This window comes from Leifsonia sp. 21MFCrub1.1 (genome assembly GCF_900107895.1).
Classification (GTDB): domain Bacteria; phylum Actinomycetota; class Actinomycetes; order Actinomycetales; family Microbacteriaceae; genus Leifsonia; species Leifsonia soli.
The window spans coordinates 1,408,998-1,465,044 of the sequence record NZ_LT629867.1 but is presented as its reverse complement, the minus strand read 5'-3'; the positions used below and the strand labels follow the sequence as shown (position 1 = coordinate 1,465,044).

Genomic DNA, 56,047 nt, shown 5'->3' with positions numbered 1-56,047 from the left:
GCGCCCATCCGGGTGCGGGCGCACGTGCTCCTCCAGACTAAGCGCCGGGCGGTGCAGCCCCCGTCACCGACACCCGGCGGGCGCCGAGGCTACGCGTTGAGCGAAATAGCAGGCGATGCGCGTCTGATTGCCGGGCATCCGTGGTTCTATAGACGTACCGAGTTCAAGCGGTTGCGACGGAAAGGAGCATCACATGTCGACACTCACCTCGGAGAACGGGGCGGTTGACGAGCTCGCATCGGGGCCGCAGTTGACGGCCGCGGACCGTTGCGACAGCTGCGGCGCGCAGGCGTACATCCGCGTCGTCGTCAACAACGGCGAACTCCTCTTCTGCGCCCACCACGGCAAGAAGCACCAGGAGAAGCTCTCTCAGATCGCCCACAGCTGGCACGACGAGACCGCTCGCCTGTTCGAAGAGCAGCGCGCGTAACGCGACCCCATCGCGAATCGCGAGGCTGACCGGAGGATGACACCAGGAACAGGTGTGCGCAGACGCGCCCACGTCGACCTCTCCGTCATCCGTTCGACGGCAGCCGCCGCGATCTCGTCCCTCCCCGACTGCACCGCCGATCTCCGCGCCGACGCGTACGGACACGGGCTCATCCCCGTGGCTCGTGCGCTGACCGACGCGGGGGTCGGCGGTTTTCTCGTCTCCCGGGTCGAGGATGCCGCGGCACTCGCCGACGAGGGTCTGCCCGTCGACGCGATCGTCGGGAGTGCCCCTGGCGCATCCCTGCTCGGCCCGGAGCTCTTCGGCCTCGACCTCGACCGACCGCGCCCGGCGGCCATGCGCCTCGAGGGCGAGATCATCGCCGTCAAACGCGTCCCCGCCGACCGGGGCGTCTCGTACGGCTACACCTACCGCACGGCCCGGCCCAGCACGCTCGTGCTGGTCGCGCTCGGCTACGCCGACGGCATCCTGCGCGTCGCCTCCAACAAGGCGCCGGTGAAGGTCGGCGACACCGTCGGCCGCATCACCGGCCGCATCGCCATGGACCAGTTCGTGGTCGACATCGGCGACGACACCGCCAGCCCGGGCGATCCGGTCGTCCTGTTCGGCGACCCGGACCGCGGTGAGCCGACGGTGCGGGACTGGGCGGATGCGCTGGGCGTCGCCGCTCCGGTCATCACGAGCCGGCTCGGCCGCCGCATCGAGAGGACGTACAGCGCGTGACCATCGTGGATGCCGTCGCCGAGCCGCTCCCCCGTGCCGTCATCGACCTCGCCGCCGTGCGGCACAACGTCGCGCACCTCACCCGCCTCATCGCACCGGCGCAGACGATGCTCGCGGTGAAGGCGGACGCCTACGGCCACGGGCTGCTCCCGGTCGCCGAGGCCGGCCTCGAAGCCGGAGCGACCTCGCTCGCCGTGCTCGAGATCCCGGCCGGGCTGGTCCTCCGCCGCGCGGGCATCACCGCCCCGCTGCTCGCCTGGCTGCACGGCCAGGACACCGACTGGCGCGCCGGGATCGAGGCCGACATCGAGCTCGGCGTCTCGGCGCACTGGCAGCTGGAGGCCATCGCCGCGGCGGGAGCCGACCGCCCAGCGATCGTCCACCTGAAGGTCGACACCGGGCTCAGCCGCAACGGCGCCACCCGCGAGGAGTGGCCCGGCCTGATCCGCGCGGCCCTCGAGCTGCAGGAGCGCGGCGTGATCCGCATCCGCGCCGCCTGGTCGCATCTGGCCGACGCATCGATGGCCGACGACGAGGCCGCCCTCGCCGAGTTCCGCTCGGCGGTCGTCCAGGCGGAGCGCCTGGGCGCCTCGTTCCGGGTGCTGCACCTGGCCGCGAGCTCGGCGGGTATCCGGATGCCCGAGGCGCGTTTCGACTTCGTGCGGTTCGGCATCGCCGCCTACGGTTTCTCCCCGTTCGACGACTCGACCGGCGGCGAGCTCGGCCTCATCCCGGCGATGCGCCTGGAGGCTCCGGTCACCGAGATCCACGTCGGAGGCACGACGCACGCCCGCCTCGGGATCGGCTACGCCGACGGCGTTCCGACGCTCGGCATCGCCAAGACGTCCATCCAGCTGAACGGCCGCCGCTGCCCCGTGATCGAGGTCGCCGCCGACAGCATGCTGGTGGATGCGGGAGCGCACCGGGTCGAGGTCGGAGATACCGCGATCCTGTTCGGGCCGGGAACCGACGGAGAGGCGACGGCCGAGACGTACGCCGACTGGGCGGAGACGATCGCCGACGAGATGATCACCGGCGTCGCCGCGCGCGTCCCCCGCGTCTACATCAACTGACCCCCGCCCCTCGCGGCCCGAGGTGCGACACCATGTCACCACTCGGGGGAAGTAGCGGCGACGAGTCACCACTCGACGGGATCAGGGCCCGGGGTCAGAGGGAGACGCCGAGGCGGTCGGCGATCGCGCGGCGAGCGTTCGTCGCGTAGCGGTCCACGCGCTCCGTCTGCGGCACCGGGGGAAGCTCGCCGCGCAGTGCGGCGCTGAGCAGGCGGTCGGCCAGCACCGGGTTCATCGGCAGCAGCGGTCCGTGCAGGTGGGTTCCGATCGAGGAGCCGACCACCACGCCCTCCACCGAGCCGTCGTTACCCGTGCCGCGCACCACGCGACCGAGCGGCTCAGCGCCGTCGAGCACGGTGCGGGCCGAGTGGTTCTCGAAGCCGGCGATCGTCGTGCCGTCCGCGAGCCGCACCACGATCTCGCCGACGTGCCGCTTGCCCCCGAGCGCGGCGCGCGACGGGAACACCGCTGCGCCCGCCAGCACCTCGCCGTCCGGGGTCTCGAGCTGGGTTCCCAGCAGCTGCCAGCCGCCTGCGATCGCAACGAACGGCACTCCCGCGTCGCGCCACTGGCGCAGCCGCGGCGCGATCCGCAGCACGTCGTCGTGGACGGCGCGCTGCGCCGAGAGCGGGCCAGAACCGATGTGAACGATGTCGGCGCTCGCCGGCAGCTCCGCGCCCGGCGCATGGGTCACGACGTCGACCTCGACTCCGCGCCAGCGGGCACGCTCGGCCAGAGCAAGGACATTGCCCGCATCGCCGTTGATCCCGAGCTCGGCCGGGTACAGGTGCAGGATGCGCAGAACGGTCATCGCTCGCCGCCCTCCAGATCGAGGAAGCCGAGCTGCTTGCGGATGAGCATCATCTGCTCGTAGTTCACGATCATCGTCTTGGTGCCGCGCGACGGCTTCGGCAGCGCCAGGAACGCCTGCAGCGCGGGCTTCAGCTCGGGGACGACCTGGTCGACCTCGATGCCGGCGTAGGCGAACCGCGTCGCGAACTGCCAGGCCTTCGTTCCGGACACCACGTCGACGTGGGTCAGCTTCGACAGGTCGATGTCGTACACCCACGACGGGTCCGGCGTGCCCTCGTCGACGGACACGAACACCTGTTCCGGCGACTCGCTCAGGTAGTCGAGGTTCAGCTGCAGGCTCGGCGGGTTCTTCATCATGATGATCTCGATGTCCTCGTCGCCGACATGCAACGTCTCGCCGCGGCCGTACACCGTGCGGAGCGCGGCCATCGCGGCGACGACGGCATTCGGCTGGAACCGGTCGCCGAGCAGCCGGCGCGCCATCGCTGTCGCGCCCGCCGCATCCACCGCGTAGTGCAGGCCACGCGCGGGCAGACCGATCCGGACGTTCTCGCCTCCGATGGTCAGCTGCGCGCTCTGCACTTCGAGCTTGCTGACGAACACCGAGGGGATGGGCAGCGCGCCAGCGGCCGCGCCCGTCAGGTCCTTGACGTTGGCCAGGCCGTTGGGCGACGCCTCGATGATCGACGGCGCCACGGCGAAGGTGGAGACATCCCGCCCCGCCGCGGCCAGCTCGGCGCCCACCCGGGCGAGGCTGTCGTCGTCCGCGTTCACGACGACGAACTCCGAGGAGCCCTCCGCGATCGAACGCAGCATCCCGATCACACGGGTCGGCTCGAAGAAGCGGTTCAGCTGGTCGATCTGGACGTTGAGCAGCAGCGAACCGCGCGGCTTCAGCACGCGCGCGAGGTCGACGCCGTAGGCCTCGTCCACCTCGATCACACCGACGTCGCCGCGGACGTAGCCGTCGAGCGGAACGTCGGCGAGCAGCGCGGACGCGATGCCCTGCGGCAGGTTGCCGCCGGACGGATTCGTGAACACGTCGAGCCCGTGCTCGCGCAGGATCGCGGTGAGCATATTGGTCGTCGTCGACTTGCCGTTCGAGCCGGACACGAACACGACGCCGAGCGGGAGACGGCTGACCGCGCGCTCCAGGAACTTCGGGGCGATGGCCAGCGCGACCCGGCCGGGGACCGCGGAGCCGCCTCCCCGCAGGCGCAGGAGCCAGCGGGCGAGGCGGCCGGCGATGACCGCCAGTCGGTACCGCACCGGTTTACTCGAGGTAGTCGCGCAGCGACTGCGAACGCGACGGGTGACGCAGCTTCGCCATCGTCTTCGACTCGATCTGGCGGATGCGCTCGCGCGTCACACCGAACGTGTCGCCGATCTGGTCGAGCGTCTTCGGCATCCCGTCGCCGAGGCCGAAGCGCATGCGGATCACGCCCGCCTCGCGCTCGGAGAGCGAGTCGAGCAGGCTCTCCAGCTGCTTCTGCAGCATCGTGAAGCCCACCGCGTCGGCCGGGACGACCGCCTCGGTGTCCTCGATCAGGTCGCCGAACTCACTGTCGCCGTCCTCACCCAGCGGGGTGTGCAGCGAGATGGGCTCGCGACCGTACTTCTGCACCTCGATGACCTTCTCCGGGGTCATGTCGAGTTCCTTCGACAGCTCCTCGGGGGTGGGCTCGCGGCCCAGGTCCTGCAGCATCTGACGCTGCACGCGGGCCAGCTTGTTGATGACCTCCACCATGTGGACCGGGATGCGGATGGTCCGCGCCTGGTCCGCCATCGCGCGGGTGATCGCCTGACGGATCCACCACGTGGCGTAGGTCGAGAACTTGAAGCCCTTCGTGTAGTCGAACTTCTCGACAGCACGGATGAGGCCCAGGTTGCCCTCCTGGATGAGGTCGAGGAACTGCATGCCTCGGCCGGTGTAGCGCTTCGCGAGGCTGACCACGAGGCGCAGGTTCGCGCCGAGCAGGTGGCTCTTCGCGCGCTGGCCGTCGCGGGCGACCCACTTCAGCTCGCGCTCGAGCTCCTTGCTCAGGTTCGGGGTGTTCGCGAGCTTGTCCTCCGCGAACAGACCGGCCTCGATGCGCATGGCGAGCTCGACCTCTTCGGCCGCGTTCAGCAGCGGGACCTTGCCGATCTGCTTCAGGTAGTCCTTGACCGGGTCGGCCGTCGCGCCGGTGATCGTCGAGGAGTAGACGGGGATGTCGTCGTCCTCGTCCACGGCGCGCAGCACGAGCGCGTCCGTCGGAAGCGGGATGTCGCCGACCGGGATGGTCACCGCGGGCTTCTTGCCCTCGGCGTCGTCGCCATCGGCGTCGTCGGAGTCGGCCTCGTCGGTCGTCTCCGTCTCGTCCGCGTCGTCTGCCACCGCGTCGTCGTCCGCGACGACGGCCACGTCCTCCACGTCGATCTCGACCTCGGCGTCGTCGTCGATCTCGTCGTCGTCCGCCGCACTGCCCTTCGCCTTGCTCGACGCGGTCTGCTTCTTCGCAGCCGTCTTCGTCGCAGCCTTCTTCGGAGCCGCCTTCGCGGCGGTCTTCCTGGCGGGCTTCGCCGTCTCCTCCGCGACGACGGTCACGGTCTCGTCGACCTCGACCTCCGCATCGCGGGTCTTCGTTGCTGCACGGGTTGCCATGTGAACACCTTTCATACCAAGCAGAGGGGCCGGGATCCTGACGGCCGAGCCTGGCTCAGGGTTTGCGTGCGGACACTACTAAGACCCATGTCAAGTCCTGGGTGATTGCGCCGGGCATCGTCAAATGCTCCGGCCCAGGGACATGAACGGGTCCAGACGTCAATTATTGCACGCTCCACGTGAGCCCCCGACCACGTACGGCCATCTCGGATCGAATCGGGACGCCGCCTGCGCCCCTACAGCGCTTCGCGCCCGCCGCGCCTCCTCCACGCTCCGACGAGTGCAACCCACAGAGGGGCCACTTCTATTCCCTCGTCGTCCTTCAGCCGGCGACGCGTGCGGCGTCGTGCGTGCACCAGGAACCCCACTCCGATGCCGACGATCACGTACTGGATGGCGAACGCCCAGCGGAAGTGGTCCAGCTGGTAGAGCTGCGCATCCCCGCCCGCCCCGTGCGCCTGCACGTCGAGCGAGACGCCGATCAGGAACATCATCACGAAGCTGGCGAGGAAGCCGCCGACGTTCACGATGCCGTTCGCGGACCCGAGGCTGTGAAGCGGGTTGAAGGTGCGGGCGAAGTCGAAGCCGATGAGCGACCCGGGGCCGCCGATCCCGATGGCCGCGATGAGGACGATCACGGTCCAGAGCGGCGGCTGCCCGGGCCAGAGCAGCACCAGCGTCCACGCGGCCGCCATCAGGCCGACGATCGCGAGCACCAGGTTGCTTCGGCGCATCGGGAAGCGGGCGGTGAGGATGCCGAGGATCGGACCGGAGATGAGGCCGGCGCCGACGAGCACGGTGAGCAGGGCGGACGCCTCCGCCGGCTCGATGCCGATGGCGAAGACGAGGAACGGGATGCCCCACATCAGGCTGAACACCGTTCCGGAGGACTGCGTGACGAAGTGCGACCAGAAGCCGAGCTGCGTGCCCGGGCGCGCCAGGCTGATTCGCAGCTGCCGCAGCGAGTCGGACCAGGACACCGGGCGCGGCCCCTCGCTCGCGCCGACCGGGCGGTCGGTGACCGCGGCGACGATGCCCACCAGGGCGACGACGGAGAGCGCTGCGGCCGTGAGGAAGGCCACCGTCCAGCCGGAGAGGTGCAGCAGCAGCGCGAAGGGGACGGCCGACAGCACCTGTCCCAGCTGGCCGACGTTGCCGATCCACTGCGACAGCTGCGGGACGATCTTCCCGCGGAACCACGAGTTGGTGAGCCGCATGAGAGAGGTGAAGACCGTCGCGTCGCCCGCTCCGACCAGGATGCGCCCGACGATCGCGATCGCGATGCTCGGCGCCAGTGCGACGGCGACCTGTCCGACGACCATCAGAGCGGTGCCCGCGATCATCAGGACGCGCGACCCGATGCGGTCGATGAGCACGCCCACCGGCACCTGCATCCCCGCGTAGACGATCAGCTGGACGACCGCGAGGGTCGAGAGGACGGAGGCGGAGACGTGGAAGCGGTCGGTCGCCGCGACCCCGGCGACGCCGATGGTCGTCCGCTGCATGACCGCGATCAGATACGCGAAGACACCGATCCCGTAGACGACCCAGGAGCGACGCGAGTTCACCGAACGATCCTATGCCCGTCGTCCGGGCATGCCCGCGCGCCGACGCGGACGCGGGGTCAGGCGTAAGCGCTCAGCGCTCGCCGCGCCCGTTCTCCTCGTCGCCGTGGCGGCGGAAGGCGAGGAAGTTCTCCAGCTCCGCCGCGATCTCGTCGGCGCTCGGCAGCTCGCCGTCGCTGTCGGTCAGCGGAGAGCGCAGCTGCGTGTCCTCCATATAGGAGTCGTGCCGCTCCTCCAGCGTGCCGACGAGGCGGCCCAGCTCGGTGTTGCCCGCGACCTGCTCGTCGATGTTCGCGACGAACTCGCGGTCCTCCTGGCGCAGGCGGTCGGTCGGGAAGATGAGGCCCGTCGCCGCGCTGATCGAGTCGAGGGCGGCGATCGCCGCCGCCGGGTACTCGGTGTCGGCGAGGTAGTGCGGGATCAGCAGGATGAAACCGGCGATCGGGTACGACAGCTGCTGCAGGCGGTACTCCAGCAGGTGCAGGGCGTTCGCGGGCACCTGCGTGTGCGGCTTCCAGATCGACATGGAGTCGATGAGCTCGGTCCGGTTGCCGCTCACCGTCACCCCGATCGGCCGGGTGTGCGGGACGGGCATCGGGATGGAGTGGACCCAGGTCACGCTCTTCACCTTGTAGCGCTCGATCAGGCCGAGAACGGCCTCCGTGAACGCCTCCCACCGGAAGTCCGGCTCGAACCCGGAGAGCAGCAGGAACGGCTGGCGCAGCTCGTCGTACGCGAGGTACAGCTTGAGCGTCGCCGGCTGATAGTCGGTGAGGTGGTCCTGATCGAAGTAGATGATGGGGCGGCGGGCGCGGTAGTCGAGCAGGATGTCCGCGTCGAAGGTGGCGACCACCTCGCTGTCGAGCGTGCCGAGCAGATAGGTGCCCAGCTGGCTCACGCCGGAGCCCGCGTCGGCGAAGCCGGTCAGCCCCGCGACCAGCGGCAATCCCTCCGGCACAGCCAGTGCCGGGTTGAGCTCGAACAGTTCGCCGGGGTCACGCATATCTCAACTCTAGAGCGGACCCCGGCGGCGGGAGCCGGGTCTCCGCCGGGTGCGGGAACGCCCACAGCGAACACGGCCGCGGCCCCGACGGGCCGGGACGGCACGCGCGTGCGCGTTAGGGTCGAGACATGACCGTTCCCGCGCTGACCGTGACCGACGCATCCACCCCCACCGGCCCCGCCGACGTCCTCGTGGTCGCCGCCCGGGTCGCCCGCGACAGTGTGACCGTGCTGTCCGGCGGCGGCGGGGACGAACTGGCGCAGCAGTTGCGGGACGTCGGATTCGCCGGAGGCAAGGACGAGCTGGTCCGCCTGCCCGCTCAGGGCTCCGGTCCGTCGCTCGCCGTGATCGGGCTGCCGGAGGGCGGGGAGGACGCCCTCCGCTACGCCGCGGGCAGCGCCGTGCGGCAGCTGGCCGGCGCGGGCGCTGTCGCGCTCGACCTCCCCGCGGAGGGCGACGCGCAGCTGGGCGCCGTGGTCGAGGGTGCTGCGCTCGGCGCGTACGCCTTCACCGAGTACCGGGAGAAGAGCCGTGCCGCGGTCAAGGACCCGGTGGGCTCCATCGAGGTGCTCGGGGCAGCGTCCGACGCCGGTGCGCTGGTCGCCCGCGCCACCGCCGTCGCCGAGGCCGCGGCCCTCGTCAAGGACCTCGTGAACACTCCCCCGCTCGACCTCTACCCCGAGACGTTCGCCGAGCGCGCGCAGGCCGCGTCGTCGGACCTCCCCGTGTCGGTGACCGTGTGGGACGAGGAGCAGCTCGCGGTGGAGGGCTTCGGCGGCATCCTCGGCGTCGGGCAGGGCTCGACCCGCCCGCCGCGCCTGGTCAAGGTGTCCTACTCCCCCGACGGCGCCGCCCGGCACCTCGCGCTGGTGGGCAAGGGAATCACCTTCGACTCCGGCGGACTGTCGTTGAAGCCGGCGACCGGGATGGTCGGCATGAAGTACGACATGACCGGCGCCGCGACGGTGCTCGGCGTCGTGCTCGCCGCCGCGCGTCTGGCGCTGCCGGTGCGCGTCACGGCGTGGCTGTGCCTCGCGGAGAACATGCCGTCGGGGTCGGCGATCCGCCCGAACGACGTGCTGCGCATCCGCGGAGGGCGGACGGTCGAGGTGCTCAACACCGACGCCGAGGGCCGGCTCGTGCTCGCGGACGGCCTCGTCGCCGCGAGCGAGGAGCAGCCCGATGCGATCGTCGACGTCGCCACCCTGACCGGCGCCGCGATGGTCGCCCTCGGCACCCGATACGCCGCGGTGATGGGCTCGGACGACCTGGTCGACCAGGTGCTCACGGCCGGCAAGGAGACCGGCGAGCTGCTCTGGCCGATGCCGCTCCCCGGCGAACTGCGCGCCACCATCAACTCGGACGTTGCCGACATCGCGAACGCCAACCCGGGCAACACCGCCGGCGGCGCTCTGCTCGCCGGCGTGTTCCTGCAGGAGTTCGTCGGCCGCACCGGCGACGCGGACGACGCGCCGCGCATCCCGTGGGCGCACCTCGACATCGCGGGGCCGGCGAAGAGCCCGGCCGCTCCGTACGGTTTCACCGGCAAGGGCCCGTCCGCCGTCAGCGTAAGGGCGCTCATCCGTCTGGCCGAGAGCTTTTCCCGGAAGTAGTAGGGTCGTATGGGCGGGAAATCCCGCCCATCAACACGTCTCCCGGAGCCACCCCTCTGGGCGGCAAATCGTGTCACATGATCCTGATGCGCGAGGGAGTAGCTGGGTGTCTGAGCAGAACTTTGACATTGTGGTGCTCGGCGGTGGGAGTGGAGGCTACGCAGCGGCGCTGCGTGCGGCCGAACTCGGTTTCACCGTCGGCATGATCGAGAAGGACAAGGTCGGCGGCACCTGCCTGCACCGCGGCTGCGTCCCCACGAAGGCGCTGCTCCACGCGGCCGAGGTGGCCGACTACTCGCGGGAGTCGTCGAAGTACGGCATCGTGACCCAGCTGCAGGGCGTCGACATCAACGGCGTCAGCGAGTACCGCAAGGGGATCGTCGCCAAGAAGTACAAGGGCCTCCAGGGCCTGGTGAAGGCCCGCGGCATCACCGTCATCGAGGGCGAGGGTCGCCTGACCTCCCCGACCACCGTCCAGGTGGGCGACGACACGATCGTCGGCAAGAACGTCATCCTGGCCACCGGCTCCTACTCGCGCTCGCTTCCGGGCCTCGAGATCGGCGGCCGCGTGATCACGAGCGAGCAGGCTCTCGAGCTCGACTTCGTCCCCCGCAAGGTGGCCGTGCTCGGCGGCGGCGTCATCGGCGTCGAATTCGCCAGCGTGTGGAAGTCGTTCGGCTCCGAGGTCACCATCATCGAGGCGCTGCCTCACCTCGTCCCGAACGAGGACGAGTCGATCAGCAAGTCGCTGGAGCGCGCGTTCCGTCGCCGCGGCATCGACTACCGCCTCGGCATCCGCTTCCAGGGCGTCACCCAGAACGAGAACGGCGTCGTCGTGACCCTCGAGAACGGCGACACCGTCGAGGCCGATGTCCTCCTGGTGGCCGTTGGCCGTGGCCCGCTCACGCAGGGTCTGGGCTTCGAGGAGGTCGGGGTCACCATGGACCGCGGCTTCGTCATCACCGACGAGCGCCTGCACACGAACATCCCCGGCGTCTACGCCGTCGGCGACATCGTGCCCGGTCTGCAGCTCGCGCACCGTGGATTCCAGCAGGGCATCTTCGTCGCCGAGGAGATCGCGGGCCTGAACCCGATCGTCATCCCGGACGTCAACATCCCGAAGGTCACCTACTGCGACCCGGAGGTCGCCTCGATCGGCCTCACCGAGGCCAAGGCAGTCGAGAAGTACGGTGCCGACAGCGTCAGCAGCTACGACTACAGCCTCGCCGGCAACGCCAAGAGCGAGATCATCGGCACGAACGGCAGCGTCAAGGTCGTCCGCGTCAACGATGGCCCCGTGGTCGGCGTGCACATGATCGGCGCCCGCGTCGGCGAGCTCATCGGCGAGGCGCAGCTGGCCGTGAACTGGGAGGCGTACCCCGAGGACATCGCGCCCCTCATCCACGCGCACCCCACGCAGAACGAGTCGCTCGGCGAGGCCTTCCTGTACCTCTCGGGTAAGCCGCTGCACACCCTCTAGGACGACCAGCCGGGTCCGCGCCGCGCGGACCCGGCTGCAATAAGCTACTGAACGATCAGGTTTTGAAGGAGAGAAGCTCATGAGCGAATCCGTCAGCCTCCCGGCGCTCGGCGAGAGCGTCACGGAAGGCACGGTCACCCGCTGGCTGAAGAACGTTGGCGACCGTGTCGAGGTGGACGAGCCCCTGCTCGAAGTCTCGACCGACAAGGTCGACACCGAGATCCCGTCGCCGGTCGCCGGCGTCATCGAGGAGATCCTGGTGCAGGAGGACGAGACGGTCGAGGTGGGCACTGCGCTCGTGACGATCGGCGACGGCTCCGGCGCTGGCGCCGAGGCGCCTGCTGCTCCGGCGGCCGAGGCCGCTCCCGCGGAGGCGGCTCCGGCCGAGCAGGCGGCTCCGGCCGAGCAGCCTCCCGCTCCCGCCGAGCAGGCTGCCGCGCAGGCCGCTCCGGCTCCCGCCGCCGCACCGGCTCCTGCTCCCGCGGCGCAGGCCGCTCCGGCTCCGGCTGAGCAGGCCGCTCCTGCTCCGGCCCAGCCGGCCGCACCCGCACCGGCTCCGGCTCCGGCTCCCGCACCGGCCGCCCCCGCAGCACCGGCTCCCGCTGCCCCGGCAGCCCCTGCCGCGCAGGCCGCGCCCGCGCAGGAGGCCCCAGCGGCCTCCGGCAGCTCCTCGTCGGGCGCTCACGCCGGCAACGCCGGCTACGTGACGCCGATCGTGCGCAAGCTCGCGAACGAGCAGGGCGTCGACCTCTCCACCGTCACCGGCACCGGTGTCGGTGGGCGCATCCGCAAGGAGGACATCCTCTCGGCTGCCGCCCCCGCCGCGGCTCAGGGCGGCTCGCAGGCCGCCGAGGCGGCTCCGGCCCCCGAGGTGTCGCCGCTGCGCGGAACCACGCAGCCGATGTCGCGCCTCCGTAAGGTCGTCGCGGAGCGCGCCGTCGTCTCGATGCAGTCGACCGCGCAGCTCACCAGCGTCGTCGAGGTCGATGTCACGAAGGTCGCCGCCCTGCGCGACCGCGTGAAGGCCGACTTCCTGGCCAAGACCGGCGTGAAGCTCTCCTTCCTGCCGTTCTTCGCGCTGGCCGCCGCCGAAGCGCTGAAGACGTACCCCGTCATCAATGCGACGGTGGACGGCGACAGCATCGTGTACCCGGACCACGAGAACATGTCGATCGCCGTCGACACCGAGCGCGGCCTGCTCACCCCGGTGGTGCGCAACGCGTCCGAGCTCGACATCGCGGGCCTCGCGAAGGAGATCACCGACCTGGCGGAGCGCACCCGCGACAACCGCCTCAAGCCGGACGAGCTGGCCGGCGGCACCTTCACGCTGACGAACACCGGTTCGCGCGGCGCGCTGTTCGACACCCCGGTCGTGTTCCTCCCGCAGGTCGCGATCCTGGGCACGGGCATCGTCACGAAGAAGCCGGTCGTCATCTCGGCCGACGGCACCGACTCGATCGCCATCCGGTCGACGGTGTACCTGGCTCTCTCGTACGACCACCGCATCGTGGACGGCGCCGATGCTGCCCGCTTCCTCGTCGCGGTCAAGAACCGCCTCGAGGGCGGCAACTTCGAGGCCAACCTCGGAATCTGATCCGCTCACGGGTACACCGCCCGTAGCCGCCACCCGGCCTCGCTCCTCACCAGCAGGAGCGAGGCCGGTTCGCTTTTCGGGGTGCGGGCCGCGTCCGGAGCAGCGCTGATGAGCGCGGCAGCGCCCCACCGCTCGACCAGGGACAGCTGCGCGCCGCGGTAGTCCCGGGCCCCGCTTGCGCCCTTCTCGCCCAGAGCCGCCGTCTCCTCCGCGATGAGTGGCGATCCGTCGTCGAGGACGGCCGTGAGACAGCCGGTGCGCGGAGGGCGGGCCGCGAAGCACGAATGCCGGGCAGCGAGGATGGCGCGTGCCGCCTCCACCGGATCCGATTCCGGGGCGGCCGACGCAGCGGCCGATGCAGCCGCCGATGCCGTGGCCGGCACCGGACCGGAATGCGACACTTCCGGCTCCTCCACCCGTTCTCCCGGCACCCGTTCTCCCGGCACCCGTTCGCCCGGAGCCGTCGCCGGCGCCGTCGCCGTCGCCGGTGCCGTCCCCGACGAGGGCAGCAGGGCGACCAGCGCGACGGCCGCCACCACGGGAACCACGGCGACCGCCACGAGCACGGGTCGGCGACGCGCGAACGCTCGGAGCCGTCGACCGAGAGCGCGCCCCGGACGACCATCGAGCGCATCCATCGCCCGGCTCGCCAGGAGGGCGATCCGCACGCCCGGCCGCCCGGCGACGGCCCCGCGTGCGGACCAGCTCGGCACGGGAGGACCGGATGCGGTCAGCCCCACCGCCCGATCGGACCCGGTCGCGTCGACCCGACCGGCCTCGGACTGCCCGGGATCGGCGAACGCCACCGGTTCCGGGGCGACCGCGCGCAGCACGGCCTCGGCGAGCGCGGTCCAGCTCCCGTGCCGGAGCCCGTCCTCCACCGCCCCGAGGAGACGCATCCCGGAGCCGTCGACCACCCTCAGACACACCGTCCTGCCGAGAGCGTAGAAACGCTCGGCGTCCGTGACCGCTCCATCCGCCGTCCACGGCTGCACCCCGTCGAGCGCATCGAGAGCGGGACAGCCGTCGCCGAGGAACACGATGCCGGGGCCCGTGAGCTCCGGCCCCGCCCACCCGGACGCATGCAGTGCCCCCAGCCCGGCGGCGACCCCCAGCAGGATCGTCGCCGCCTCGCCCGACCGGATGCCGCCCCGTCGAGCGAGGAGACCCTCGAGGTCGCCGTGTTCCGGGGCCTCCAGCAGCACGGCATCCACCTCCCTCCCCCGCACGCGCCGAACCGCGGATGCCCCGACGATGCCGACGACGTGCTCACTCGCCGCCGCAGCGCGCGCGTCGAGTTCGTGGCAGGCACGGTCCGGTCCGGGAGGGCGCTCACGCACCCGCAGGAGGCACCGCCCGGGCAGCCGGTCGCCGGACACGGTCAGCCGCGCCTCGTCCGGCGGGCTGCCGACAGGACGGCACTCGGACGCACCCACCTCCCACCCCTCGTCTGCGGCGATGGACCGCGCCGCCCGGAGAAGATCGGCAGGTGTCAGTATCCGGTCACCGGATCGAGGCGGAGCGGAGGGTCGGATGGGCGCTGAGCGGAGGGAGACAGGAGAGGAAGTCACCCGTCCATCCCATCCGTCCGGCCGACGCGGCGGGTTCGCGGCCGCCGATCTGTGCAGAACCTGTCCGCGCGTCCGCCTGTGAGCACCTGTCCGCCGCCGCGCATAGACTGACCGGGTGACCACGTATGACGTCACGGGGCTAAGCGCCAACTCCGTGCCGTATCTCGAGGCCCTTCAACAGCAGCGTGCCCTGCACGCCGCCGTCGTCGCAGGCCGGGCGCCCGATACCGTCATCCTCCTCGAGCACTCCCCGGTGTACACCGCGGGAAAGAGGACCTCACCGGACGAACGTCCCACCGACGGCACCCCCGTCGTCGACGTCGACCGGGGAGGCAAGATCACCTGGCACGGGCCGGGTCAGCTCGTGGGGTACCCGATCCTCCGTCTCCACGACCCCATCGACGTCGTCGGCTACGTCCGCGCGCTCGAACGGGTGCTCATCGACGTCCTCGCCCGCCTCGGCGTCACGGGGGTCCAGATCGAGGGCCGCTCCGGGGTGTGGATGCGGCCGGAGCACAACCCGGGAGCGACCACGGACGAGAAGATCGCCGCCATCGGCATCCGCGTCGCGGAAGGCGTCACCATGCACGGCTTCGCCCTCAACTGCTCCAACAGCCTCGACGCGTACGAGCGGATCGTCGCCTGCGGCATCCGCGACGCCGGGGTGACGACGATCTCCCGCGTTCTCGGCCGGACCGTGACGCCGCAGGACGTCGCGCCTCTCGTGATGGACGCGTTCGACCTGGAGTTCACCGCAGCGGAGGCCGTCGCATGAGCGCCGTCCCCGAGGGGCGCCGGATGCTGCGCCTCGAGGTCCGCAACGCCCAGACGCCGATCGAGCGCAAGCCCGAGTGGATCAAGACGAAGGCGAAGATGGGGCCGGAGTACCGGCAGCTGCAGAGCCTGGTGAAGTCCGAGGAGCTGCACACGGTCTGCCAGGAGGCCGGCTGTCCCAACATCTACGAGTGCTGGGAGGACCGGGAGGCGACCTTCCTCATCGGCGGCTCGCAGTGCACGCGCCGCTGCGACTTCTGCCAGATCGACACCGGGAAGCCGGCGGAGTTCGACCGCGACGAGCCGCGCCGCGTCGGCGAGTCCGTGCAGCGCATGGGGCTCCGTTACGCGACCGTGACGGGTGTCGCCCGCGACGACCTGGAGGACGAGGGGTCGTGGCTGTACGCGGAGACGATCCGCGAGATCCACCGCCAGTCGCCGGGGACGGGGGTCGAGATCCTGGTGCCCGACTTCTCCGGCAACCCGGAGCACCTCGGACAGGTCTTCTCGGCGCGCCCGGAGGTGTTCGCCCACAACGTGGAGACGGTGCCGCGCATCTTCAAGCGCATCCGGCCCGCCTTCCGCTACGACCGCTCGCTCGACGTGCTGACCCAGGGGCGTGCCGCCGGGCTCATCACCAAGTCGAACCTCATCCTCGGGATGGGCGAGGAGCGCCACGAGATCAGCACGGCTCTGCGCGACCTCCACGACGCGGGGACCGACATCATCACGATCACGCAGTACCTGCGGCCGAGCCCCCGGCACCTGCCGGTGGCGCGCTGGGTGCACCCGGACGAGTTCGTCGAGCTCAAGCAGGAGGCGGAGGAGATCGGATTCCTGGGCGTCCTGGCGGGTCCGCTGGTGCGGTCGTCGTACCGCGCGGGCCGGCTGTGGGCGCAATCCATGCAGGCGAAGGGACGGCCGGTGCCGGACGAGCTGCGGCACCTCGCCGACGCGACTCTCGGCTTCGCGCAGGCGGTCTCCTGAGAGCCCTCTCCCCGCAGCGAACGGGTCATCTGGAACGCCGCCGAGCCGGTATCCTTGGAGCTATGGCAAAGGACAAGTCCACCAAGGAGCCCGGCCGTCTGAAGCAGATGTGGCAGGTGTTCCAGATGACCCGCCGGTACGACGACCGCGCGGTGCTGTACATCGTCCTCGGGGCTGTCCTGCCGATCATCCTCGGCGTCCTGCTCGCCGTGTTCCTCTCGGGCGGCAACGTCTTCACGATGGTGCTGTGGATCCTGGCGGGCGTGCTCGCCGGCGTCCTGATCGCGCTCATCATCCTCGGCCGGCGCGCGGAGCGTGCCGCGTACTCGCAGATCGAGGGTCAGCCGGGCGCGGTCGGTGCCGTGCTGCGGTCGTCGCTGAAGCGCAGCTGGCGCGGCTCGGAGATGCCGGTCGCCGTCAACGGCAAGACGCAGGATGCGGTGTACCGGGCCACCGGTCGCGGCGGCGTCGTGCTCATCAGCGAGGGCCCCGTCACCCGCACCAAGCGGATGATCGACGAGGAGCGCCGCAAGGTGAACCGCGTGCTGCCGAACGTGCCGGTCACGGTCATCAGCGTCGGGCCGGACGCCGACTCGGTGCCGCTGCACAAGGTGCCGCGCACCCTCGCCAAGATCAAGCCGACGCTCACCAAGGCCGAGGTGCTCGCGATCAGCAACCGGCTCCAGTCCATGGAGAACCAGATGCCGATCCCGAAGGGCATCGACCCGATGAAGGTGCGGGCTCAGCGCGCCCGCTGACCCGCCTCCTCGGAGTGGGCACCGCCCCTCCGTCGAGTACGCAAAGACTGCACGTTTTCCGGCGGAATCCGTGCAGTTTGTGCGTACTCGACGGTGGGCGGAGGCCCGTCAGGAGCGGATGAGGACGGTCCCAGCGATCTTGTCGTGGAAACCGCGCTGGTCCGAGTCCCAGACCAGCGCCGGGATGACGACGCACAGCAGCAGCGTCCGCACGATCGGACGCCAGACCCCGACCCAGCCGCCGCGCACCGCGACGACGCGCATCCCCACCGCCCGATGGCCGATGCTGCCGCCGAGCGTCGGGATGAACACGATCTGCAGAACGGCGAAGATCGCGATCGTCGCCCACGAGTCGTAGCGGAAGAACGCGAACGACAGCAGGGAGGCGATGGCCCAGTCGATCGCGATCGCCGCGATGCGCCGTCCGACGCGCCCGACCGATCGGGGACCCGACTCGGGAAGGCCCAGGCGCTCCCCCGGGTAACGGCTGGGGGCGATGTCTCCTGGACGGTTCGTGGGGTTCTGCGGCACCCGCAGAGTCTACCGAGCGCCGTCTGGGACATCCCCGGCCCGGGTACGCGTAACATGCCCGAAACATTCGCGTGACCCCCGGGAAACCCCCTCCCTCTAGCTTTGACGTGGGCTGCACGCGCAGTCCGGTCACCCGCAAAGCCATTGGGAGTCGTCCGTATGTTCCGTGATTCGTCTGAGGTGCTCAAGTTCATCAAGGACACCGACGTGAAGTTCCTCGATATCCGCTTCACCGACCTTCCCGGTGTGCAGCAGCACTTCAACATCCCCGCTGCAACCGTCGACGAGGAGTTCTTCTCCGTCGGCCAGCTGTTCGACGGCTCCTCGATCCGCGGGTTCGCGTCGATCCACGAGTCCGACATGCAGCTCATCCCGGACGTGTCCACCGCCTACATCGACCCGTTCCGCGCCGAGCGCACGCTGATCATGGTGTTCGACATCTACAACCCGCGCAACGGCGAGATCTACGCGAAGGACCCGCGTCAGGTCGCCAAGAAGGCGGAGAAGTACCTCGCGTCGACCGGCATCGCCGACACCGCGTACTTCGCCCCCGAGGCGGAGTTCTACATCTTCGACGACGTGCGCTACGAGGTGAAGCAGAACTCGAGCTTCTACTCCGTCGACTCGGAGGAGGGCGCCTGGAACTCCGGCCGCGTCGAAGAGGGCGGCAACCTGGGCAACAAGACCCCGTACAAGGGCGGCTACTTCCCGGTCAGCCCGGTCGACAAGCAGGCCGACCTGCGCGACGACATCTCGCTCAAGCTGATCGAGGCCGGCCTCATCCTGGAGCGCGCGCACCACGAGGTGGGCACCGGCGGCCAGGCCGAGATCAACTACCGCTTCGACACCATGGTGCACGCGGCGGACGACATCCTGAAGTTCAAGTACATCGTCAAGAACACCGCCAACGAGTGGGGCAAGACGGCCACGTTCATGCCGAAGCCGCTCTTCGGCGACAACGGCTCGGGCATGCACACCCACCAGTCGCTGTGGAACGACGGCAAGCCGCTGTTCTACGACGAGGCCGGCTACGGCGGCCTCTCGGACATCGCCCGCTGGTACATCGGCGGTCTGCTGAAGCACGCTCCCGCGGTGCTGGCGTTCACGAACCCGACGGTGAACTCGTTCCACCGCCTGGTCCCCGGCTTCGAGGCCCCGGTCAACCTGGTCTACTCGGCCGGAAACCGCTCGGCGTCGATCCGCATCCCGATCACGGGCTCCAACCCGAAGGCGAAGCGCATCGAGTTCCGCGCCCCCGACGCGTCCGGAAACCCGTACCTCGCGTTCGCCGCGCAGCTGATGGCGGGCCTCGACGGCATCAAGAACCGCATCGAGCCGCACGAGCCGGTCGACAAGGACCTCTACGAGCTTCCCCCGGAGGAGGCGCGCAACATCCCGCAGGTGCCGGCGTCGCTCGGCGAGGCGCTCGACGCGCTCGAGGCCGACCACGACTTCCTCACCGCGGGCGGCGTGTTCACCCCGGAGCTCATCGAGACCTGGATCGAGTACAAGCGCGAGAAGGAGATCAAGCCGCTCGCGCAGCGTCCGCACCCCTTCGAGTACGAGCTGTACTACGGGGTCTGACCCGCACCGGAGCCACGAAGAGGGCCGCATCCGATCACGGATGCGGCCCTCTTTCTTTTTTCTTGCCGACCCTGTCGACCTTTCGCGCCGCCGTTCGACACGATGATAGGAGGGTGCGACCGAAGCACCCCGGACCTGAGGGAGACACCCCATGAAGTACATGCTGATCATGCGCTCGGATGACGCCGCCAAGGAGGCCTACCAGGAGATGGACTTCAACGAGGTCATCACCCGCATGGGCCAGTACAACGAGCAGCTCATCTCCGCCGGCGTGCTGCTGGCGGGCGAGGGCCTGGCGGACGACGTCGCCGAGACCGGGTTCGTCGTCGACTTCTCGTCGACGCCGCCGGCGATCACCGACGGCCCCTACGGCGAGACGCACGAGCTGTTCAACGGCTTCTGGATCCTCGAGGTCGGTTCGAAGGAGGAGGCGGCGGAGTGGGCGAGCCGCTGCCCGCTGGGGCCCGGCTCGAAGCTGGAGGTTCGGCGCGTGACCGACGAGAGCGACTTCGCGGCCTTCGCCGACAACGAGTACATCCAGAAAGAAGCCGAATGGCGGGCGGCCGCGGACAAGGCCTGAACGACCGGGGACCGAGAGGCTGCAGACGATGAGCGGGATCCCGGCGCGGGTCGACGCCGTCTGGCGGATCGACGGAGCGCGCGTCGTCGCGACGCTCGCGAAGATCACCGGCGACATCGGCCTCGCCGAGGATCTCGCGCAGGAGGCCGTGGTCGAGGCGCTGAAGCAGTGGCCGCGGGACGGTGTGCCGGACAACCCCGGCGGGTGGCTCGTCGCCGTCGCCAAGCGCCGGGCGATCGACCAGTGGCGACGGCGCGAACGACTCGACGACCGCTACCGGGTGATGGCGGCGACGCTGGAGGAGACCACAGAGGACGCGTGGGAGCCGATCGACGACGACGTGCTCCGCCTCGTGTTCACCGCGTGTCATCCCGCGCTGTCCCGGGAGGGCCAGGTCGCCCTCACCCTGCGCGTCGTCGCCGGGCTCGGCACGGCCGAGATCGCACGGATGTACTTCGTGCCGGTCGCGACGGTGCAGCAGCGCATCGTCAGGGCGAAGAAGACGATCGCCGCCGCGCACATCCCGTTCGCCTCCCCCGACCCCGCGGAGTGGAAGGAACGCCTCGAGGGCGTGCTCAGCGTCGTCTACCTCGTCTTCACCGAGGGGTACGCGGCGACGACCGGCCGCGAGTGGATGCGCGCAGAGCTCGCGAACGAGGCGCTCCGGCTGGGACGCATGGTGGCCGCGCTGCTGCCCCGGGAGCCCGAGGCGCACGGGCTCGTCGCCCTGATGGAGCTGCAGGCCGCGCGCTTCCCTGCGCGCACCCGGCCGGACGGCACCCCGGTGCTGCTGACCGAGCAGGACAGGACGCGCTGGGACCGCTCGCAGATCGTCCGGGGACGCGCAGCGCTGGCCCGAGCGGACGAGCTGGGACGCGGCCGCGGTCCGTACGCGCTGCAGGCGGCGATCGCCGAGTGCCACGCGGTCGCACCGAGCGCCGAGGAGACCGACTGGGACCGCATCGTTGTGCTGTACGAGGCGCTCGGGAGGATCGCGCCGAATCCGGTGGTGGAGCTGAACCGCGCGGCGGCGGTCTCGATGGCGACCGGACCGGCGAACGCACTGCGCATCGCGGACGAGCTCGCCGCGCGCGGCGCCCTGCGGGGCTCGCACCTGCTGCCGAGCGTGCGCGGCGAGCTGCTGGCCCGGCTCGGTCGCACCGAGGAGGCCGTCTCCGAGCTGACGACGGCGGCCGGCCTCACCGCGAACGAACGCGAGCGCGACGTGCTGCTCGCCAAAGCCGCCCGCCTCCGCGACGCCTGACCCGTCCCCCTCGCCCCGCCGCCCCACCGTCGAGTCCGCGATTTTTGCACGGTTATGAGGGTCGAAGCGTGCAAAGTTTGCGGACTCGACGGTGGGGCGGCGGGCGCGGGCGGCGGGGGCGTCAGGCGGTGGGAGCGGGGCGCTGCGGGAGGCCGTAGAAGGCGCGCTCGAAGACCTGGCGGGCCCGGCGCGTGACCGCCAGGTAGTCCTCCTCCAGCCGGGAGGCCGAGCCGGGCGGATACTCCATCAGCCGTGCGACGCCGTCGAGCGCGCTCCGATCGGACGGGAGCACGTCGGCCGTCTTGTCCGCCCACAGGGTCATCGCCGAGCGGGCCCGCGACGCGAACACCCACGCGTCGCGCATCCGCGCCGCGTCCTCGGCGGAGACGAACCCGTGCTCCGCCGCCGCGGCCAGCGCATCCAGGGTCGATGTCGTCCGCAGCGCGGGCACGGCGGCGGCGTGCTGCAGCTGGATGAGCTGGACGAACCACTCCACATCGCTCAGCGATCCGCGCCCCAGCTTCAGGTGGCGGGACGGATCGGCGCCCTGCGGCAGCCGCTCGTTCTCGACGCGTGCCTTGATCCGCTTCACCTCGCGGATCTCCTGCTCGCCGATGCTCTGCGGGTAGCGCACTTCGTCGGCGAGGTCGGTGAAGTCGGCGAGCAGCGCCGCGTCCCCGGCGATCCCCCGGGCGCGCAGCAGCGCCTGCGCCTCCCACGTCAGCGACCAGCGGCGATAGTAGGCGCGATACGAGTCGAGCGAGCGCGCGGGCGGCCCGTTCTTCCCCTCCGGGCGCAGGCCGATGTCGAGGTCGAGCGGGAGCCGGTTGTCCTCGGTCAGCCGGTTCAGCTCCGACACGATGGCGAGCGCGCTGCGGTTCGCCGCCTCCTGGTCGGCCGCCAGCGGACGGAACACGTACATCACGTCGGCGTCGGACCCGAAACCCAGCTCGCGGCCGCCGAACCGTCCCATCCCGATGACGGCGAACTCCAGCTGGTCGGCGTCGCCGCGGGCGAGCCGGATGGCCTGCAGCACACCGGAGATGATGTTCTCGGTGACGGCGGTGAGACCGTGGGCCAGCTCCTCGATCGTGGCGAAGCCGAGGATGCCGGAGAGCGCCAGGCGCAGGATCTCGCGGCGGCGCACCGCCCGGAGCGCCGCCGCGGCCGTGTCGACGGACTCGTGCCGGGCGAGGATCGCGGCCGTCTCCTCCCGCAGCAGCGCAGCGGAGCGGGGCCGCAGCTCGTCCTCGGTCTCGAGCCACGCGACGGACTCAGGGATGCGGCCCAGCAGCTCGCCGGCGAACCGCGACCCCGACAGCACGCGGGTGAGCCGTTCGGCCGCCCCCGTGGAGTCGCGGAGCATCCGCAGGTACCAGTGCGTGCCGCCGAGCTCTTCGCTGAGCCGTCGGAAGGTCAGGAGGCCGTAGTCCGGGTCGGGCCCGCTAGCGAACCACTGCAGCATGACGGGCAGCAGGTGCCGCTGGATCGCGGCGCGGCGCGAGACGCCGGAGGTGAGCGCGCCGATGTGCGCGAGCGCACCGCGCGGGTCGCGGAAGCCGATCGCCGCGAGTCGCGCCTCCGCCTGCTCGCTGGTGAGGCCCGCTCCCCCGGCCAGCCGCGCGTCGTCGGCTGGTGTCGCCGCGACCGCGCTGAGCAGCGGACGGTAGAACAGCCGCTCGTGCAGGCCGCGCACTCGGTGCTTGATCTGGTTCCACTGCACGAGCAGCCCGTCGGCGCTGGGCGCGAGGCCGGTGGCGCGGGCGAGGATGCGCACATCCGCTTCGTCTCGCGGCATCAGGTGCGTGCGGCTCAGCCGGCGGAGCTGGAGGCGGTGCTCCATCAGCCGCAGCGAGCGGTAGTCGTGCGAGAAGGTCGCCGCCTCTTCCCGCCCGACATAGCCCCGCGCGGCCAGCGCGGCGAGGGCCGAGAGGGTGTCGCGCTGCCGGACGGCGTCGTCGGTCTGGCCGTGCACGAGCTGGAGCAGCTGCACGGTGAACTCGACATCGCGCAGGCCGCCGGGCCCGAGCTTCACCTGGTAGTGCACCTCGTCGTCGGGGATGTGATCGGTGACGCGCTCGCGCATCCTCTGCACCGACTCCACGAAGTTCTCGCGGGAGGCGCTGCTCCACACCTTCGGCGCGAGGGCCGCGACGTACCGGTCCCCGAGCCCGGGATCGCCGGCGAGTGGCCGTGCCTTGAGGAGCGCCTGGAACTCCCATCCCTTCGCCCAGCGGTCGTAGTAGGCCACGTGCGAGTCGAGCGTGCGGACCAGGGCGCCGTCCTTGCCCTCCGGCCGCAGGTTCGGGTCGACCTCCCAGAGCCCCGGCTCGATCGCGGGCTCGTGGATGCCGCGCATCGTCAGCATCGCCAGGCGCGTCGCGATGTCCACCGCGCGGCCGGGCTCCAGTCCGGCGTCCTCGTCCCCTTCCGTTACGAAGATGACGTCGACGTCGCTGACGTAGTTCAGTTCGCGGGCGCCCGCCTTGCCCATCCCGATGATGGAGAACCGGGTGGCGCGCACCTGCTCCTCGGGGAAGCGGCCGGGCCCCGTCCCGATCGTCATGCGTCGCGCCACCGCCAGCGCGGCTTCGAGCGCGGCCGCTGCGAGGTCGGAGAGCGCCGCGGCGACGGCGTCGAACCCGCCGACGGGGTCGGCCTGCTCCAGGTCGAAGCTCGCCACCTGCACGAGGCGGCGGCGGTAGCGGATGCGGAGGCGCGTCCACGCGCTCTCGTCGGCGTCGGCAGCAACGCCGTCGACCGCTCCGACGACGGCCAGCAGGTCGGCGCGCACCTCGTCCGCAGACGGGAGCGCGGTGACGGGAGTCGCGAGCGCATCCACCTCGGCGGGCTGGCGGAGGAAGAACTCGGCGGCACCCTCCGATGCGCCGATCACGCGGAACAGCCGGCGGGCGTCGTCCTCGCTGCGGAACGCTCCCGCCGCCTGCTCGGGCGCCTGCCGCAGCAGCCGCAGAGCCGAGGCCAGCGCCGTGTCGGGGTCGGCTGCGGCCGACAGCGCCGCGATCAGCGTCTCGGGATCCAGACCGGTGCGGTCGGCGAGCTCGTCGAGGCCGTCGCGGACCGAGCTCAGCCCCACGAACCCGGCGCGCGCCAGGGCGGTGAGGGAGAGCTGCTGCCGCGTCACGACGAAGGGGTCAGAGGATCTCGAGGTTGGATCGCAGCTCGTACGGGGTGACCTGCGCCCGGTACTCCGCCCACTCCTTGCGCTTGTTGAGCAGGACGTAGTTGAAGGCCTGCTCGCCGAGCGTCTCGGCGACGAGCTCCGAGTCCTCCATCAGGGAGATGGCGTGGTCGAGGCTCGCGGGGAGCTGGCTGTAGCCGAGGGCACGGCGTTCTCCGTCGGACAGCGCCCAGACGTTGTCCTCGGCCTCCGGCGGGAGCTCGTACTGGCCTTCGATGCCCTTGAGGCCCGCGGCGAGCAGCAGCGAGAACGCCAGGTACGGGTTCGCGGCGGAGTCGATCGCACGGTACTCGACGCGCGAGCTCTGGCCCTTGCTCGGCTTGTAGAGCGGGACGCGGACGAGCGCCGACCGGTTGTTGTGGCCCCAGCTGACGAAGCTGGGCGCTTCGTCGCCGCCCCAGAGGCGCTTGTAGGAGTTGACGAACTGGTTCGTGACCGCGGTGATCTCGGGCGCGTGGCGCAGGAGACCCGCGATGAAGTGCCGGCCGATCTTCGACAGCTGGTACTGCGCGCCCGGCTCGAAGAAGGCGTTGGTGTCGCCCTCGAACAGCGACATGTGGGTGTGCATCCCGGATCCCGGGTGGCCGGAGAGCGGCTTCGGCATGAAGGTCGCGTACACGCCCTGCTCGATGGCCACCTCCTTGATGACCGTACGGAACGTCATGATGTTGTCGGCCGTGGTGAGGGCGTCCGCGTAGCGCAGGTCGATCTCGTTCTGGCCGGGGCCCGCCTCGTGGTGGCTGAACTCGACCGAGATGCCGAGGTCTTCCAGCATCCGCACCGAGCGGCGGCGGAAGTCGTGGGCGGTGCCTCCTGGGACGTTGTCGAAGTAGCCCGCCGAGTCGACCGGCTCCGGCCCCTCGGTGCCGAACGACGACGACTTGAGCAGGTAGAACTCGATCTCGGGATGCGTGTAGAAGGTGAAGCCGCGGTCGGCCGCCTTCTCCAGCGTCCGCTTGAGGACGTTGCGCGGGTCGGAGACGGCGGGCTGCCCGTCCGGCGTCGTGATGTCGCAGAACATGCGCGCGGTCGGGTCGACCTCGCCCCGCCACGGCAGGATCTGGAAGGTCGTGGCGTCCGGGAGCGCGAGCAGGTCGGACTCGTAGGCGCGGGTGAGGCCCTCGATGGCGGAGCCGTCGAAGCCGAGCCCCTCGCTGAACGCGCCCTCGACCTCGGCCGGGGCGATCGCGACGGACTTCAGGGTGCCGACGACGTCGGTGAACCACAGCCTCACGAACTTGACGCCACGCTCCTCGATCGTGCGAAGAACGAAGTCGCGCTGCTTGTCCATCCTGCCCCTTTCCTCGGCCGAGTCCAGACTACTGGGTGGTGGCAGCCTCAGCCCCGCAACGCGTCGGTGCAACACCGAAGCGGCGAGTGGTACACTCGGCTCATGCCGACACAACTCGCCCGAACTCAGATCACCCACACGCCGCACGTCCAGCGCGCACTGGACACGGCGCGGGAGCAGTGGTCCGACGATACGGACGGGAAGCTGCTCGTGCACCTCATCGAACTCGGCGAGCAGGCATTGCGTGAGAGTCGCAGCCGACAGATCGACGATCGACTGGCCGAGCTCGATCGGATCAGTGCCCGATACTCCGACCTCACCTTCGAGAGCCTGGACTCGATCCGCGAAGGTTGGCCGGAATGACGGTCGCCCTCGACGCCGGCGTCCTCATCGGCCTCCTCGATTCCACGGATGCCCACCATGCGGCGGCGCGGCGGATTTTCGCCGCCGGTCGCCGGTTCCTGGTGCATCCCGTGAACATCGGGGAGGCTCTCATCACACCCGAACGGGCCGGTCGCGGGCTCGAGGCCTATGAGGACCTGCAGCGGATCGGTGTTCTTCCGTCTCAGTTGGGAGCCAACGAGCCGCTGATCCTCGCCCGGGTCAGAGAACAGCACCGTCTCCGAATGTCCGATGCGTGCGCGCTGGCTGTCGCTGTCCATAACGACATCCCCCTCGTCACTTTTGACAAGCAACTCGCATCGGCCGCATCGACGAGAGGACTGTTGGAACCGGTTCCGGCCTGAGCCCGGCCGTCCCGATCTCCGTCACTAGACTGAGCCGCATGAGTGAGCAGTCACCGGTGCCCTCCGTCCATCCCGCGACCTCGTCGATGCAGTCGCTGAAACGGGTTCGCACCCGCCACTTCCAGGCGGCGAAGGAGGAGGGGTCGCCCTTCACCGGCCTGACGAGCTACGACATGCTCACCGCCCAGATCTTCGACGAAGCGGGGATCGACTTCCTCCTCGTCGGCGACTCCGCCGGCAACAACGTGCTCGGCTACGACACGACGCTTCCCGTGACGGTCGACGACCTCATCCCGCTGACGCGCGCGGTCGCGGGGGCCGTGAAGCGCGCCTTCGTCGTCGCGGACATGCCGTTCGGCTCGTACGAGACGGGCCCGCTGGAGGCGCTGCACACCGCCGTCCGCTTCATGAAGGAGACCGGGGCGCACGCGGTCAAGCTCGAGGGCGGCCGTCGCAGCGCCGAGCAGATCCGCCGGATCGTCGATGCGGGCATCCCCGTGATGGCGCACATCGGCTTCACCCCGCAGAGCGAGCACGGACTCGGCGGTCACCTCGTCCAGGGGCGCGGTCAGGCGGCGGACGACCTGCTCGCCGACGCCCACGCTGTGGAGGAGGCCGGGGCGTTCGCCGTGGTGCTCGAGATGGTGCCGGCCGAGGTGGCCAAGCGCGTCACCGCCGAGCTGCGCATCCCGACGATCGGGGTCGGCGCCGGCCCGCACGTCGACGGCCAGCTGCTGGTGTGGACGGACTGGGCCGGCTTCACGACCGGCCGCGTGCCCCGCTTCGTGAAGCAGTACGCCGACCTCAAGACCGTGCTCGCGGACGCGGCACGCGCCTACAAGGCGGACGTGCAGGAGCGCACCTTCCCGACCGACGAGCACAGCTTCTAGCGGTCACGCGACCGGCCGCCCACGGCTGAGCGGCCGGTCGTCGCGCGGCGGGCGGACGGGTGCCTAGCGACCGTCCTCGGCGTCCTCCTCGGCCCACTTGGCGGAGTTCTCGCGCAGCTTCTCGAGGGCGTGCTCGGCCTCGTCGCGGGTGTCGAACGGGCCGACGCGGTTCGGCGCGGGCGACAGGAAGCCCTGCTCGACCTCGCCGGTCTTCATGTTGTACCAGTACTTGTGCTCGGCATCCTGCTTGATGCCGTACTCGTCGCTCGTCATAAGGTTGATCGTATGCCCAAGGATTCCGCCGGTCACCTGATCCCCGGTCGTGTCACCCCGATGCGGCCCGTGCCGAGCCGGATCGCGCGCCCCGAGTACGTCGGGCGCCCCGGACCGGCTCCTTACACCCGCGGCGACGTCTACACGCCCGACGAGGTGGAGCTGATCCGCGAGTCCGGGCGGATCGCCGCCCAGGCGATCGAGCGCGTCGGCGAGGCGGTGCGCCCCGGCGTGACGACGGAGGAGCTCGACGCGATCGGGCACGAGTTCCTGCTCGCGCACGACGCCTACCCGTCGACCCTCGGCTACCGCGGCTATCCGAAGTCGATCTGCAGCTCGGTCAACGAGGTCATCTGCCACGGCATCCCCGACGACACCGTGATCGAGGACGGCGACATCGTCAACATCGACATCACCGCGTACAAGAACGGCTTCCACGGCGACAGCAACCAGACGTTCATCGCCGGCACGGCGTCCGCCGAGGTCACCGCCCTCGTCGAGCGCACCCGCGAGGCCCTGAACCGGGGCATCAAGGCGGTGGCCCCCGGCCGCCAGGTGAACGTCATCGGCCGGGCGATCGAGTCGTACGCCAAGCGCTTCGGCTACGGCGTCGTGCGCGACTTCACCGGTCATGGCGTCGGAGCCGCCTTCCACTCCGGCCTGATCATCCCGCACTACGACGCCGCGCCCGCCCACGACGACGTGATGGAGCCCGGGATGGTGTTCACGATCGAGCCGATGCTCACGCTGGGCACGCACGAGTGGGAGATGTGGGCCGACGACTGGACGGTGGTGACCCGCGACCGGAGCATCACCGCCCAGTTCGAGCACACCCTGGTCGTGACGGAGCGCGGCGCCGAGGTGCTCACGCTCCCCTGACCTCCTGGGGCCGGGCGGCGTCCTGGGGCCGGGCGACCGGCTCCGCCTCCTCCACCGGCTCCGCCTCCTCGACCGGGGCAGGGACGGCCGACCGTCCCGCTGCTCCGGCCCCCGCGGGCGACGGAAGCAGGAACGCGATCCCGACCCCGAGCACCGTCGCCGCCGTCGCCACCCAGAACGCGGTGTCGAACGCCGACGACACCGACGCCCCTCCCTGCACCGCAGCCTGCAGCAGCACCGCGAAGACCGCCGTGCCGAACGAGCCGCCCAGCTGCTGCGCGATCCGGGTCAGGATGCTGGAGTGCGCGATCTGCTCACCGGCCAGGCCTTGGTACGACGCGACCATCAACGGCATCGTGATCGCCCCGAGCCCGAAACCGCGGACGAACAGCGCGACGAGCAGCAGCGGATCGGCCGCCGCCGTGGGGTGGAGGGCGAACGGGACCGTCGAGACCGCGACCACCGCGAAGCCGACGACCGCGATCCACCGCGCGCCGATGCGGTCGATGAGACGACCGGCGATGGGACGGCAGGCGAGCGTGCCGAGCCCCTGCGGGACGAGCAGCAGCCCGGCGCCCAGCGCATCCGTCCCCCGCTGCTGCTGCCAGAACAGCGGCAGCAGCAGCATCGCGCCGTACAGGGCGACGCTCGACAGGAACAGCAGCGTGGATGCGGACCAGACCGAACGCACCCGTAGTAGCCGCACATCCACCAGGGCGGCGCCCCTCCGCCGGAGGGCCCACAGCACGAACGCGACGACCAGCACGGCGCCGGCAGCGAGCGGCAGCCAGGAGTCGAGGCGGGCGAACCCGCCGTCGAGCACCGAGTCGGACAGCCCGAGCAGGAGCCCGGCGAGTCCGGGCACGAGCAGCAGCACGCCGACCAGGTCGAGGCGGCGCTCCGGGTCGCGTCCACGGTCGGAGGGCAGCATCCGCCACGCCAGCAGCAGGCCGACGACGGAGAACGGGATGTTGACCCAGAACACCCAGCGCCAGTCGCCGAGCGCCAGGATGAGGCCGCCGATCACCGGGCCGAGGATGGGGCCCGCCATCGCGGGAAGCCCGACCACTGCCGAGACCCGGCCGAGCTGACGCCCTCCGGCCACCTCCATGATCATCGTCGTCATCACCGGGAGCATGAGCCCGCCCCCGACGCCCTGCAGCACCCGGAAGGCGATGAGGGAGTCCGCATTCCAGGCCAGCCCGGAGAGCACGGAGCCGACGAGGAAGATCGCGAGCGCCACCATCCACACCCGTTTGCCGCCCCAGCGGGCGAGGCACCACGCCGACAGCGGCACGGTCGCGGCGAGCGCGAGCAGGTACCCGGTGGTGACCCACTGGATCTGCGCGACCGTCGTGTGCAGGTCGCTCGCCAGGGTGTGCAGGGCGACGCTGAGGATGGTCGTGTCGAAGACCACCGCCAATGCGCCGATCACGAGCGCGGTCGCCGTCCGCACGACCACCCGATCCAGTCTGTCCGCCATGTCCGCTCCTTAAGATGCGTGTCTGTATCTTAACGAGAGCGTACGACGATCGGATAAGATGCGCAAATGGACTCTAATGAGACACCTGCCCGCCGCCGCCGGGGCGCTGCTCTCGAGAGCGCGCTGCTCGACGCCGCGTGGGACGAGCTCGACGAGCACGGCTACGCCGCCCTCACCATGGAGGCCGTCGCCACCCGCGCAGGCACCAGCCGGCCGGTGCTCGCCCGGCGCTGGGCGACCCGGAGCGATCTGGCGCTCGCGGCCATCCGGCACCACTTCGCGGCCGAGCCCATCCAGGTGTCCGATCACGGCAGCCTCCGCAAAGACACGCTCGACCTGCTGCGCCAGATGAACACCCGGCGTCGTGGGCTGGTGACCGAGGTGCTGCTGCGGTTCTCCGGCATCGTCAGCGAGTCCGACGGCGGCATCGCCGGCTTCCGCGAACGGCTGATCGGGGATCAGCCGACGCAGCTCCGCCTCATCCTCGAGCGCGCGGACGCCCGCGGCGAGATCGACCTCGCCCGCCTCTCCCCCGTCGTCGCCGACCTGCCGCTGACCCTCCTCCGCCACGAGATGCTCATGCGCCCCACCCCGGCCGACGACGAGACGCTCCAGTCGTTCGTGGACGATGTCTTCCTCCCGCTCGCCCGGGCGACCCGGTCGAACGGGGGCGGCGAGCAGTGAGGTTCCCGGCGGGGTAGATTCGAGGCATGACTTCGCAGAAGCACGCGATCGGCATCGACATCGGCGGAACGGGCATCAAGGGAGGCCTGGTCGACCTGTCGACCGGCGAGCTCATCAGCGACCGGGTCAAGCTGCCGACCCCCGACGGCGGCAAGCCGGACGACATCGTCGAGACGACGAAGGAGATCGTCGAGCGGCTGGCCCAGGAGGAGCCGGATGCCCCCGTCGGCGTCTGCTTCCCCGCGATCGTCAGCCACGGCGTCACCCTCTCGGCCGCGAACGTCTCGAAGGACTGGATCGGCCTCAACGCCGAGGAGCTGTTCGAGAAGGCCCTCGGGCGCGACATCCACTTCGTGAACGACGCCGATGCCGCGGGATACGCCGAGACGCGGTTCGGCGCAGCGAAGGGCAAGGACGGCCTCGTCATCATGACGACGCTGGGGACGGGGATCGGCTCCGCCCTCATCTACGACGGCATCCTCATCCCGAACGCAGAGCTCGGCCACCTGGAGATCGACGGGCACGACGCCGAGTCGCGGGCCGCCTACTCCGCGAAGGAGCGCGAAGACCTCAGCTGGGAGAAGTGGGCGAAGCGCCTGCAGAAGTACTACACCACGGTCGAGTTCCTGTTCACACCCGATCTCTTCATCGTCGGCGGCGGGGTGTCGAAGCACTACGAGGAGTTCCTCCCCCTGCTGAAGCTGAAGACCCCGATCGTCCCGGCGGTGCACCGCAACAACGCGGGCATCCTCGGGGCCGCAGCCCTCACCGTCCGCAACGAGCGCCGGGAGGCCGGCGAGCGCGGCCGCAGCGCCGAGGCCGGGACGCCGCAGGACGCGCCGGCCCCCACGCCGGCGTAATCGGACCATGCCGCGGGGTCGCCTCCGGGTGATGCTGGGTGCCGCCCCGGGCGTCGGCAAGACGTTCGCCATGCTCGAAGAGGGCGAGCGGCTCCGTGCGCTCGGGAAGGACGTCGTAGTCGCCGTCGTGGAGACCCACGGCCGCGCGGCGACGGCCGCGCTCGTCGACACGCTCGAGGTCGTGCCGCGGCGTACGGTGGAGCATCGCGGCGTCACGCTCACCGAGCTCGACCTGGATGCGGTGCTGCGTCGCAACCCCCGGGTCGCGCTGGTCGACGAGCTCGCCCACACGAACGCTCCCGGCTCGGAGCACGCGAAGCGCTGGCAGGACGTCGACACGCTGCTGGAGGCGGGGATCGACGTGATCTCGACCGTCAACATCCAGCACATCGAGTCGCTGAACGACGTGGTCGAGCAGATCACCGGGGTGCCGCAGCGCGAGACCATCCCGGATGCGGTGCTGCGGCGCGCTGACCGCATCGAGCTGGTCGACCTGGCCCCGCAAGCGCTGCGCGACCGGCTGGCCGACGGACTGGTGTACCCGGAGGCGCGCGTCGATGCCGCGCTGTCGAACTACTTCCGCCTCGGCAACCTGACCGCCCTGCGCGAACTGGCGCTGCTCTGGCTCGCCGACGAGGTGGACAACGCGCTGCTGCAGTACCGCGCCGAGCACGGCATCGCCGGAACGTGGGAGGCGCGGGAGCGCGTCGTCGTCGCGCTCACCGGCGGTCCGGAGGGCGAGACGCTGCTCCGGCGCGGCGCGCGCATCGCGGCGCGGAGCGCGGGCGGCGAGCTGCTCGCCGTGCACGTGACCAGCCAGGACGGCCTGCGCGAGGCACAGCCCGGCGCCCTCGCGGCGCAGCGCGCGCTGGTCGAGCAGCTCGGCGGCAGCTACCACCAGGTGGTCGGCGACGACATCCCGCGCGCGCTGGTCGAGTTCGCACGCGGCGAGAGCGCCACCCAGCTGGTGATCGGCGTGTCCCGCCGCAGCCGGCTGGCCGCGCTGCTGACCGGGCCGGGAATCGGCGCGACCGTCATCCGCGAATCCGGCGACATCGACGTGCACATCGTGTCGCACGCGCGCGCCGGAGGGCGGTTCTCGCTCCCGCGGCCGCGCGGCGGACTCACCGTGCGCCGCCGGGTGTACGGATTCGCCCTCGCCGTGATCGGCGGTCCGCTCCTGACGCTGCTGCTCACCAGCGTCCGGTCGAGCGAGTCGATGACGGCGGATGTGCTCAGCTATCAGCTGCTCGTCGTCCTCGTCGCCCTCGTCGGCGGGATCTGGCCGGCCCTCTTCGCGGCGCTGCTCTCCGGGCTGACCCTCGACTTCTTCTTCGTCGACCCGCTGTACACCATCACCGTCGGCGAGCCGCTGCACCTGCTCGCGCTCATCCTGTTCGTCATCATCGCGGCGCTCGTCAGCCTGGTGGTCGACCAGGCGGCCCGTCGCAGCCGTGCTGCTCTCCGGGCCGCCGCCGAGGCGGAACTGCTGGCGACCGTCGCCGGGGGCGTCATCCGCGGCGAGGATGCGCTGCAGGCGCTCGTGGCCCGCACCCGGGAGGCGTTCGGGCTGAGCGAGGTCCGGCTGGTGGTCGCCGACCCGGACGGCGGAACGACCGTCGGGGCCGCCGACGGCGAGGCGACCGCGTCGGAGCCGGTGCAGCGGATCCCGGTCGGCCCCGGCGCCGCAGACGACCGGAACGGCGCGGGCGGTCGAGCAGCCGGCGCATCCGGGCCGCGCGAGACCGCGACCCTCGAGCTGCACGGCCGCGACCTGGAGGCGAGCGACCGCCGGCTGCTGTCGGCCATCGTCGCCCAGTTGGAGGCCGCCCTCGAGCACCGCCGCCTGACGGCCACCGCCGCCGAGCTGGCGCCCCTCGCCGAAGCCGACCGCGTGCGCAGCGCCCTGCTCGCCGCCGTCGGACACGACCTCCGCCGTCCGCTCGCCGCAGCGACCGCCGCGGTGACCACGCTGCGCCAGTCCGACCTCGCCCTCGGCGACGACGACCGCGAGGCGCTGCTCGAGACCGCGGAGGACAGCCTCCATTCGCTCGCCTCGCTCGTCACCGACCTGCTCGACGCCAGCCGCGTGCAGGCCGGGGCGCTCGCGGTCTCCCTCGCTCCGACCGAGGTCGACGACGTGGTGCTGCCGGCCCTGGACGAGCTGGGAGTCGGCCCCGGCGACGTGGAGCTGGACCTGAGCGCGCAGGTCCCGCCGATGCTGGCCGACGGCGTCCTGCTGCAGCGCGTGATCGTCAACCTGCTGGGCAACGCCCTCCGCTACAGCCCGCCGGACGCCCGGCCGGTGCTCGCCGCCAGCGAGTTCGGCGGGATGGTGCAGCTGCGCGTCATCGACCGCGGACCGGGCATCCCCGCCGAGCGCCGCGAGGCCGTGTTCGCCCCGTTCCAGCGGCTCTCGGACACCGACAACGGGGCCGGGATCGGCCTGGGGCTCGCCCTCTCGAAGGGATTCGTCGAGGGGATGGGAGGGACGCTCGAGGCGGAGGACACGCCGGGCGGCGGCCTCACCATGGTCGTGTCCCTCCCCGCAGCACGGAAGGTGGACGAGTGAAGGTCCTGATCGCCGACGACGACCCGCAGATCCTGCGGGCGCTCCGCATCCTGCTCACCGCGCGCGGCTACCACGTGCTCACGGCCCGCACCGGCGCCGAGGCGCTGAGCGTCGCCGTCGACCAGCATCCCGACCTGGTGATGCTCGATCTGGGCATGCCCGAGCTGAACGGCATCGAGGTCATCGAGGGGCTCCGCGGCTGGACGAGCGTCCCCATCCTCGTCGTCTCCGGCCGCACCGGCTCCGGCGACAAGGTCGACGCCCTCGACGCCGGCGCCGACGACTACGTCACCAAGCCGTTCGCGGCGGACGAGCTGCTCGCCCGCATCCGCGCTCTCACCCGGCGTCAGAGCACCACGGCGGACGAGCCGACCGTGACCTTCGGCGACGTGACGGTCGACCTGGCCGCGCACCAGGTGACGCGGCGCGACGGAGGCGAGGCCCATCCGGTCCGGCTGACACCGACGGAGTGGCAGATCCTGGAGGTGCTGCTGCGGAACCCGCGGCGCCTGGTGACGCGCCAGTCCCTCCTGACCCAGGTGTGGGGTCCGCAGTTCACGACGGACACCGGCTACCTGCGGCTCTACCTCTCACAGCTGCGGAAGAAGCTGGAGCCGGAGCCGTCGCGGCCGCGCTACCTGCTGACGGAGCCCGGCATGGGCTACCGGTTCACGCCCGACGGAGCCGACGCCGACGCGCCCTGACGGCACATTCGGCACGAATGTGCGTTGTGCGAGCCCGAAAGCGCACATTCGGCACGAATGTCGCGAGGGAATGGGCCGGCTGATACGCCGGGTTCTGTCACGGTGCGAGCACCGCGGACGGCCATCTATCTCGGGACGACGTTGCCGCCGCCCTCCAGCGGTCTACCCGGGGACGAGACGAGCAGCCTCATGGTCCCCTGTCCGACCTTGCTCCGGGCGAGGTTTACCCAGCCGGCCGGGTCACCCCGGCCGCTGGTGGTCTCTTACACCACCGTTTCACCCTTACCGCGGGCCGAAGCCTGCGGCGGTCTGCTTTCTGTTGCACTTTCTCGCGGGTTGCCCCGGGTGGGTGTTACCCACCGCCCTGCTCTGCGGAGCCCGGACGTTCCTCGGCGGCCCGCTCTCGCGGACCGACGCGACCGTCTTGCCGACCCATTCCGGGCTCAACGATAGCGCAGGCGTCAGAGTCCGGAGTCCTCACCGCGCACCAGGATGGCGCCGCTGTCCGGGCACAGCACGACATCGTCGGCCGCGGCACGACGGATGTCGGAGAGGTCCGACTCGGTCAGCTTCACGTTCGACCCCATCGAGACGCCGCGGATGAGCGCGGCGGCGCCCACACCGTAGCGGGCGCGCTGGCGCTCGTACAGTTCGATCAGATCGGCCGGCAGCGCCTCCGCGATGGTGGCGCGGTCCTTGGCCAGCGCCGTACGCTGCACCTCCAGCTTGCCCGCCTCCTCGTCGCGCTGCGCTTCGAGGGCGGCGACACGCGCACCCAGCTCGGCGCGCTCCCCCTCGACCCCGGCGAGCGCCTGCTCGAGGTCCTCCACGCGCTGCATGACGGTGAGCTCGATCTCCTCCAGGTCGTTCTTGCGCTTGGCGAGGGACGCGAGCTCAGCTTCGAGCGCCTGCACGTCCTTCATCGAGGCGGACTGCTGCACGCGGTCCGAGTCGCGCTTCGCCCGCGCGTCGACGATCTGGACGTCCGACTCGATGCGCTTGAGCTCGGCCCTGGCGTCCTCCAGTTCGCCGGTCGCGGCGATCCAGCGCGCGCGCAGCGCTTCGACCTCCGGCTGCAGCTTCACGAGCTCGGCCGACTGCGGCAGGTTCTTCGTGGCGTGCGCGAGCTGCGCCAGGCGGGTGTCGGCGGCCTGGAGGCGCAGGAGCTCGTTCTGGTCGGCGGGACTGGCTTTCACGGTGCGGTGCTTCCTTCGTGCGAGGTGGTCATTGCAGGATGACGAAATCCCAGGGGTCGGTGCGGAGCTCGCTGACGACGACCTCCACTCCGGGCAGCGCCGTGCGGAGCTGCTCGGCGGCGGTGTCGAGCCAGAGCCACTCGCTCGCCCAGTGCGAGACGTCGAGCAGAGCGGGACCGCCGCCGAGCACCGCTTGCTCGCGCGCTTCGGAGGCGGGATGGTGCCGCAGGTCGGCGGTGATGTAGACGTCGGCGCCGCGGACGGCGTCGCTCCCGAGCAGGGAGTCGCCCGCGCCGCCGCAGACGGCCACCCGGGTGACCGGCTGGTGATAGTCGCCGGAGGCCCGGACTCCCCCTGCCGTGGGCGGGAGCACCTCGGCGAGCGCGCGGGCGAGCTGACCGAGCGTCGTGGGCTGCGGCAGGTCGCCGACGCGGCCGATGCCCGTCACGCCGTCGGCCGCCGGCGAGATCGGCCGGGTGTCGCGGAGGCCGAGGCGGGCCGCGAGCACGTCGCTGGTTCCGTCTGCGACCACGTCTGCGGTGGTGTGCGCGGCGTACAGGGCGACGCCGCCGCGGATCAGCCGGGCGAGCAGTGCGCCCTTGTAGCGGTCCTCCGCGATGCTCGTGACGCCGCGGAGCAGCAGCGGATGGTGGGACACCAGGAGGTCGGCGCCGAGTTCGACCGCTTCGTCCACGGTGCCCGCCACCGCATCCACCGACAGCAGGATGCGCTCGATCGCGGCGTCGGGATCGCCCGTCACCAGCCCGACCGCATCCCAGCTCTCGGCACCCGCGAGCGGCCAGAGCTGCTCGATGGTGTCACGGACGGAGGCGAGGGTGTGCGGCACGTCGTTCAGCCTACGGGATGCGGCCGGAGCGGCACCCGGCGGACCAGGGATGTGGACAGCGCTCCGGCCTGTGGAGGGACAGCGCGAATCAGGCCGCTGCCGCCTCCTGCTTCCGCACCGCGGGAACGGCGGTCACGAGCACTCCGAACATCCCGATCGCCAGAGCGATGACCACGCCGATGTTGCTCGCGCCGATCCCCGCGTTCGGGTCGACGCCCACCAGCCGGAACAGGTAGCCCTCCCACGCCAGCCACGGCAGCGGCGAGCTGACGGTGCCGAGCCCGACGGCCGTCGCGCCCGCCAGCAGGGCGAGGTTGGTCCACCGCCAGTCCGGGTAGACGCCCCCGCGGGTGAGCAGCGACGCCTGGTGGAAGCGCCGGGTGCGCAGCATCATCTCGCCGGAGAACACGCCCACCCACGCCGCGACCGGAACCGCGAGAGCGGTGGGGACGCCGCGGATGACCGTGGAGAGGTCGGTCACCGTCGCGGCCAGGGCGACGCCGACTGCGGCGATGGCGGCTCCCGCGATCAGCGTGCTCCAGCGACGCCCGAGCTTCACGCCGGAGGCATCGAGGGTGAACCCCGCGGAGTAGACCGTCAGCACGAGAGCGGACACCAACGACAGGCCCACCGCGAGCAGCAGCGGCGCGGGATACCACGCGGGCAGCCCGAGCTGCACGAGGCCCCGGACCGGATCGCGCGCGAGCTCGGCGCCGAGACCCGGGTTGGATGCGGCCAGCAGCCCGCCGTACGACACCAGCAGGAGCGGAGGCACCCCGGCCCCGAACGTCGCCCACAGCATCGCCGCGCCCCCGGACGAGAGCGGGCGCTGGTAGCGCGCGACCTCGGCGCCGCTCATCGACCAGGCCAGTCCGACATAGCTGAACACGAGGACGGCGCCCGTGACGACGTGCGTCCACAGCGCGTCGGGCACGGCGAGCGCGCGGGACACATCCACATGTCGCCACGTCGCGGCCACCATCAGGGCGATGAGCGCGGCGGAGGCGATGGTCAGCACCAGCTGCACCCGCGCGACGAGCGCATAGCCGACGTAGGCGATCGCCACCGCGACCAGGATGGTCACGGCGAGCGCCGCGGACGTCGCGAGGACCGCGTTCCCCGGCCAGTTCTCCGAGACGGTCAGGGCGCCGGCGGCCGATCCCGCGAGCCAGAGCAGCACGGACCCCCAGAACAGCTTGACGATCAGCGCCAGCACGGTCGGGACGATGTTCCCGACGAGCCCGAACGACGCCCGCGACACGACGAGGGTGGGCTGGCCGCTCCACTTGCCCGCGAGGGTTCCGAGACCGAGCGGCAGGAAGGACAGCGCGACGCCGACGAGGGTGGCGACGAGCAGCTGCCGCAGGCTCAGTCCGAGCACGAAGAGCGTCGCGCCGACCCCGACGCTGATCAGAGAGGAGGTGGCCGCGAACCAGAGCCAGAACATCCGGGATGCGCGTCCGACGCGGCGATCCACGGGAGTGGGTTCGAGGTCGGCGGACTCGGGGGCGAAGAGCCAGCGGATCCGACCCGGGGAGGCGGCGGACGCGGCTGCGGGGGCGGCCACGGCGGCCACATCGCCGGTGGCGGCAGGGGATGCCGTGACGGCGACGGGTGTTACGGTCGTGGCGCCCTCGTCGTCACGCGCGCCGCCGGCGGAGGTCTCTGGCGCGATCGGCGCCGCGGCGGCGGCAGGCGTCACGACCGGGACGGCCGGGACGACCGGAACCGGTTCCGAGTCGCGCGGCGCCAGTTCCTCCGGCACGAGTCCGAGCGGCTCGGCGCGGACGAGCGGCGGATAGGCCGGCGGAGCGACGGCCGGCTCCGGCTCGCGGTCGGGCGCCGGCGCGGGACCGCGAGCCGGAGCCGGCGCAGAGGCATGACGGCCCGGCCGGTGCAGCTCGTCCGTGGCTTCCGGCTCCCGTTCCGCCGCCGGCAGCGCGTGAGCGCCCGTGTGCGGCGCCGGCTCCGGCTCGCTGTGCTGGATCGGGATGGCCGCCGTCGCCACCCACGGGCTGAAGGTCGGCTGGGGCCCGGTCGGCTCCCGGCGGACCGGGAGATCGTCGAAGCTGATGGCCTGCGTCGGCGGGCCGCTCCCCTCGTCCGCGTCGTCATCCCCGTCGCCGTGCGCGTCGTCATCCGCGTCGTCGTCTGCCCCGTCGGCCCGGTCGTCGCCGCCTGCCGCGTCCTCCTCGACGCGCGGCGTCTCGGAACGGATGATCGGGATGGCGGACGTGATGCGCGCGACCTCGTCCTCGAGCACGCTCGCCAGCTCGTCGTCGCTGTGCCGATCGGCCGCTCCCCGGTCCATGGCCCCAGACTACGACGCGCCGTCACCCAGCAGCAGAGCCTCCGTCCCGAGCGCACCACCCCCACCGTCGAGTCCGCACAGATTGCACGTTTCAGGGCGAGAAGCGGTAAGTCTCTGCGGACTCGGCGGTGGGGAGGGAAGTAGCATCGGGGTGTGAGCCAGATTGCGACCCCGTACGAGGACCTCCTGCGCGACGTGCTGACGAACGGCACCCACAAATCCGATCGGACGGGGACGGGGACGCGCAGCGTCTTCGGCCGGCAGCTGCGGTTCGACCTCGCCGACGGCTTCCCGCTGATCACCACGAAGCGCGTCCACTTCAAGTCGATCGCGTACGAGCTGCTGTGGTTCCTGCGCGGCGAGAGCAACGTCGCCTGGCTGCGCGAGAACGGCGTCACCATCTGGGACGAGTGGGCGGACGCCGACGGCGAGCTCGGCCCGGTCTACGGGGTCCAGTGGCGGTCCTGGCCGGCGCCGGACGGCCGGCACATCGACCAGATCCAGCAGGTCATCGACACCCTCCGCAGCGACCCCGACTCGCGCCGCATCATCGTCTCCGCGTGGAATGTCGCCGACATCCCGAACATGGCGCTCGCTCCGTGCCACGCGTTCTTTCAGTTCTACGTGGCCGACGGCAAGCTCTCCTGCCAGCTGTATCAGCGCAGCGCGGACATGTTCCTCGGCGTCCCGTTCAATATCGCCTCCTACGCGCTGCTGACCCTCATGGTCGCCCAGCAGGTGGGCCTCGAGCCCGGAGAGTTCGTCTGGACCGGCGGCGACGTCCACATCTACGACAACCACATCGAGCAGGTGACCGAGCAGCTCACGCGCGACCCCTATCCCGCGCCGACGCTGCGCTTCGCACGCAAGCCGGACAGCATCTTCGACTACCGCTTCGAGGACTTCGTGGTCGAGGACTACCAGCACCACCCGGCGATCCGGGCCGCCGTCGCCGTATGACGATCGCACTGATCTGGGCGCAGGCCCATAACCGGGTGATCGGCGCGGGCGGCGTGATGCCCTGGCACCTGACCGAGGACCTCCGCCACTTCCGCGCCCTCACCGGCGACGATCCGGTGGTGATGGGGCGCCGCACCTGGGAGTCGCTTCCCGAGCGCTACCGGCCCCTCCCCGGCCGCGACAACATCGTGGTGACACGCCAGAGTGACTGGGCGGCGCCCGGCGCGATCGTGACGCACTCGGTGAAGGAGGCCCTCGCTTCGGCGGCGGACTCCCCCACCGTCTGGGTGATCGGCGGCGCCGAGCTGTACCGGCAGACGCTGCCGACGGCCGACCGCTTGGAGGTCACCGAGATCGACCTCGACATCGCGGGCGACACCCGTGCGCCGGAGCCGGGCGACGGCTGGGAGATCGACGCAGGCGACTGGCTCACCGGCTCGAACGGGATGCGCTACCGCTTCGTCAGCTACACGCGCTGACGATCAGGTCAGCCCGGCGACCAGGTTGACCGTCGCGGCGACGATGACCGTCCCGAACACGTACGAGAGCAGCGTGTGCCGCAGCACCGTCGCACGGATGAACGCGTTCTGGATGTTCGTGTCCGACACCTGGAACGTCATCCCGAGCGTGAACGCCAGGTACGCGAAGTCGCTGTACCGCGGCGGCTCCTCCTGGTTGAAGTCGATGCCGCCGCCCGTCCGGTAGTAGATGCGGGCGTAGCGGAGCGTGTACACGGTGTGCACGAGCGTCCAGGAGAGGGCGACGCTCACGATCGCCAGCAGCGCCACCCCGAGCTGCGCTCCGCCCTTGAGAGATTTCGCATCGACCAGGATGAAGACGACGGCCACCACGCTCGCCACCGACGCGAGGATCAGCAGCAGGTCGGTGGTGCGCCGGCCCGGATCCTCCAGCGTGGCGTGGTCCTTCGTGGTGTCGGCGTCAAGCCGCCAGACGGACAGCCAGACCCAGGCGATGTAGACGATGCAGGCGGCCGCCCACCCCGCGATGGCCGCGTAATGCCAGGCGTTCAGCAGCCCGACGACCACGGCGACCACCACTCCGGAGCCGATGGCGGTCGTCATCTTCGCGCGGGTCCGGCCGCGGCCCTTCTGCAGATCGTCGGTCACACTCCGGATGTTCGCACACGCCGGCTGGGCGCGCCGTGAAGCAGCGCCGGTACGATCGATGACGTGACGTCAGCAGCCCACTCCGCCTCCGCCCTCCGGCCCTCCCCCCTGGCCGACCTCGACACCGCCGCGCTCCGCGAGGCGCACTCCGCGTTCGCCCGCGCCTACGACGACCTGAAGGCCGCCGGCCTGAAGCTCGACCTCACGCGCGGCAAGCCGTCGGCCGAGCAGCTCGACCTCTCCGACGACCTGCTGCACCTGCCCGACGGGCGCTACCGGGATGCGGCGGGCACCGACCTGCGCAACTACGGCGGACCGACGGGCCTGGCGGAGCTCCGGGCGATCTTCGCGGACGCGCTCCGCGTGCCGGTCGGGCAGCTCCTGGCGCTCGGCAACTCCAGCCTGACCCTCATGCACGACACGATCGCGTTCGCGCTGCTGCACGGCGTGCCGGGCGGCGAGCTGCCGTGGAGCAGCCGCCCGATCAGCTTCCTCGCGCCGGTCCCCGGCTACGACCGGCACTTCACCATCGCCGAGCGGTTCGGCATCCGGCTCATCCCGGTGCCCTCCGACGACAACGGTCCCGACATCGAGGCGGTCGCGTCCCTGCTGGAGACGGATGACAGCATCCGCGGCATGTTCTGCGTCCCCGTCTACTCGAACCCGACCGGCGCCGTGTACTCGGAGGAGGTCGTGCGGGCGCTCGTCTCCCTGCCCGCGGCGGACGACTTCCGGCTGATCTGGGACAACGCCTACGCGGTCCACCACCTCTCCGACGAGCGGCCGGAGCCGATCGATGTGCTCGCCCTCGCCGCCGAGGCCGGAAACCCGGACCGCCCGCTCGTGTTCGCCTCCACCTCGAAGGTGACCTACCCGGGCGCCGGCGTCGCGTTCTTCGGCGCCTCCCCGGCCAACGTCGAGTGGATGCTGCACAACCTCTCCGCGCAGAGCATCGGCCCCGACAAGCTCAACCAGCTGCGGCACGTCGAGCTGCTCCGCGACGCGGACGGCCTCGCCGCGCACATGGAGAAGCACCGCGCCATCCTCGAACCGAAGTTCGCGGCGGTCGATGCGGCGTTCCGCGAGCGGCTCGCGCCGTGGGGCGGGGGCACCTGGACGGCGCCCAGCGGGGGCTACTTCGTCAGCCTCGATGTGCTCGACGGTGCCGCGAAGCGTGCCGTGCAGCTGGCCAAGGAGGCGGGGATCGCGGTCACTCCGGCCGGGGCGACCTTCCCGTACGGCGACGACCCGCGCGACGCGAACATCCGCATCGCCCCGACCTTCCCTCCGCTCGACGAGCTGACGACCGCGCTCGACGGGCTCTGCACGGCGATCCTCCTCGCCGAGGCGGAGACCCTGCTGTCCGCGCGGGACTGAGCAGCATGGCCGGCTGGACCGTCCGCGCCAGCACGGAGGACGACTGGCAGGCGTACCGCGCGCTGCGGTTCGAGATGCTCGAGGATGCGCCGATCGCGTTCCTGGAGACGCTCGATCACGCGCGGACGCATCCCGATGAGCACTGGCGCCGGCGCGCGGCAAACACATCGTCCACGAGCCGGCTGTTCGCCGCGGTGGCGGACGACGGTCGCTGGCTGGGCAGCATGGGCGGGTACCAGTCCGCGCCGACGCGCGAGCCGTACCTGGTCGGCGTCTACGTGACCCCGGACTGGCGCGGGCACGAGCACGGCATCACCGACGCTCTGCTGGATGCGGTGATCGACTGGGCACGCAGCCGCGGCGACCGCTTGCTGCTGGAGGTGCACGAGGACAACGCGCCCGCCATCCGCTCGTATCTGCGCCGCGGCTTCACATTCACCGGCCGCACGCAGCCCTACCCGCTCGACCGCACCGCCGACGAGCGCGAGATGCAGCTCCCCCTCCTCCCCCGATCCCTCTGACCCCCACCGCCCGCTCCTGAGTTTTTCGGGTTCTCCGACGGCGTGCCGGGCGAAATACTCAGGAGCTGACGGTGTGAGGGATGCGGGAGCGGTCAGACCTCGCCGAAGCCGGTGTCGACCAGGTCGGCGAGCGCGTCGACCGCGGCACGGCCGTCCGGATCGTCGGAGGCGATGCGGGCCGTGGAGCCCGCGGTGAGCCCGAGCGACATGATGCCCAGGAGGCTCTTCGCGTCCTTGCCGTTCACGGTCACCTTCACCGGGAAGGTGTTCGCGAGCTTCACGAACTCCGCCGCCGGCCGGGCGTGGAGCCCCTCCGGGTTGCGGACGAGGACCTCGCGCTCATACGGACCGGCGGACGCGGGCTCTGCCGCCGGCTCTGCTGCCGCCTCTGCTGAGGCGGCCGTGCTGCCTTCCCGCCCCGCCCACGCATCGACGGCGCCCTCGGCCGCGGCCACGACCTCGTCCAGGCCGCCGCCGGACTCCGCGGCGACAGCCGCCGCGACACCGCCCTCGACGAACGGCACGTCCACCACGCGCACGCGGGACCGCTGCTCGTCGTCGAGCATGTCGAGCACGGTCTCCGCCGTGAGCAGCGCCGAGCCGAGATCGCTGATCACCACGACGCCGTCACCGCTGTCGGCCTCCGACACCGCGGACATCACCTTCGTGAAGCTGGTGCCGATGCCGTCGTCGTCGGTTCCGCCCGCGGCGACCAGCCGCACCGAACCGGCCATCTGACCGGCGAGCTGCACCATCCCCGCGGCGATCTGGGAACTGTGCGAGACGAAGACGACGCCGACCTTCGCGGTCATCCGGCCGCCTCGGCGGTCTGCGCCGCAGCCCGCAGGAGCAGCGCGGTCGACTGGGCGCCCGGGTCGCGGTGCCCGGCCGACCGCTCGCCGAGGTAGCTCGCACGCCCCTTCCGGGCGACGAGCGGCTCGGTGGCCACCGCTCCCTTCTCGGCGGCCTCCGCCGCGGCCGCCAGGATGCCGGCGGCCGAGGCCCCGGACTCCTGGGCGGCCGCAGCGGCGTCGACCGCCGGCGTCCACGCGTCGATCATGGTCTTGTCGCCGGGTTCGGCCTTTCCGCGGGACACGATGCCGTCGCGCGCGGCCGTCAGGGCCGCGACGAGCGACGCCTCGTCGATCGCGGCGGCGTCCCCGACGGGATCCGCCGCCTTGAGGAACGCCGTGCCGTAGAGCGGACCGGACGCACCTCCCACCGTCGAGATCAGGGTCATGGCGACCGACCGCAGGGCCGCGTTCGGCGTGGTGTCGTCCGGCAGCTTCTCCAGCGCGATGACCGATGCGCGCAGCCCGCGGTCCATGTTCTCGCCGTGGTCGCCGTCGCCGATCTCCCGGTCGAGCGTGTTCAGCTCCTGCTTGTGCTCGCCGATGGATTCCGCCGCGGCGGAGATCCACTGCCTCACCCAGTTCGTGTCCAGCGTCATCGACGCGTCCTCCTCATTGTCGGTTCCGGCTTGCTACAGGCCCCAGCGGAGCGCCGCGGTGTGGACGGGCGCGTCCCACAGCTGCGTCAGCTCGTCGTCCAGCTTCAGGAGCGAGATGGATGCGCCCTGCATCTCGAGCGACGTCACGTAGTTGCCCACGAGCGAGCGGCTGAGCGTGATGCCGCGCTCGTCGAGCACTTCGGCCGCACGACGGAACAGGATGTACAGCTCCGACAGCGGTGTCCCGCCCATGCCGTTCACGAACAGCAGCACCTGCGAGCCGTCGAAGGAGAGGTCGGTGAGGATCGCATCCATCATCCGGTCGACCAGGCGATCGGCCGGCTCCAGCTTGATGCGCTCGCGCCCCGGCTCGCCGTGGATGCCGACGCCGAACTCGATCTCGTCCTCGGGGAGCACGAAACCGGGCTCGCCGGCGTGCGGCACCGTGCCGTCCGTCAGGGCGAGGCCGATCGAGCGGACGTTCGCGTTGACGCGCTCGGCGACGGCCGTGACCGCGTCGAGGTCGTCTCCGCGGTCGGCAGCCGCCCCGGCGATCTTCTCGACGAGGACGGTGCCCGCGACGCCGCGCCGGCCGGCGGTGTACAGGGAGTCCTGCACGGCGACGTCGTCGTTGGTCACCACGGAGCGGACGGTGATGCCCTCCGCGGCCACCAGGTCGGCAGCCGTCTCGAAGTTGAGCACGTCGCCCGTGTAGTTCTTGACGATGTGGAGGACACCGGCGCCGCCGTCCGCGGCCTTGGTGGCCTCGACGATCGGCATAGGCGTCGGCGAGGTGAAGACCTCGCCAGGCACGGCCGCGTCCAGCATCCCCTTGCCCACGAAGCCGGCGTGGAGCGGCTCGTGGCCGCTGCCACCGCCGCTGACGAGACCGACTTTGCCCTGCACCGGGCCGTCGGCCCGGGAGACGAAGCGCGGATCCTGGGACACCTTCACGATGTCCGCGTGCGCTCGGCCGAAGCCCGCGAGGGACTCGGCCACGACGTCCGGGACGTCGTTGATGAGCTTCTTCATCGAAACCCTTCCTTCCATTCCAGTGGAATGCTCCACCGTGTCAGTGCGTCGCCGCCACCCACTCGTCGAGCTTCGCGGCCGCAGCCCCGGAGTCGATCGCTCGGGCAGCGACCGCCATTTGCGAACGGAACCGATCCAGGATGGATTCCTGGACCCTCGACGGGTCGGACGCGAGCTCGAAGGACACGAGCCCGGCCGCCGCGTTGAGCAGGACGATGTCGCGCACGGGGCCTTCTTCGCCCGCGAGCACGGCACGCACGACCGCCGCGTTGTACGCGGCGTCCTTCCCGAGCAGATCGTCGATGCGCGCGCGGGGAATGCCCAGATCGCGCGGGTCGATGTCGTGCTCGGTGACGAGGCCCCGAGAGACCTCCCAGACGTGGCTGTGACCGGTGGTCGACAGCTCGTCGAGCCCGTCGTCGCCGCGGAAGACCAGCGCGGTGGCCCCGCGGGTCTGGAACACGCCGACGATGAGCGGGATGCGGTCGAGCGTCGCGACGCCGACCGCGGACGCCTCGGGGCGCGCCGGGTTGCAGAGCGGTCCGAGGTAGTTGAAGACGGTGGGGACGCCCAGCTGGGCGCGGACCGGACCGGCGTGGGCGAATCCCGGGTGGAACGCGCTCGCGAAGGCGAACGTGATGCCGACCTTCTTCAGCACCTCGGCGACCCGGTCCGCGGGGAGCGTCAGGTCGATGCCGAGGGCGGCGAGCACATCCGAGGAGCCGGATGACGAGCTCGCCGCGCGGTTCCCGTGCTTGATGACGGGAACGCCGGCGGCGGCGGCCACGATCGAGGCCGTCGTCGACACGTTCACCGTGCCGAACCGGTCGCCTCCTGTGCCGACGATGTCGAGGGCCATCGGGTCGACGACGAGCGGGACGGCGTGGTCGAGGATCGCGTCGCGGAACCCGACGATCTCATCCACCGTCTCGCCCTTGGCGCGCAGCGCGATGAGAAACGCCGCCAGCTGGGCGTCCGTCGCCTCGCCAGTCATCACCTCGTCCATGGCCCAGGCCGCGTCCGCCACGCTCAGGTGCTCCCCCGCCAGGAGAGACGTCAGCACGGACGACCAGGACTGCGTGTGGACCATGAAGCGATCCTATCGGCGGGCAACACGCCACGGCGATAGCGGTCGATCTGCGGCCGGTAAGGCTGTCCTAACCGCAATTCGGGTCGATTCACGCCTCGCAGGTGGGAAAACCAGGGCACCTTTTCAGCCATAATGGGTTACGTGACGAGCACCTCCATTTCTCCCTCAGCGAGTGCGCCGGCGATCAACCGGCCCAATGTCGTGGCCGTCGGCACGATCGTGTGGCTCGGCTCGGAGGTGATGTTCTTCGCGGGGCTCTTCGCGATCTACTTCACCCTCCGGTCCACGTCCCCCGATCTCTGGGCCGCCGAGACGCAGCACCTCAACGTGCCGTACGCGCTGACGAACACGATCATCCTGGTCCTGAGTTCGGTCACCTGCCAGTTCGGGGTGTTCGCGGCCGAGCGCATGCAGCCGCGCCGCGCCGGCGGCATCCTGCAGTTCTGGCGCTGGGGCATGGTCGAGTGGTTCACGCTGACCTACCTCATGGGCGCGATCTTCGTCTCCGGCCAGGTGCTGGAGTACGCGACCCTCGTCTCCGAGGGCATCTCCCTCAGCTCCAACGCCTACGGATCGGCGTTCTACCTGACAACGGGCTTCCACGCCCTCCACGTCACGGGCGGCCTCATCGCGTTCCTGCTCGTGATCGGCCGCGCGTTCGCGGTCAAGATCTTCGGCCACAAGGAGGCGACGAGCGCCATCGTCGTCTCGTACTACTGGCACTTCGTCGACGTCGTGTGGATCGGACTGTTCGCGGTCATCTACATCATCCGATAGGAAACAGGAGCGTTCTTCACCCCATGCGTCCGAAAAACCCCCGCCCGGCCACCCAGCCCCGAACGGGCAAGCCCGCCCGCAAGGCCGGCCGCCGGCACCCGCTGGCCACCGTCGCGCTGCTCGCGATCGGCCTCGGCCTGACCGGCGGTGCGTACGCCGCGTTCACGACGACGACCGCATCCGCCGAGCCGCAGGTCGCCGCCGCCAGCCAGAACTCGGTCGACGAGGGCAAGAAGCTCTTCCAGGCCAACTGCGCCACCTGCCACGGGCTCGACGCCCAGGGCAGCTCGGTGGCTCCGAGCCTGATCGGCGTCGGCGCCGCCGCCGTCGACTTCCAGGTCGGCACCGGCCGCATGCCCATGCAGATGCAGGGCCCGCAGGCGCAGGAGAAGCCGGTCCAGTTCACGGACGAGCAGGTCAAGGCACTCGCCGACTACGTCTCCTCCCTCGCCCCCGGGCCGTCCATCCCGGAGCAGAAGTTCCTCGACGGGAAGGGCGACGCCGCCCACGGCGCCGAGCTGTTCCGCATCAACTGCGCGATGTGCCACAACGTGGCCGGCGCGGGTGGAGCGCTCACCGAGGGCAAGTACGCCCCGCCGCTGACCGGCGTCACCGCGAAGCACATCTACGAGGCCATGGTCACCGGCCCGCAGAACATGCCGGTGTTCAACGACCTGAACATCACGCCGCAGGGCAAGGCCGACATCATCACGTACCTGAAGTACATCCAGAACAACCCGTCCCCGGGCGGCTTCGAGCTGGGCAATCTCGGCCCGGTCGCCGAGGGCCTGTTCCTCTGGATCTTCGGTCTGGGCGCCATCGTCGCCCTCACCGTGTGGATCACGGCCAAATCCAATTAGCCACTTGGCCAACTAGTCGGCCCGCACAGGCACGAACCACAGCGTAAGAAGGAGAGCAATGGCACAGGACGAGAACGGCGGTCGCGAGCTGACGCCCGCCAGTTCGTCTGAGGCGCACCGCACCGGCGACCCCGGGACGGCGGTGATCATCCGCGACGCCGTCGAGAACCCCGGCTTCCCGCCTCACCGCCCGCGCGTCACCGACCTCGACCCGCGGAAGGAACGGCGCGCCGAGCGCACCGTCTACACGCTGTTCTACCTGTCGATCGCAGGCTCGGTGTGGGCGGTCGCCGCCTACCTCGCCTTCCCGATCGTCGACGGCGACCCCGGCTCGGTCCGCCTGAACAACCTGTTCATCGGCATCGGAGGAGCGCTCGCGCTCCTCGCGATCGGCATCGGCGCCGTCCACTGGGGCAAGGCGCTCATGCACGAGAAGGAGGGCGTCGACCTCCGTCACCCGGTGCGCGGCAGCGAGGCGACCACCGAGCGTGCCGCCGAGATCTTCCGCCAGGCCGACGAGGAGTCCGGCTTCAGCCGGCGCACGCTCGTGCGCAACAGCCTCATCGGCGCGCTGATCGCGTTCCCGCTCCCCGCCGTCGTCCTGTTCCGCGGCCTCGCGCCCGAGAACGAGGACCCGGTGGAGCTGCTCTCGAACACGATGTGGGCGAAGGGCGTCCGGCTCACCCGCGACCCAACCGGAACCCCGATCAAGGCGTCGGATGTGACTCTCGGCAGCGCGTTCCACGTGATCCCCGAGGGCCTCAACGAGGCCGAGAACATGCTGGAGGAGAAGGCCAAGGCGGCCGTGCTCCTCATGCGCCTCAAGCCCGAGGACCTGCACGTGTCCAAGGGCCGTGAGAACTGGAACTACGACGGCATCGTCGCCTACTCCAAGATCTGCACGCACGTCGGGTGCCCGGTGGCGCTCTACGAGCAGCAGACCCACCACCTGCTCTGCCCGTGCCACCAGTCGCAGTTCGACATCACGCACGAAGCGCAGGTCATCTTCGGACCGGCGAAGCGGCCGTTGCCGCAGCTGCCGATCACCGTCGACGCCGATGGCTACCTGGTCGCGCGCAGCGACTTCACCGAGCCTGTCGGCCCAAGCTTCTGGGAGCGCCATTGAGCACCACGACCGCCGCACCCGCGGCAACGACGACGGCCAAGAAGGGTGGCTTCACGGCGGCAGCCGCGAACTACCTCGAAGACCGCACCAGCATCTCAGGCGCCGTCAAGGAGTTCGGTCGCAAGATCTTCCCCGACCACTGGTCGTTCCTCCTCGGTGAGGTCGCGCTCTACAGCTTCATCGTCATCCTGCTGTCCGGAACGTTCCTGACGTTCTTCTTCCAGGCGTCGATGGCCGAGGTCACCTACAACGGCTCGTACGTGCCGCTGAAGGGCATCGAGATGTCCTCGGCGATGCAGAGCACGCTGAACATCTCGTTCGAGGTGCGCGGCGGTCTGCTGGTCCGTCAGATCCACCACTGGGCGGCCCTGCTGTTCGTGGCGTCCATCGGCCTGCACATGCTCCGCATCTTCTTCACGGGCGCGTTCCGCAAGCCGCGTGAGCTCAACTGGGTGATCGGCTTCGTGCTCTTCATCCTGGCCATGGCCGAGGGCTTCACCGGCTACTCGCTCCCCGACGACCTGCTCTCGGGCAACGGCCTCCGCATCATCGACGGTCTCATCAAGGGCCTGCCGGTGGTCGGGACCTGGATCTCGTTCCTGCTCTTCGGAGGCGAGTTCCCCGGAACGGCGATCGTCGGCCGCCTGTACACGCTGCACATCCTGCTGCTGCCCGCGTTCGTGGTGGCGTTCATCGCGCTGCACCTCATGTTCGTGGTCATCCACAAGCACACGCAGTACGCGGCTCCCGGGCGCACGCAGGGCAACGTCGTCGGCTACCCGGTCCTCCCGGTGTACGCGGCGAAGGCCGGCGGCTTCTTCTTCATCGTCTTCGGCGTCCTGGTGCTGATGGCCTCGCTGTTCACGATCAACCCGATCTGGAACTACGGCCCGTACGACCCCTCCCCGGTGTCCGCGGGAACGCAGCCGGACTGGTACATCGGCTTCGCCGACGGCGCCCTGCGCCTGGTGCCGCCGGGCTGGGAGTTCGTCTGGCTCGACCGCACCTGGTCGTTCAACATCATCATCCCGGTGGCGATCCTCGGTCTGTTCATCGTGACGGTCATGATCTATCCGTTCCTCGAGGCGTGGATCACCGGCGACAAGCGCGAGCACCACATCCTGGACCGTCCGCGCAACGCCGCGAACCGCACGGCGATCGGCGCTGCCGGCGTCACGTTCTACGCGGTCTTCTGGGCGGCGGCGAGCTCCGACATCATCGCGACGCACTTCAAGCTGACGATGGAGGGTGTCATCCACACCCTGCAGGCGCTCTTGTTCGTCGGGCCGGTGATCGCGTACTTCGTGACGAAGCGCGTCTGCCTCGCGCTGCAGAAGAAGGACCGCTCGATCGCCCTCCACGGCTTCGAGACCGGCCGCATCGTGAAGCTGCCCGGCGGTGAGTTCATCGAGGTGCACGAGCAGCTCAGCGACTACGAGCGCTGGCGTCTGGTGTCGTTCGAGTCGTACGAGCCGCTGATGTTGCGTCCGAACCGACGGGGCAAGATCACGGCGGCGAACCGGGTCCGCGCGGGCCTGTCCCGCTGGTTCTTCGAGGACCGCATCGTTCCGCCGACCCGGAACGAGCTCGAGTCGGGCCACGACCACCACTGAGGCCCGCCTCCGTCGGAAGCGCCGGTGCGTTCATTCGCGCCGGCGCTTTCGCGTTCCCGCCCGTTGTCTCCTGTTCCTTCGACCGAGGGGCTGCCCATGTCCGCTGATCTGTCCCGGCTCGCCGCATGGCTGCGCTGCCCCGTCTGCGAGGCTGATCTGGAGCCGGTCGACCGCCTGACGCTGGGATGTGCGAACGGGCACCGTCACGACGTCAACAAGCGCGGCTACGTCTCCCTCCTCGGCGGAGGCACCAAGCACCTGGGCGACACCACCGAGATGCTGGATGCGCGCGACCTCGTGCTCGAGGGCGGCGCCTACTCCCCCATCGCCGACGCCGTGGCGGCGTCCGCCGTCGGGTCGCGGGTGCTGGATGCGGGCGCCGGGACCGGCCACTACCTCCGCGCTGCCCTGTCGTCCCTGCCGCAAGCCGTGGGGCTCGCTATGGACCTGTCCGCGCAGGCGGTCGCTCGTGCCGTGCGCTCGTCGGATCGGGTGGACGGCCTCGTCGCCGACACCTGGCGCCCGCTGCCCGTGCGCTCGGACTCGGCCGACACCGTGCTCGACGTGTTCGCGCCGCGCAACCTTCCCGAGTTCCGTCGCGTCCTGCGTCCCGGGGGAACCCTCGTCGTGGTGGTCCCCCGCACCGAGCATCTCGGTTCGCTTCGCGCCACCGGGAGCATGCTCGACATCCCCTCCGACAAGGCGGACGACGTCATCGCCACCGCAGAGCCCCTGTACGCCCTCCTGACGCGCGAACCGGTCGCGTACGACCTCGCGCTCACGCCCTCTTTGCGTGAGGCTCTGGCGGGCATGGGGCCGTCGGCGCGCCACGCGGCCGCGGCGGCGGTCGTCCCGTCCGAGGTCGACGCGACGCGCGTATCCGTCGACGTCCTCCGCTTCACCCGCCGCTGACGCAGCCTGCTCCGTCCGTCTCGTCGGCGGCGTCCTCGCCATCCAGTGGACGCAACATGCCGCACGTCGCGACGCAGCCACGGCGTGTTGCGTCCACTGGATGGCCAGCCGAGCCCGGCGCAGCGCGCGCGACGTCCGGCCCACTCGCGGGTCGCAACACGCCGTTACGACGGCGGGATAGCGGCGTGTTGCGTCCCACAGAGCGCGTTGCATCCCCCGGGCGCCGAACGGCGGACGGGACGGCGCGACGCCGCACTCGGCGCAGCGGCAGTTGGAGACGCCACCTCGTCGCCCACGACGGCGCCATCCATGGGTCGCGACACGCCGCTATGTCGTCAGGATAGCGGCATGTTGCGTCCCACAGACGAGGCTGCCGGCCGGGCAGTAGCGCCCGCCGCCGGAGACATCAGGCAGGAGGGATGGCCGCAGGAGGCGCCTTCGTCAGGCGGGGCCGGCGCGAGCATGCCCGGAGACGCAGTGAGGGCCGCCTCCCGTGGGAGACGGCCCTCAGCAGGCGCGGACGGCGCGCGTCAGCGCGCGAAGTATCCGCGGTAGTACTCGTAGACCCAGCCGACGATGCAGACGAGGCTGAAGGCCACGCCGATGTAGCAGATCCAGAAGCCGACCGCGAGGCCGAGGATGACCAGACCCGCGCCGAAGGCGAGGGAGACCGGCCACCAGCTCCACGGGCTGAAGTTGCCGAGCTCCGGGTCGCCGTCGTCGATGTTCGCGTCGAGGCGATCCTCCGGCAGCTCTCCCCCCTGGGAGGCGTGGGAGCGGCCGACGTAGAACGCGATGAACGCGGCGAGGATCGCACTCAGCAGCAGGGCGACGGTGCCGACCCACTCGACGTTGCGGTGCATCTCGTCGAGCAGGTTCCACAGCGTGTAGACCACCGCCGAGAGCAGGAAGAAGGCCGACAGGATCCAGAACAGGATGGCATTGGCGCGCATGGGTTACTTCACCTCGTCGTTCGCGACGTCGTGCACAGGGGCGTCGGGGGCGTCCTTCGCGGGACCCACGCCGATCGGGATGCCCGCCTCGGGGTGGTTCAGGTCGAACGCAGGCGACTCCGAACGGATGCGCGGGATCGACGTGAAGTTGTGGCGCGGCGGCGGGCAGCTGGTCGCCCACTCGAGCGAACGGCCGTAGCCCCACGGGTCGTTGACCGTGACCTTGGGCGCGTTGCGCGCCGTCAGGTACACGTTCACGAAGAACGGGATCATCGAGATCGCGAGGATGCCGGCGCCGATCGACGAGACCTGGTTCATCCAGGTGAAGCCGTCGGACGGCAGGTACGTGGCGTACCGGCGCGGCATGCCCACGACTCCCAGCCAGTGCTGGATGAGGAACGTCGTGTGGAAGCCGATGAACAGCAGCCAGAAGTGCCACTTGCCCAGCCGGTCGTTGAGCATCTTGCCCGTCCACTTCGGCCACCAGAAGTAGAAGCCGGCGAACATGGCGAACACGACGGTTCCGAAGACCACGTAGTGGAAGTGCGCGACCACGAAGTACGTGTCGGACACGTGGAAGTCGAGCGGCGGCGACGCGAGGATGACGCCGGTCAGACCGCCGAAGGTGAACGTGATCAGGAAGCCGATGGACCAGAGCATGGGCGACTCGAAGGTCAGCGACCCCCGCCACATGGTGCCGATCCAGTTGAAGATCTTCACGCCGGTCGGAACGGCGATGAGCATCGTCATCAACGAGAACCACGGCAGCAGAACCGAGCCGGTGACGTACATGTGGTGCGCCCACACCGTCACGGAGAGGGCGGCGATGGCGATCGTCGCGTACACCAGGGTCTTGTACCCGAAGATCGGCTTCCGGCTGAACACCGGGAAGATCTCGGACACGATGCCGAAGAACGGCAGAGCGATGATGTACACCTCGGGATGCCCGAAGAACCAGAAGAGATGCTGCCAGAGCAGGGCTCCGCCGTTGGCCGCGTCGTAGATGTGCGCGTCGAACACGCGGTCGGCCGCGAGGGCGAACATGGCCGCGGCGAGGACAGGGAAGGCCATCAGCACGAGGATCGAGGTCACCAGGGTGTTCCAGGTGAAGATCGGCATGCGGAACATGGTCATGCCCGGCGCGCGCATCGTGATGATCGTGGTGATGAAGTTCACCGCGCCGAGGATGGTGCCGAAGCCCGAGAGGCCGAGGCCCACCACCCAGAGGTTGCCGCCGATCCCCGGAGAGAACGTCGTGCTCGAGAGCGGTGCGTAGGCGAACCAGCCGAACGACGCGGCGCCCTGCGGGGTGAGGAAGCCGGCGACCGCGATGAGCGATCCGAACGAGTAGAACCAGTACGCCAGCGCGTTCAGACGCGGGAACGCCACGTCCGGTGCGCCGATCTGCAGCGGCATGAGCACGTTGGCGAAGCCGGCGAAGAGCGGCGTCGCGAACATGAGCAGCATGATCGTGCCGTGCATGGTGAAGAGCTGGTTGTACTGCTCCTTCGTCGCCACCACCTGCAGGCCCGGCTCGAAGAGCTGGGCGCGGATGATCAGCGCCATCACGCCGCCGATGAGGAAGTACACGAACGACGAGACCAGGTACATGTACCCGATGGTCTTGTGGTCCGTCGACGTGATGTAGTTCACGAGGATGTTGCCCTTGCGCTCCACACCGTTCGCGGTGAGGATCGTGGGCGCTGGCTTGGGGGCGGCGGTGGCTCCCGGTGCCGGTGCTGTCGTCGTCATCTGTGCGTCCTACTCGTTGCCCTGCGGGGCGCCCGTTCCGGGCAGGTTCTGGTTGCGGTCGTACTCGGAGCCCAGCTGACCCTCGTAGCCCTGGTCGCGGAGGCTCTTGATGTGTGCGTCGTACTCCGACTGCGGCACGATCTTGACGTTGAAGAGCATGGCCGAGTGGTACTCGCCGCAGAGCTCGGCGCACTTGCCGACGAAGGTGCCCGTGCGGTCGGTCGTCTCGAAGTACATGTAGTTGGTCTTGCCCGGGATGACGTCCTTCTTGTAGAGCATCGCCGGCACCCAGAACGAGTGGATCACATCGCGCGAGTCGAGCTGGATCGTGATCTTCTTGTTCTCGGGCAGGTACAGGGTCGGGACCTCGCCCTCCTGGACCGATCCGGGGGTGGCGCTGTTGTCATCCGGCTGGACCTGGATTCCCGGGTCGTAGACGTTGTCGCTGACGTAGTTGAAGTCCCACGCCCACTGCTTCGCGTACACCTGGATCTTGACGTCCGGGTTCGCGTACGGCTTCTCGATCGCGTTCTGGTCGCGCGCCGTGAAGGCGAAGAAGCCGAGCACCAGGATGAGCGGCACGATCGTGTAGAAGATCTCGATCGGCATGTTGTAGCGCAGCTGCACCGGGAGGCCGGTCTGGCCCTTCCGGCGGCGGTACACGATGACCGCCCAGAGCGTGAGGCCCCAGACGATGATGCCGACGATGAGCAGGACGATCCAGCTGGTCACCCAGAGGCCGCTGATGCGGTCGGTGTGGTTCGTGACGGGCGGCTCGCCCTCGACGAAGCCCGGGAGGAATCCGTGCAGCTGAGCCTGCGTGCAGCCCGCGAGTGCCACGACGAGCGTCGCGGCGATCGGGATGGCAGCCCATCGGAGACGGCGATTGTGACGCACCGGTGACCTTTCGAGTGACTACTGGACAGTTCACATGCAACTGTATGTGGCTGTGTCTACCCTACTCCGACTGACACCCTGATCCGAACAAAAGGGCCGCCCTGTGGAGGGCGGCCCGATGTGTTTCTCTGTGCTATACGGCGCTCAGTGGAAGGAGTCTCCGCACGCGCAGGAACCGGTCGCGTTGGGGTTGTCGATCGTGAATCCCTGCTTCTGGATCGTGTCTTCGAAGTCGATCGTCGCGCCGTCGAGGTACGGAACGCTCATCTTGTCGACGATGACCTCCACCCCGTCGAAGTCGACGGTCGCGTCTCCGTCGAGCATGCGCTCGTCGAAGTACAGCTGGTAGATCAGACCCGAGCATCCGCCGGGCTGGACGGCGACGCGCAGACGCAGGTCGTCACGGCCCTCCTGCTCGAGCAGGCTCCTGACCTTGGATGCCGCGGCGTCGGTCAGGCCGACTCCGTGGGCCTTGGTCGCGGTCAGCGTTGTGTCGGTCATGGGACTCCTCACAAGGACGAAACGGGACTTCGGAACGAAATCTGGGTCGATTGTACGTCGCCGAGCTGGAAATTCGGCAGACCGCGGGATCCGCTCAGGATGCCGTGCGCCCGTCGAGCCGCGCGAGCAGCAGCGCCTCGGTCAGCACGGCGC

At 70.4% G+C, this 56,047-nt stretch carries 53 protein-coding genes and 1 other RNA gene (1 of these 54 running past the window's edge); 29 read left to right on the top strand and 25 right to left on the bottom strand.

What is annotated here, in order from left to right; genetic code table 11:
- Positions 1-193 precede the first annotated feature (193 nt).
- From BLW09_RS06900 to alr, 3 genes are read left to right on the top strand one after another with little or no spacing between them, the layout of a single operon-like run.
- Positions 194-430, top strand: coding sequence for a DUF7455 domain-containing protein (locus tag BLW09_RS06900; RefSeq protein ID WP_018191296.1), 237 nt, complete (start codon positions 194-196; stop codon positions 428-430).
- A 54-nt stretch (positions 431-484) separates the two neighbouring features.
- Positions 485-1,174, top strand: coding sequence for an alanine racemase C-terminal domain-containing protein (locus BLW09_RS06895; protein ID WP_089910246.1), 690 nt, complete (start codon positions 485-487; stop codon positions 1,172-1,174).
- The gene (gene alr / locus BLW09_RS06890) at positions 1,171-2,247 is read left to right on the top strand and encodes an alanine racemase (RefSeq protein WP_089910243.1); all 1,077 of its coding nucleotides are present in this window, start codon (positions 1,171-1,173) and stop codon (positions 2,245-2,247) included. The genes BLW09_RS06895 and alr overlap by 4 nt, the downstream gene beginning before the upstream one ends.
- A gap of 94 nt (positions 2,248-2,341) precedes the next feature.
- Here alr and BLW09_RS06885 read toward each other — a convergent pair whose 3' ends face one another.
- The 5 genes from BLW09_RS06885 to BLW09_RS06865 form a co-directional block, all read right to left on the bottom strand.
- Positions 2,342-3,058, bottom strand: a complete 717-nt coding sequence (locus BLW09_RS06885) for a type 1 glutamine amidotransferase (RefSeq protein ID WP_089910241.1) — start codon at positions 3,056-3,058, stop codon at positions 2,342-2,344.
- The gene (locus tag BLW09_RS06880; RefSeq protein ID WP_089910239.1) at positions 3,055-4,329 is read right to left on the bottom strand and encodes a MurT ligase domain-containing protein; all 1,275 of its coding nucleotides are present in this window, start codon (positions 4,327-4,329) and stop codon (positions 3,055-3,057) included. Before BLW09_RS06880 ends, BLW09_RS06885 begins: the two co-directional genes overlap by 4 nt.
- 4 nt (positions 4,330-4,333) lie before the next feature.
- Entirely contained in the window at positions 4,334-5,704 is a 1,371-nt protein-coding gene (locus tag BLW09_RS06875; protein ID WP_172824179.1) for an RNA polymerase sigma factor, read from the bottom strand.
- Between the two features lie 236 nt (positions 5,705-5,940).
- Entirely contained in the window at positions 5,941-7,272 is a 1,332-nt protein-coding gene (locus BLW09_RS06870) for an MFS transporter (RefSeq protein ID WP_089910233.1), read from the bottom strand.
- A gap of 70 nt (positions 7,273-7,342) precedes the next feature.
- Entirely contained in the window at positions 7,343-8,272 is a 930-nt protein-coding gene (locus BLW09_RS06865; RefSeq protein ID WP_089910230.1) for a proteasome assembly chaperone family protein, read from the bottom strand.
- 128 nt (positions 8,273-8,400) lie between these two features.
- Here BLW09_RS06865 and BLW09_RS06860 point away from each other — a divergent pair, with 128 nt between their 5' ends.
- From BLW09_RS06860 to sucB, 3 genes are all read left to right on the top strand, one after another.
- Positions 8,401-9,885, top strand: a complete 1,485-nt coding sequence (locus BLW09_RS06860; RefSeq protein ID WP_089910227.1) for a leucyl aminopeptidase — start codon at positions 8,401-8,403, stop codon at positions 9,883-9,885.
- A gap of 106 nt (positions 9,886-9,991) precedes the next feature.
- The gene (gene lpdA, locus BLW09_RS06855) at positions 9,992-11,365 is read left to right on the top strand and encodes a dihydrolipoyl dehydrogenase (protein ID WP_089910224.1); all 1,374 of its coding nucleotides are present in this window, start codon (positions 9,992-9,994) and stop codon (positions 11,363-11,365) included.
- A gap of 79 nt (positions 11,366-11,444) precedes the next feature.
- Positions 11,445-12,959, top strand: a complete 1,515-nt coding sequence (sucB, locus tag BLW09_RS06850; protein ID WP_089910222.1) for a 2-oxoglutarate dehydrogenase, E2 component, dihydrolipoamide succinyltransferase — start codon at positions 11,445-11,447, stop codon at positions 12,957-12,959.
- Positions 12,960-12,964: 5 nt separating this feature from the next.
- Here sucB and BLW09_RS06845 read toward each other — a convergent pair whose 3' ends face one another.
- Positions 12,965-14,395: a hypothetical protein gene (locus BLW09_RS06845; protein ID WP_089910218.1), complete on the bottom strand. Its 1,431-nt coding sequence runs from the start codon at positions 14,393-14,395 to the stop codon at positions 12,965-12,967.
- A 250-nt stretch (positions 14,396-14,645) separates the two neighbouring features.
- Here BLW09_RS06845 and lipB point away from each other — a divergent pair, with 250 nt between their 5' ends.
- The 3 genes from lipB to BLW09_RS06830 all read left to right on the top strand — a co-directional run bounded on the left by lipB (position 14,646) and on the right by BLW09_RS06830 (position 17,049).
- The gene (gene lipB / locus BLW09_RS06840; RefSeq protein WP_089910215.1) at positions 14,646-15,305 is read left to right on the top strand and encodes a lipoyl(octanoyl) transferase LipB; all 660 of its coding nucleotides are present in this window, start codon (positions 14,646-14,648) and stop codon (positions 15,303-15,305) included.
- A complete protein-coding gene (lipA, locus tag BLW09_RS06835; protein ID WP_089910212.1) occupies positions 15,302-16,291 on the top strand; it encodes a lipoyl synthase in 990 nt (329 codons plus the stop codon). Before lipB ends, lipA begins: the two co-directional genes overlap by 4 nt.
- 62 nt (positions 16,292-16,353) lie before the next feature.
- The gene (locus BLW09_RS06830) at positions 16,354-17,049 is read left to right on the top strand and encodes a DUF4191 domain-containing protein (RefSeq protein WP_089910209.1); all 696 of its coding nucleotides are present in this window, start codon (positions 16,354-16,356) and stop codon (positions 17,047-17,049) included.
- Positions 17,050-17,157: 108 nt separating this feature from the next.
- Here BLW09_RS06830 and BLW09_RS06825 read toward each other — a convergent pair whose 3' ends face one another.
- Positions 17,158-17,580, bottom strand: a complete 423-nt coding sequence (locus BLW09_RS06825) for an RDD family protein (protein WP_089910206.1) — start codon at positions 17,578-17,580, stop codon at positions 17,158-17,160.
- A 159-nt stretch (positions 17,581-17,739) separates the two neighbouring features.
- Here BLW09_RS06825 and glnA (BLW09_RS06820) point away from each other — a divergent pair, with 159 nt between their 5' ends.
- From glnA (BLW09_RS06820) to BLW09_RS06810, 3 genes are all read left to right on the top strand, one after another.
- Positions 17,740-19,164, top strand: coding sequence for a type I glutamate--ammonia ligase (gene glnA, locus BLW09_RS06820; RefSeq protein WP_089910204.1), 1,425 nt, complete (start codon positions 17,740-17,742; stop codon positions 19,162-19,164).
- A gap of 151 nt (positions 19,165-19,315) precedes the next feature.
- A complete protein-coding gene (locus BLW09_RS06815; RefSeq protein WP_089910201.1) occupies positions 19,316-19,744 on the top strand; it encodes a YciI family protein in 429 nt (142 codons plus the stop codon).
- A 28-nt stretch (positions 19,745-19,772) separates the two neighbouring features.
- A complete protein-coding gene (locus BLW09_RS06810; protein WP_089910197.1) occupies positions 19,773-21,008 on the top strand; it encodes an RNA polymerase sigma factor in 1,236 nt (411 codons plus the stop codon).
- A gap of 121 nt (positions 21,009-21,129) precedes the next feature.
- Here the strand turns inward: BLW09_RS06810 and BLW09_RS06805 are convergent, their stop codons facing one another.
- Positions 21,130-24,153 carry a bifunctional [glutamine synthetase] adenylyltransferase/[glutamine synthetase]-adenylyl-L-tyrosine phosphorylase gene (locus BLW09_RS06805; RefSeq protein ID WP_089910194.1) on the bottom strand — a complete coding sequence of 1,008 codons (3,024 nt, stop codon included), beginning with the start codon at positions 24,151-24,153 and terminating at the stop codon, positions 21,130-21,132.
- A gap of 10 nt (positions 24,154-24,163) precedes the next feature.
- Positions 24,164-25,501, bottom strand: coding sequence for a type I glutamate--ammonia ligase (gene glnA, locus BLW09_RS06800; protein ID WP_089910191.1), 1,338 nt, complete (start codon positions 25,499-25,501; stop codon positions 24,164-24,166).
- A 102-nt stretch (positions 25,502-25,603) separates the two neighbouring features.
- Between glnA (BLW09_RS06800) and BLW09_RS06795 the strand changes: the two genes are divergently transcribed.
- The 3 genes from BLW09_RS06795 to panB are packed head-to-tail and all read left to right on the top strand — an operon-like array spanning position 25,604 to position 27,137.
- A complete protein-coding gene (locus tag BLW09_RS06795) occupies positions 25,604-25,864 on the top strand; it encodes a hypothetical protein (protein ID WP_089910188.1) in 261 nt (86 codons plus the stop codon).
- The gene (locus BLW09_RS06790; protein ID WP_089910185.1) at positions 25,861-26,247 is read left to right on the top strand and encodes a type II toxin-antitoxin system VapC family toxin; all 387 of its coding nucleotides are present in this window, start codon (positions 25,861-25,863) and stop codon (positions 26,245-26,247) included. Before BLW09_RS06795 ends, BLW09_RS06790 begins: the two co-directional genes overlap by 4 nt.
- A 38-nt stretch (positions 26,248-26,285) precedes the next feature.
- Positions 26,286-27,137 carry a 3-methyl-2-oxobutanoate hydroxymethyltransferase gene (gene panB, locus BLW09_RS06785; RefSeq protein WP_089910180.1) on the top strand — a complete coding sequence of 284 codons (852 nt, stop codon included), beginning with the start codon at positions 26,286-26,288 and terminating at the stop codon, positions 27,135-27,137.
- 63 nt (positions 27,138-27,200) lie between these two features.
- Here the strand turns inward: panB and BLW09_RS06780 are convergent, their stop codons facing one another.
- Complete coding sequence (locus tag BLW09_RS06780) at positions 27,201-27,410, bottom strand: SPOR domain-containing protein (protein WP_018191320.1); 210 nt, start codon at positions 27,408-27,410, stop codon at positions 27,201-27,203.
- Positions 27,411-27,422: 12 nt separating this feature from the next.
- On the opposite strand from BLW09_RS06780, the gene map reads away from it, so the two are divergent.
- Entirely contained in the window at positions 27,423-28,289 is an 867-nt protein-coding gene (gene map, locus BLW09_RS06775) for a type I methionyl aminopeptidase (protein ID WP_089910177.1), read from the top strand.
- Here the strand turns inward: map and BLW09_RS06770 are convergent.
- The gene (locus BLW09_RS06770) at positions 28,276-29,772 is read right to left on the bottom strand and encodes an MDR family MFS transporter (protein ID WP_231947108.1); all 1,497 of its coding nucleotides are present in this window, start codon (positions 29,770-29,772) and stop codon (positions 28,276-28,278) included. The genes map and BLW09_RS06770 overlap by 14 nt on opposite strands.
- 66 nt (positions 29,773-29,838) lie before the next feature.
- Between BLW09_RS06770 and BLW09_RS06765 the strand changes: the two genes are divergently transcribed.
- From BLW09_RS06765 to BLW09_RS06750, 4 genes are read left to right on the top strand one after another with little or no spacing between them, the layout of a single operon-like run.
- Positions 29,839-30,456: a TetR/AcrR family transcriptional regulator gene (locus BLW09_RS06765; protein ID WP_089910174.1), complete on the top strand. Its 618-nt coding sequence runs from the start codon at positions 29,839-29,841 to the stop codon at positions 30,454-30,456.
- A 26-nt stretch (positions 30,457-30,482) separates the two neighbouring features.
- Positions 30,483-31,316 (top strand): polyphosphate--glucose phosphotransferase, encoded by an 834-nt coding sequence (gene ppgK / locus BLW09_RS06760; protein WP_089910171.1) that lies wholly within the window; start codon positions 30,483-30,485, stop codon positions 31,314-31,316.
- Positions 31,317-31,323: 7 nt separating this feature from the next.
- A complete protein-coding gene (locus BLW09_RS06755; protein WP_089910170.1) occupies positions 31,324-33,888 on the top strand; it encodes an ATP-binding protein in 2,565 nt (854 codons plus the stop codon).
- Positions 33,885-34,592: a response regulator gene (locus BLW09_RS06750; protein WP_089910167.1), complete on the top strand. Its 708-nt coding sequence runs from the start codon at positions 33,885-33,887 to the stop codon at positions 34,590-34,592. Before BLW09_RS06755 ends, BLW09_RS06750 begins: the two co-directional genes overlap by 4 nt.
- Before the next feature lie 67 nt (positions 34,593-34,659).
- Here the strand turns inward: BLW09_RS06750 and rnpB are convergent.
- The 4 genes from rnpB to BLW09_RS06730 all read right to left on the bottom strand — a co-directional run bounded on the left by rnpB (position 34,660) and on the right by BLW09_RS06730 (position 38,946).
- An RNA gene (gene rnpB / locus BLW09_RS06745) (RNase P RNA component class A) lies at positions 34,660-35,027 on the bottom strand.
- Between the two features lie 26 nt (positions 35,028-35,053).
- Positions 35,054-35,788: a zinc ribbon domain-containing protein gene (locus tag BLW09_RS06740; protein WP_089910166.1), complete on the bottom strand. Its 735-nt coding sequence runs from the start codon at positions 35,786-35,788 to the stop codon at positions 35,054-35,056.
- A 28-nt stretch (positions 35,789-35,816) separates the two neighbouring features.
- Positions 35,817-36,635, bottom strand: coding sequence for a Nif3-like dinuclear metal center hexameric protein (locus BLW09_RS06735; RefSeq protein WP_089910164.1), 819 nt, complete (start codon positions 36,633-36,635; stop codon positions 35,817-35,819).
- An 88-nt stretch (positions 36,636-36,723) separates the two neighbouring features.
- On the bottom strand, positions 36,724-38,946 hold the full coding sequence (locus BLW09_RS06730) for a purine-cytosine permease family protein (protein WP_089910161.1): 2,223 nt from the start codon (positions 38,944-38,946) through the stop codon (positions 36,724-36,726).
- A 153-nt stretch (positions 38,947-39,099) separates the two neighbouring features.
- On the opposite strand from BLW09_RS06730, the gene BLW09_RS06725 reads away from it, so the two are divergent.
- Positions 39,100-39,906 (top strand): thymidylate synthase, encoded by an 807-nt coding sequence (locus BLW09_RS06725; protein ID WP_089910158.1) that lies wholly within the window; start codon positions 39,100-39,102, stop codon positions 39,904-39,906.
- Complete coding sequence (locus BLW09_RS06720) at positions 39,903-40,385, top strand: dihydrofolate reductase (RefSeq protein ID WP_089910155.1); 483 nt, start codon at positions 39,903-39,905, stop codon at positions 40,383-40,385. Before BLW09_RS06725 ends, BLW09_RS06720 begins: the two co-directional genes overlap by 4 nt.
- 3 nt (positions 40,386-40,388) lie before the next feature.
- Here BLW09_RS06720 and BLW09_RS06715 read toward each other — a convergent pair whose 3' ends face one another.
- Positions 40,389-40,988 carry a DUF1345 domain-containing protein gene (locus tag BLW09_RS06715; protein WP_089916687.1) on the bottom strand — a complete coding sequence of 200 codons (600 nt, stop codon included), beginning with the start codon at positions 40,986-40,988 and terminating at the stop codon, positions 40,389-40,391.
- Between the two features lie 108 nt (positions 40,989-41,096).
- Here BLW09_RS06715 and BLW09_RS06710 point away from each other — a divergent pair, with 108 nt between their 5' ends.
- Entirely contained in the window at positions 41,097-42,410 is a 1,314-nt protein-coding gene (locus BLW09_RS06710; RefSeq protein WP_089910152.1) for an aminotransferase class I/II-fold pyridoxal phosphate-dependent enzyme, read from the top strand.
- A 5-nt stretch (positions 42,411-42,415) separates the two neighbouring features.
- Positions 42,416-42,931 (top strand): GNAT family N-acetyltransferase, encoded by a 516-nt coding sequence (locus tag BLW09_RS06705; RefSeq protein ID WP_089910150.1) that lies wholly within the window; start codon positions 42,416-42,418, stop codon positions 42,929-42,931.
- A gap of 92 nt (positions 42,932-43,023) precedes the next feature.
- On the opposite strand, the gene dhaM is transcribed toward BLW09_RS06705, so the two are convergent.
- Genes dhaM through trpD form a run of 4 tightly spaced genes read right to left on the bottom strand, consistent with a single transcriptional unit; the run spans position 43,024 to position 46,503 of the window.
- On the bottom strand, positions 43,024-43,743 hold the full coding sequence (gene dhaM / locus BLW09_RS06700; protein ID WP_089910148.1) for a dihydroxyacetone kinase phosphoryl donor subunit DhaM: 720 nt from the start codon (positions 43,741-43,743) through the stop codon (positions 43,024-43,026).
- A complete protein-coding gene (dhaL, locus tag BLW09_RS06695) occupies positions 43,740-44,381 on the bottom strand; it encodes a dihydroxyacetone kinase subunit DhaL (RefSeq protein WP_089910145.1) in 642 nt (213 codons plus the stop codon). The genes dhaM and dhaL overlap by 4 nt, the downstream gene beginning before the upstream one ends.
- 33 nt (positions 44,382-44,414) lie before the next feature.
- A complete protein-coding gene (gene dhaK / locus BLW09_RS06690; RefSeq protein WP_089910143.1) occupies positions 44,415-45,413 on the bottom strand; it encodes a dihydroxyacetone kinase subunit DhaK in 999 nt (332 codons plus the stop codon).
- 40 nt (positions 45,414-45,453) lie between these two features.
- Positions 45,454-46,503: an anthranilate phosphoribosyltransferase gene (trpD, locus tag BLW09_RS06685; RefSeq protein WP_089910140.1), complete on the bottom strand. Its 1,050-nt coding sequence runs from the start codon at positions 46,501-46,503 to the stop codon at positions 45,454-45,456.
- A 132-nt stretch (positions 46,504-46,635) separates the two neighbouring features.
- Between trpD and ctaE the strand changes: the two genes are divergently transcribed.
- The 5 genes from ctaE (at position 46,636) to BLW09_RS06660 (ending at position 51,791) form a co-directional block, all read left to right on the top strand.
- Positions 46,636-47,280, top strand: a complete 645-nt coding sequence (ctaE, locus tag BLW09_RS06680) for an aa3-type cytochrome oxidase subunit III (RefSeq protein WP_172824178.1) — start codon at positions 46,636-46,638, stop codon at positions 47,278-47,280.
- Positions 47,281-47,303: 23 nt separating this feature from the next.
- Entirely contained in the window at positions 47,304-48,140 is an 837-nt protein-coding gene (gene qcrC / locus BLW09_RS06675) for a cytochrome bc1 complex diheme cytochrome c subunit (protein WP_089910135.1), read from the top strand.
- A 58-nt stretch (positions 48,141-48,198) separates the two neighbouring features.
- The gene (gene qcrA / locus BLW09_RS06670; protein ID WP_089910132.1) at positions 48,199-49,266 is read left to right on the top strand and encodes a cytochrome bc1 complex Rieske iron-sulfur subunit; all 1,068 of its coding nucleotides are present in this window, start codon (positions 48,199-48,201) and stop codon (positions 49,264-49,266) included.
- A complete protein-coding gene (gene qcrB, locus BLW09_RS06665; RefSeq protein ID WP_089910129.1) occupies positions 49,263-50,879 on the top strand; it encodes a cytochrome bc1 complex cytochrome b subunit in 1,617 nt (538 codons plus the stop codon). Before qcrA ends, qcrB begins: the two co-directional genes overlap by 4 nt.
- A gap of 96 nt (positions 50,880-50,975) precedes the next feature.
- Positions 50,976-51,791, top strand: coding sequence for a methyltransferase domain-containing protein (locus BLW09_RS06660; protein ID WP_089910126.1), 816 nt, complete (start codon positions 50,976-50,978; stop codon positions 51,789-51,791).
- 530 nt (positions 51,792-52,321) lie between these two features.
- Here the strand turns inward: BLW09_RS06660 and BLW09_RS06655 are convergent.
- The 5 genes from BLW09_RS06655 to BLW09_RS06635 form a co-directional block, all read right to left on the bottom strand.
- Positions 52,322-52,744, bottom strand: coding sequence for a cytochrome c oxidase subunit 4 (locus BLW09_RS06655; RefSeq protein WP_089910123.1), 423 nt, complete (start codon positions 52,742-52,744; stop codon positions 52,322-52,324).
- 3 nt (positions 52,745-52,747) lie between these two features.
- Complete coding sequence (ctaD, locus tag BLW09_RS06650) at positions 52,748-54,496, bottom strand: aa3-type cytochrome oxidase subunit I (RefSeq protein WP_089910120.1); 1,749 nt, start codon at positions 54,494-54,496, stop codon at positions 52,748-52,750.
- A gap of 9 nt (positions 54,497-54,505) precedes the next feature.
- Positions 54,506-55,393: an aa3-type cytochrome oxidase subunit II gene (gene ctaC / locus BLW09_RS06645; RefSeq protein WP_089910117.1), complete on the bottom strand. Its 888-nt coding sequence runs from the start codon at positions 55,391-55,393 to the stop codon at positions 54,506-54,508.
- Between the two features lie 144 nt (positions 55,394-55,537).
- The gene (erpA, locus tag BLW09_RS06640; RefSeq protein ID WP_089910115.1) at positions 55,538-55,894 is read right to left on the bottom strand and encodes an iron-sulfur cluster insertion protein ErpA; all 357 of its coding nucleotides are present in this window, start codon (positions 55,892-55,894) and stop codon (positions 55,538-55,540) included.
- Between the two features lie 94 nt (positions 55,895-55,988).
- Positions 55,989-56,047 carry the end of a dipeptidase gene (locus BLW09_RS06635; RefSeq protein WP_089910111.1) on the bottom strand. Its footprint extends 1,396 nt past the window's final position, so only the last 59 of its 1,455 coding nucleotides appear in the window; its start codon lies beyond the right edge, outside the window; the stop codon is at positions 55,989-55,991.

Bases quoted from the DNA above. Each gene is read 5' to 3' on its own strand.
- BLW09_RS06900 (WP_018191296.1), top strand. From the start codon at position 194: ATGTCGACACTCACCTCGGAGAACGGGGCGGTTGACGAGCTCGCATCG.
- BLW09_RS06885 (WP_089910241.1), bottom strand. From the start codon at position 3,058: ATGACCGTTCTGCGCATCCTGCACCTGTACCCGGCCGAGCTCGGGATC.
- BLW09_RS06875 (WP_172824179.1), bottom strand. From the start codon at position 5,704: ATGGCAACCCGTGCAGCAACGAAGACCCGCGATGCGGAGGTCGAGGTC.
- BLW09_RS06865 (WP_089910230.1), bottom strand. From the start codon at position 8,272: ATGCGTGACCCCGGCGAACTGTTCGAGCTCAACCCGGCACTGGCTGTG.
- BLW09_RS06860 (WP_089910227.1), top strand. From the start codon at position 8,401: ATGACCGTTCCCGCGCTGACCGTGACCGACGCATCCACCCCCACCGGC.
- sucB (WP_089910222.1), top strand. From the start codon at position 11,445: ATGAGCGAATCCGTCAGCCTCCCGGCGCTCGGCGAGAGCGTCACGGAA.
- lipA (WP_089910212.1), top strand. From the start codon at position 15,302: ATGAGCGCCGTCCCCGAGGGGCGCCGGATGCTGCGCCTCGAGGTCCGC.
- BLW09_RS06830 (WP_089910209.1), top strand. From the start codon at position 16,354: ATGGCAAAGGACAAGTCCACCAAGGAGCCCGGCCGTCTGAAGCAGATG.
- glnA (WP_089910204.1), top strand. From the start codon at position 17,740: ATGTTCCGTGATTCGTCTGAGGTGCTCAAGTTCATCAAGGACACCGAC.
- BLW09_RS06815 (WP_089910201.1), top strand. From the start codon at position 19,316: ATGAAGTACATGCTGATCATGCGCTCGGATGACGCCGCCAAGGAGGCC.
- BLW09_RS06810 (WP_089910197.1), top strand. From the start codon at position 19,773: ATGAGCGGGATCCCGGCGCGGGTCGACGCCGTCTGGCGGATCGACGGA.
- glnA (WP_089910191.1), bottom strand. From the start codon at position 25,501: ATGGACAAGCAGCGCGACTTCGTTCTTCGCACGATCGAGGAGCGTGGC.
- BLW09_RS06795 (WP_089910188.1), top strand. From the start codon at position 25,604: ATGCCGACACAACTCGCCCGAACTCAGATCACCCACACGCCGCACGTC.
- BLW09_RS06790 (WP_089910185.1), top strand. From the start codon at position 25,861: ATGACGGTCGCCCTCGACGCCGGCGTCCTCATCGGCCTCCTCGATTCC.
- panB (WP_089910180.1), top strand. From the start codon at position 26,286: ATGAGTGAGCAGTCACCGGTGCCCTCCGTCCATCCCGCGACCTCGTCG.
- BLW09_RS06780 (WP_018191320.1), bottom strand. From the start codon at position 27,410: ATGACGAGCGACGAGTACGGCATCAAGCAGGATGCCGAGCACAAGTAC.
- map (WP_089910177.1), top strand. From the start codon at position 27,423: ATGCCCAAGGATTCCGCCGGTCACCTGATCCCCGGTCGTGTCACCCCG.
- BLW09_RS06770 (WP_231947108.1), bottom strand. From the start codon at position 29,772: ATGGCGGACAGACTGGATCGGGTGGTCGTGCGGACGGCGACCGCGCTC.
- BLW09_RS06765 (WP_089910174.1), top strand. From the start codon at position 29,839: ATGGACTCTAATGAGACACCTGCCCGCCGCCGCCGGGGCGCTGCTCTC.
- ppgK (WP_089910171.1), top strand. From the start codon at position 30,483: ATGACTTCGCAGAAGCACGCGATCGGCATCGACATCGGCGGAACGGGC.
- BLW09_RS06755 (WP_089910170.1), top strand. From the start codon at position 31,324: ATGCCGCGGGGTCGCCTCCGGGTGATGCTGGGTGCCGCCCCGGGCGTC.
- BLW09_RS06730 (WP_089910161.1), bottom strand. From the start codon at position 38,946: ATGGACCGGGGAGCGGCCGATCGGCACAGCGACGACGAGCTGGCGAGC.
- BLW09_RS06720 (WP_089910155.1), top strand. From the start codon at position 39,903: ATGACGATCGCACTGATCTGGGCGCAGGCCCATAACCGGGTGATCGGC.
- BLW09_RS06715 (WP_089916687.1), bottom strand. From the start codon at position 40,988: ATGACGACCGCCATCGGCTCCGGAGTGGTGGTCGCCGTGGTCGTCGGG.
- BLW09_RS06705 (WP_089910150.1), top strand. From the start codon at position 42,416: ATGGCCGGCTGGACCGTCCGCGCCAGCACGGAGGACGACTGGCAGGCG.
- dhaM (WP_089910148.1), bottom strand. From the start codon at position 43,743: ATGACCGCGAAGGTCGGCGTCGTCTTCGTCTCGCACAGTTCCCAGATC.
- dhaL (WP_089910145.1), bottom strand. From the start codon at position 44,381: ATGACGCTGGACACGAACTGGGTGAGGCAGTGGATCTCCGCCGCGGCG.
- dhaK (WP_089910143.1), bottom strand. From the start codon at position 45,413: ATGAAGAAGCTCATCAACGACGTCCCGGACGTCGTGGCCGAGTCCCTC.
- trpD (WP_089910140.1), bottom strand. From the start codon at position 46,503: ATGGTCCACACGCAGTCCTGGTCGTCCGTGCTGACGTCTCTCCTGGCG.
- ctaE (WP_172824178.1), top strand. From the start codon at position 46,636: ATGGGTTACGTGACGAGCACCTCCATTTCTCCCTCAGCGAGTGCGCCG.
- qcrC (WP_089910135.1), top strand. From the start codon at position 47,304: ATGCGTCCGAAAAACCCCCGCCCGGCCACCCAGCCCCGAACGGGCAAG.
- qcrA (WP_089910132.1), top strand. From the start codon at position 48,199: ATGGCACAGGACGAGAACGGCGGTCGCGAGCTGACGCCCGCCAGTTCG.
- BLW09_RS06660 (WP_089910126.1), top strand. From the start codon at position 50,976: ATGTCCGCTGATCTGTCCCGGCTCGCCGCATGGCTGCGCTGCCCCGTC.
- BLW09_RS06655 (WP_089910123.1), bottom strand. From the start codon at position 52,744: ATGCGCGCCAATGCCATCCTGTTCTGGATCCTGTCGGCCTTCTTCCTG.
- ctaD (WP_089910120.1), bottom strand. From the start codon at position 54,496: ATGACGACGACAGCACCGGCACCGGGAGCCACCGCCGCCCCCAAGCCA.
- erpA (WP_089910115.1), bottom strand. From the start codon at position 55,894: ATGACCGACACAACGCTGACCGCGACCAAGGCCCACGGAGTCGGCCTG.